This window comes from Herbaspirillum sp. C9C3 (assembly GCF_013359625.1).
Taxonomy (GTDB): domain Bacteria; phylum Pseudomonadota; class Gammaproteobacteria; order Burkholderiales; family Burkholderiaceae_D; genus Herbaspirillum.
In genome coordinates, this window is record NZ_JABFMQ010000014.1 from 57,477 (window position 1) to 115,147 (window position 57,671).

52 protein-coding genes and 1 other RNA gene (2 of these 53 cut by a window edge) are annotated in these 57,671 nt (G+C 63.6%); 32 read left to right on the plus strand and 21 right to left on the minus strand.

What is annotated here, in order from left to right:
• From HNO82_RS14250 to gyrA, 19 genes are all read right to left on the minus strand, one after another.
• Positions 1-994 carry the 5' portion of a CaiB/BaiF CoA transferase family protein gene (locus HNO82_RS14250; protein WP_175344177.1) on the minus strand. It extends 254 nt beyond the left edge of the window, so only the first 994 of its 1,248 coding nucleotides appear in the window; the start codon lies at positions 992-994; its stop codon lies off the left edge, out of view.
• Positions 995-1,353: 359 nt separating this feature from the next.
• Positions 1,354-1,950: a recombination mediator RecR gene (recR, locus tag HNO82_RS14255; protein WP_008331539.1), complete on the minus strand. Its 597-nt coding sequence runs from the start codon at positions 1,948-1,950 to the stop codon at positions 1,354-1,356.
• Complete coding sequence (locus HNO82_RS14260; RefSeq protein ID WP_008331540.1) at positions 1,947-2,249, minus strand: YciI family protein; 303 nt, start codon at positions 2,247-2,249, stop codon at positions 1,947-1,949. The genes recR and HNO82_RS14260 overlap by 4 nt, the downstream gene beginning before the upstream one ends.
• Positions 2,250-2,348: 99 nt before the next feature.
• A complete protein-coding gene (locus HNO82_RS14265; protein ID WP_008331542.1) occupies positions 2,349-2,675 on the minus strand; it encodes a YbaB/EbfC family nucleoid-associated protein in 327 nt (108 codons plus the stop codon).
• A gap of 82 nt (positions 2,676-2,757) precedes the next feature.
• Entirely contained in the window at positions 2,758-4,908 is a 2,151-nt protein-coding gene (locus HNO82_RS14270) for a DNA polymerase III subunit gamma/tau (RefSeq protein WP_175344178.1), read from the minus strand.
• Between the two features lie 97 nt (positions 4,909-5,005).
• Positions 5,006-5,977 (minus strand): GGDEF domain-containing protein, encoded by a 972-nt coding sequence (locus HNO82_RS14275; RefSeq protein WP_175344179.1) that lies wholly within the window; start codon positions 5,975-5,977, stop codon positions 5,006-5,008.
• A 192-nt stretch (positions 5,978-6,169) separates the two neighbouring features.
• On the minus strand, positions 6,170-6,613 hold the full coding sequence (locus HNO82_RS14280) for a ComEA family DNA-binding protein (RefSeq protein WP_175344180.1): 444 nt from the start codon (positions 6,611-6,613) through the stop codon (positions 6,170-6,172).
• Positions 6,614-6,746: 133 nt separating this feature from the next.
• Entirely contained in the window at positions 6,747-7,682 is a 936-nt protein-coding gene (gene rfaE1 / locus HNO82_RS14285) for a D-glycero-beta-D-manno-heptose-7-phosphate kinase (protein ID WP_008331548.1), read from the minus strand.
• A gap of 37 nt (positions 7,683-7,719) precedes the next feature.
• Entirely contained in the window at positions 7,720-9,099 is a 1,380-nt protein-coding gene (locus tag HNO82_RS14290; protein ID WP_008331549.1) for a UDP-glucose dehydrogenase family protein, read from the minus strand.
• Positions 9,100-9,135: 36 nt separating this feature from the next.
• Positions 9,136-10,311, minus strand: coding sequence for a lipopolysaccharide assembly protein LapB (lapB, locus tag HNO82_RS14295; RefSeq protein ID WP_008331550.1), 1,176 nt, complete (start codon positions 10,309-10,311; stop codon positions 9,136-9,138).
• A 16-nt stretch (positions 10,312-10,327) separates the two neighbouring features.
• Positions 10,328-10,654: a LapA family protein gene (locus HNO82_RS14300; RefSeq protein ID WP_008331551.1), complete on the minus strand. Its 327-nt coding sequence runs from the start codon at positions 10,652-10,654 to the stop codon at positions 10,328-10,330.
• Positions 10,655-10,980: 326 nt separating this feature from the next.
• Positions 10,981-11,286 carry an integration host factor subunit beta gene (locus HNO82_RS14305; protein ID WP_006462119.1) on the minus strand — a complete coding sequence of 102 codons (306 nt, stop codon included), beginning with the start codon at positions 11,284-11,286 and terminating at the stop codon, positions 10,981-10,983.
• Positions 11,287-11,299: 13 nt separating this feature from the next.
• Positions 11,300-13,015: a 30S ribosomal protein S1 gene (gene rpsA / locus HNO82_RS14310; RefSeq protein WP_008331552.1), complete on the minus strand. Its 1,716-nt coding sequence runs from the start codon at positions 13,013-13,015 to the stop codon at positions 11,300-11,302.
• A gap of 216 nt (positions 13,016-13,231) precedes the next feature.
• Positions 13,232-13,900, minus strand: coding sequence for a (d)CMP kinase (cmk, locus tag HNO82_RS14315; protein WP_175344181.1), 669 nt, complete (start codon positions 13,898-13,900; stop codon positions 13,232-13,234).
• Between the two features lie 57 nt (positions 13,901-13,957).
• Entirely contained in the window at positions 13,958-15,289 is a 1,332-nt protein-coding gene (gene aroA, locus HNO82_RS14320) for a 3-phosphoshikimate 1-carboxyvinyltransferase (protein ID WP_008331554.1), read from the minus strand.
• 80 nt (positions 15,290-15,369) lie between these two features.
• Complete coding sequence (locus HNO82_RS14325) at positions 15,370-16,257, minus strand: prephenate dehydrogenase (protein ID WP_175344182.1); 888 nt, start codon at positions 16,255-16,257, stop codon at positions 15,370-15,372.
• 39 nt (positions 16,258-16,296) lie between these two features.
• Entirely contained in the window at positions 16,297-17,370 is a 1,074-nt protein-coding gene (pheA, locus tag HNO82_RS14330; protein ID WP_175344183.1) for a prephenate dehydratase, read from the minus strand.
• 128 nt (positions 17,371-17,498) lie between these two features.
• Positions 17,499-18,611, minus strand: coding sequence for a 3-phosphoserine/phosphohydroxythreonine transaminase (serC, locus tag HNO82_RS14335; protein ID WP_175344184.1), 1,113 nt, complete (start codon positions 18,609-18,611; stop codon positions 17,499-17,501).
• Between the two features lie 58 nt (positions 18,612-18,669).
• Positions 18,670-21,315, minus strand: coding sequence for a DNA gyrase subunit A (gene gyrA / locus HNO82_RS14340; protein WP_175344185.1), 2,646 nt, complete (start codon positions 21,313-21,315; stop codon positions 18,670-18,672).
• Between the two features lie 741 nt (positions 21,316-22,056).
• Here gyrA and ompA point away from each other — a divergent pair.
• The 24 genes from ompA (at position 22,057) to HNO82_RS14460 (ending at position 46,279) form a co-directional block, all read left to right on the plus strand.
• Complete coding sequence (gene ompA, locus HNO82_RS14345) at positions 22,057-22,668, plus strand: outer membrane protein OmpA (RefSeq protein WP_008331561.1); 612 nt, start codon at positions 22,057-22,059, stop codon at positions 22,666-22,668.
• Positions 22,669-22,837: 169 nt separating this feature from the next.
• On the plus strand, positions 22,838-23,554 hold the full coding sequence (gene ubiG, locus HNO82_RS14350) for a bifunctional 2-polyprenyl-6-hydroxyphenol methylase/3-demethylubiquinol 3-O-methyltransferase UbiG (RefSeq protein ID WP_175344186.1): 717 nt from the start codon (positions 22,838-22,840) through the stop codon (positions 23,552-23,554).
• Positions 23,555-23,648: 94 nt separating this feature from the next.
• Positions 23,649-24,305 carry an HAD family hydrolase gene (locus tag HNO82_RS14355; RefSeq protein ID WP_008331563.1) on the plus strand — a complete coding sequence of 219 codons (657 nt, stop codon included), beginning with the start codon at positions 23,649-23,651 and terminating at the stop codon, positions 24,303-24,305.
• 194 nt (positions 24,306-24,499) lie between these two features.
• Complete coding sequence (locus tag HNO82_RS14360; RefSeq protein ID WP_175344187.1) at positions 24,500-27,901, plus strand: DUF748 domain-containing protein; 3,402 nt, start codon at positions 24,500-24,502, stop codon at positions 27,899-27,901.
• A 173-nt stretch (positions 27,902-28,074) separates the two neighbouring features.
• Positions 28,075-28,455: a transfer-messenger RNA gene (gene ssrA / locus HNO82_RS14365) on the plus strand.
• A 567-nt stretch (positions 28,456-29,022) separates the two neighbouring features.
• Positions 29,023-29,847, plus strand: coding sequence for a beta-ketoacyl synthase chain length factor (locus HNO82_RS14370; RefSeq protein WP_217509920.1), 825 nt, complete (start codon positions 29,023-29,025; stop codon positions 29,845-29,847).
• Complete coding sequence (locus tag HNO82_RS14375; protein ID WP_175344188.1) at positions 29,840-30,628, plus strand: lysophospholipid acyltransferase family protein; 789 nt, start codon at positions 29,840-29,842, stop codon at positions 30,626-30,628. The genes HNO82_RS14370 and HNO82_RS14375 overlap by 8 nt, the downstream gene beginning before the upstream one ends.
• Positions 30,629-30,631: 3 nt before the next feature.
• Positions 30,632-30,895, plus strand: a complete 264-nt coding sequence (locus HNO82_RS14380) for a phosphopantetheine-binding protein (protein ID WP_008331573.1) — start codon at positions 30,632-30,634, stop codon at positions 30,893-30,895.
• A gap of 64 nt (positions 30,896-30,959) precedes the next feature.
• Positions 30,960-31,238 (plus strand): acyl carrier protein, encoded by a 279-nt coding sequence (locus HNO82_RS14385; RefSeq protein WP_008331579.1) that lies wholly within the window; start codon positions 30,960-30,962, stop codon positions 31,236-31,238.
• Between the two features lie 4 nt (positions 31,239-31,242).
• Positions 31,243-31,809, plus strand: a complete 567-nt coding sequence (locus tag HNO82_RS14390) for a COG4648 family protein (protein WP_034350918.1) — start codon at positions 31,243-31,245, stop codon at positions 31,807-31,809.
• A gap of 10 nt (positions 31,810-31,819) precedes the next feature.
• Entirely contained in the window at positions 31,820-33,559 is a 1,740-nt protein-coding gene (locus HNO82_RS14395; protein ID WP_175344223.1) for an ApeI family dehydratase, read from the plus strand.
• Positions 33,556-34,332, plus strand: coding sequence for a glycosyltransferase family 2 protein (locus HNO82_RS14400; protein ID WP_175344189.1), 777 nt, complete (start codon positions 33,556-33,558; stop codon positions 34,330-34,332). The genes HNO82_RS14395 and HNO82_RS14400 overlap by 4 nt, the downstream gene beginning before the upstream one ends.
• Positions 34,329-35,291: a lysophospholipid acyltransferase family protein gene (locus HNO82_RS14405; protein ID WP_175344190.1), complete on the plus strand. Its 963-nt coding sequence runs from the start codon at positions 34,329-34,331 to the stop codon at positions 35,289-35,291. The genes HNO82_RS14400 and HNO82_RS14405 overlap by 4 nt, the downstream gene beginning before the upstream one ends.
• On the plus strand, positions 35,278-36,858 hold the full coding sequence (locus HNO82_RS14410; protein ID WP_175344191.1) for an HAL/PAL/TAL family ammonia-lyase: 1,581 nt from the start codon (positions 35,278-35,280) through the stop codon (positions 36,856-36,858). Before HNO82_RS14405 ends, HNO82_RS14410 begins: the two co-directional genes overlap by 14 nt.
• A complete protein-coding gene (locus HNO82_RS14415; protein ID WP_008331592.1) occupies positions 36,851-37,315 on the plus strand; it encodes an acyl-CoA thioesterase in 465 nt (154 codons plus the stop codon). The genes HNO82_RS14410 and HNO82_RS14415 overlap by 8 nt, the downstream gene beginning before the upstream one ends.
• Complete coding sequence (locus tag HNO82_RS14420) at positions 37,312-37,923, plus strand: outer membrane lipoprotein carrier protein LolA (RefSeq protein ID WP_175344192.1); 612 nt, start codon at positions 37,312-37,314, stop codon at positions 37,921-37,923. The genes HNO82_RS14415 and HNO82_RS14420 overlap by 4 nt, the downstream gene beginning before the upstream one ends.
• The gene (locus tag HNO82_RS14425) at positions 37,916-40,330 is read left to right on the plus strand and encodes an MMPL family transporter (protein ID WP_175344193.1); all 2,415 of its coding nucleotides are present in this window, start codon (positions 37,916-37,918) and stop codon (positions 40,328-40,330) included. Before HNO82_RS14420 ends, HNO82_RS14425 begins: the two co-directional genes overlap by 8 nt.
• Positions 40,327-40,890, plus strand: coding sequence for a DUF3261 domain-containing protein (locus tag HNO82_RS14430; protein WP_008331596.1), 564 nt, complete (start codon positions 40,327-40,329; stop codon positions 40,888-40,890). The genes HNO82_RS14425 and HNO82_RS14430 overlap by 4 nt, the downstream gene beginning before the upstream one ends.
• Before the next feature lie 13 nt (positions 40,891-40,903).
• Positions 40,904-42,103: a beta-ketoacyl-ACP synthase gene (locus HNO82_RS14435; protein WP_175344194.1), complete on the plus strand. Its 1,200-nt coding sequence runs from the start codon at positions 40,904-40,906 to the stop codon at positions 42,101-42,103.
• Positions 42,100-42,573 carry a hotdog family protein gene (locus tag HNO82_RS14440; RefSeq protein ID WP_175344195.1) on the plus strand — a complete coding sequence of 158 codons (474 nt, stop codon included), beginning with the start codon at positions 42,100-42,102 and terminating at the stop codon, positions 42,571-42,573. The genes HNO82_RS14435 and HNO82_RS14440 overlap by 4 nt, the downstream gene beginning before the upstream one ends.
• On the plus strand, positions 42,570-43,307 hold the full coding sequence (gene fabG / locus HNO82_RS14445) for a 3-oxoacyl-ACP reductase FabG (protein WP_008331599.1): 738 nt from the start codon (positions 42,570-42,572) through the stop codon (positions 43,305-43,307). Before HNO82_RS14440 ends, fabG begins: the two co-directional genes overlap by 4 nt.
• Entirely contained in the window at positions 43,304-44,548 is a 1,245-nt protein-coding gene (locus HNO82_RS14450; protein ID WP_175344196.1) for a beta-ketoacyl-ACP synthase, read from the plus strand. Before fabG ends, HNO82_RS14450 begins: the two co-directional genes overlap by 4 nt.
• 158 nt (positions 44,549-44,706) lie before the next feature.
• Positions 44,707-45,432: a 4'-phosphopantetheinyl transferase family protein gene (locus HNO82_RS14455; RefSeq protein ID WP_175344197.1), complete on the plus strand. Its 726-nt coding sequence runs from the start codon at positions 44,707-44,709 to the stop codon at positions 45,430-45,432.
• Between the two features lie 88 nt (positions 45,433-45,520).
• Complete coding sequence (locus tag HNO82_RS14460) at positions 45,521-46,279, plus strand: hypothetical protein (RefSeq protein WP_175344198.1); 759 nt, start codon at positions 45,521-45,523, stop codon at positions 46,277-46,279.
• 130 nt (positions 46,280-46,409) lie between these two features.
• Here HNO82_RS14460 and HNO82_RS14465 read toward each other — a convergent pair whose 3' ends face one another.
• Positions 46,410-47,480, minus strand: coding sequence for a maleylacetate reductase (locus HNO82_RS14465; protein WP_175344199.1), 1,071 nt, complete (start codon positions 47,478-47,480; stop codon positions 46,410-46,412).
• 7 nt (positions 47,481-47,487) lie between these two features.
• Positions 47,488-48,354 carry an intradiol ring-cleavage dioxygenase gene (locus HNO82_RS14470; RefSeq protein WP_175344200.1) on the minus strand — a complete coding sequence of 289 codons (867 nt, stop codon included), beginning with the start codon at positions 48,352-48,354 and terminating at the stop codon, positions 47,488-47,490.
• Positions 48,355-48,493: 139 nt separating this feature from the next.
• Between HNO82_RS14470 and HNO82_RS14475 the strand changes: the two genes are divergently transcribed.
• From HNO82_RS14475 to HNO82_RS14510, 8 genes are all read left to right on the plus strand, one after another.
• Entirely contained in the window at positions 48,494-49,411 is a 918-nt protein-coding gene (locus HNO82_RS14475; RefSeq protein WP_175344201.1) for a LysR family transcriptional regulator, read from the plus strand.
• 101 nt (positions 49,412-49,512) lie between these two features.
• Positions 49,513-50,106 carry a chalcone isomerase family protein gene (locus HNO82_RS14480; RefSeq protein WP_175344202.1) on the plus strand — a complete coding sequence of 198 codons (594 nt, stop codon included), beginning with the start codon at positions 49,513-49,515 and terminating at the stop codon, positions 50,104-50,106.
• An 8-nt stretch (positions 50,107-50,114) separates the two neighbouring features.
• Positions 50,115-51,356 (plus strand): MFS transporter, encoded by a 1,242-nt coding sequence (locus HNO82_RS14485; RefSeq protein WP_175344224.1) that lies wholly within the window; start codon positions 50,115-50,117, stop codon positions 51,354-51,356.
• A 30-nt stretch (positions 51,357-51,386) separates the two neighbouring features.
• Entirely contained in the window at positions 51,387-52,961 is a 1,575-nt protein-coding gene (locus HNO82_RS14490) for a cryptochrome/photolyase family protein (RefSeq protein ID WP_175344203.1), read from the plus strand.
• Between the two features lie 225 nt (positions 52,962-53,186).
• Complete coding sequence (locus tag HNO82_RS14495; protein WP_175344204.1) at positions 53,187-53,828, plus strand: response regulator; 642 nt, start codon at positions 53,187-53,189, stop codon at positions 53,826-53,828.
• A 29-nt stretch (positions 53,829-53,857) separates the two neighbouring features.
• Positions 53,858-55,525, plus strand: a complete 1,668-nt coding sequence (locus tag HNO82_RS14500) for a cache domain-containing sensor histidine kinase (RefSeq protein WP_175344205.1) — start codon at positions 53,858-53,860, stop codon at positions 55,523-55,525.
• Between the two features lie 37 nt (positions 55,526-55,562).
• Entirely contained in the window at positions 55,563-55,937 is a 375-nt protein-coding gene (locus HNO82_RS14505) for an Hpt domain-containing protein (RefSeq protein WP_349627566.1), read from the plus strand.
• A 31-nt stretch (positions 55,938-55,968) separates the two neighbouring features.
• Positions 55,969-57,671 carry the 5' portion of a hybrid sensor histidine kinase/response regulator gene (locus HNO82_RS14510; protein WP_175344206.1) on the plus strand. Its footprint extends 544 nt past the window's final position, so the window shows 1,703 of its 2,247 coding nt (coding positions 1-1,703); it begins with the start codon at positions 55,969-55,971; the stop codon falls past the right edge of the window.

Consider the following 57,671-nt stretch of genomic DNA (forward strand, 5'->3'; position numbering starts at 1 on the left):
GCACATCGGCGGCCTGCAGCGTGGCCAGGGCGCCATCGATGGTCTGCGTGTCGCACCACTGCTGGATGGCGGCATCGATTTCCTCGGTGCGCGGCACCCGGCCATCGTTGCGCGCCAGGCCGGCATCGCTGGCCATGTCGTGGCGGCCGATGGCGACCATCAGGCGCTTGAAGATGGCGTCACCGTTGCCGGCGATGACGATGTTCATGCCATCGCCCGTCGTATAGGTGTTGGACGGCACGATGCCCGGCAGAGCGCCGCCCGTCCGTTCACGCACCACACCGGCGAAATCGAATTCGGGCACCATCGATTCCATCATGTTGAAGACGGCTTCATACAGGGCAACATCCACCATTTGCCCCTGCCCTGCCACGCACTGGGCGCCGGACTTGCCGTTCCAGCGACCACCGGTGACATCGCGATGACGCAGCGCCATCATGGCACCGATCACGCCGTGCAGCGCTGCGATGGAGTCGCCGATGGAAATGCCGATGCGCACCGGCGGACGGTCCGGATGACCGGACACGTAGCGGATGCCGCCCATCGATTCACCGATGGCACCGAAGCCCGGCAGGTCGCGCAGCGGACCGGTCTGACCGTAGCCGGACAGGCGCACCATGATGGTGGCCGGGTTCAGCTGCCTGAGGTCGTCGTAGCCGAGCTTCCATTTCTCCAGTACGCCGGGCCGATAGTTCTCGATGATGACATCGGCGTCCAGGGCGAGCTTGCGGGCGATCTCCTGGGCGCGCTCATCCTTCATGTTCAGGGTGATGCTCTTCTTGTTGCGCGCCTGGACCGACCACCACAGCGAGGTGCCGTCCTTGAGCACGCGCCACTGACGCAAGGGATCCCCATTGCCGGGAGCTTCGATCTTGATGACCTCGGCACCGAACTCGGCCAGCATGCGCGAGCAGAAGGGCCCCGCAATCAGCGTGCCCAGTTCGAGTACCTTGATGCCGGCCAGCGGACCGGGCTTGGATGTGGCTGTGCTCATCGTGCTTGCACCGGATGCCTGGCAGAAGCGGCCTGCGGGCGTTCCGATGTTCTCCTCTCTGTCGATGCTGCGGGATCCGGCTCTTGTGGGGGTATGGCCGGTGTCCTGGAATGCAGTGGATTCGGGTGATGCTGCGCGGCGGGCAAGAGCACGGCACGGTGTGCGGGTTGATCAACACCTTGCAGCTCCTGGCCTGACGTCATACGTGCGCGCCGGCAGCCAACATTCTATTGCAGCATGCGCGCAATGTCGCGCATTTTGACCGTCATTGGCGACGTCATGCCTGCAAGTTTTTCATCTGAAAACGATCTCCCGGGCATCAGGTACGCAGCGGACGAGCATGGGCCGTCGCCTGCCGCTCAGGTAGTACGGCGATCCAGCATGGCGCGGGCGATGGTGCCGGCGTCCACGTATTCCAGTTCACCGCCGACCGGTACACCCCGCGCCAGGCGACTGACCTTCAGGCCGCGGGCCTTGAGGGTTTCGCTGATGTAGTGGGCGGTGGCTTCCCCCTCGTTGGTGAAATTGGTGGCCAGTACGACTTCGCTGACCACGCCATCGGTGGCACGGGTGATGAGTTTTTCGAGATGGATGTCGCGCGGCCCGATCCCGTCCAGCGGCGAGAGTCGGCCCATGAGTACGAAGTACAAGCCCTTGAAGGTCAGCGTCTGCTCGATCATGACCTGGTCCGAGGGCGATTCCACCACGCACAGCTGAGTGTGGTCGCGCTGGCTGTCCTGGCAGGTTTCGCAGACGACCTGTTCGGTGAAGGTATTGCACAGCGCGCAATGACGGATGGTATCGAGCGCCTTGGCCAGCGACTGGCTCAGGTCGGCGGCAGCGTCGCGATCGTGCTGCAGCAGGTGGTAGGCCATGCGCTGCGCGGTCTTGGGGCCGATGCCGGGAAGCCGGCGCAGCGATTCGGTCAGGAGGGTGAGACTGGAGGGCGTTTTCAATTGCGGTCTACGGAATAGCGGAAGGCTTCCAGCGCCTCTGCCGTCATGGAGGGGACGAATTCGATGATCTCGTATTCGGCCACGCCACCGATGAAGAAGGGATCGGATTCCATGATGGCTTCGATCTCGGCACGGTCGGCACAGTCGGCAATGATGATGCCGCCGGTACGCGGCACCTTGCGGCCGGACATCAGGAATACGCCCTCGGCATATTGCTGGTTGAGGAATTTCTTGTGCGCAGTCAGCAAGGAATCGATTTCGCTTGCCGGCCTGGTGTATGTGATCGAGACGATGAACATGGTGCCTCCACTAAGCAATCCTGCATTCCATCAGAATCAGACTGTCCCGCGCGATGCTGCCTGCGCCCGGCGGCACTGGCCACCGGGCAGAGGAGCGCATCAGAACGGCATCTTGAAGCCCGGGGGCAGCGGCATGCCGGCGGTGACGCCCGACATCTTTTCCTGGGCGGTGGCTTCGGCCTTGCGCACGGCATCGTTGAAGGCGGCGGCGACCAGGTCTTCCAGCATGTCCTTGTCGTCAGCCAGCAGCGACGGGTCGATGGAGACGCGCTTGACGTCGTTCTTGCAGGTCATCACGACCTTCACCAGGCCGGCGCCGGACTGGCCCTCGACTTCGATGCTGGCCAGCTGTTCCTGGGCCTTCTTCATGTTGTCCTGCATGGCCTGTGCTTGCTTCATCAGACCTGCCAGTTGACCTTTCATCATGCTCATTGCTCCTTGTTTCAATTCACGGAATTCTATCGCGTTTGGGCAGACGGTCGGCAATCCTTGCCTCGCCGTCCATGCCTCACAACGCCTGGATCGACCCCGGCACGATGGACGCGCCGAACTCGCGCATCATGCTCATCACGAAGGGATCGCTCTTCATCTTCTGTTCGGCCTTGCGCTGGCGCTCGGCACGTTCGGCCTCGGCCACGGCATTGGCGGTATCGGCCACGGCGCCGATCTCGGTCTCGACACGGATTTCCTTGCCAAAACGCTCAGACAGGGCCGCGACCAGTTTTTCGATGCTGCCCGAGGAACGCAGGGTTTCCAGCGGGATACGCAGGTGGAAGCAGACGTTGCCGCCATTGAGCGCCTCGCAACGCACCAGTTCGCTCTGGAAGGCCATCTGGTGTGCCACGCCGCGCAGCGCGGTGAGACTGGCCGCCAGCGTCGGCCAGTGGCCATCCCAGCCCAGTTCGGCGGCAATGCGTGCGGTTTCCTGCTGCTGCGCGGGAGTGGCGGCCGGACGCTGGGGCGCGGGAGGTTCTGCGGGTGCCGCTGCGGAGGTGGCAGGAGCAGGCGCAGTATCCATTCTTTCTTCGGCAAAGCCGGGCATCGGCACCGCGGGCGGCATGGCGGACGAACCGGTATCGTCTTCCCAGGGGGGGATGGCGTCGAAGGGTGGTGGCTCGGGCATGTCCGGCGGGATCGACTGCGCAGCACGGCCCGCCTGCGACGGCGCCACGGCTGGGGCGGTCGGCGCTGGCGCACTGGCAACTGCTACGGGGGCAACCGAGGGGACGGGTGCCGTCGACGGTGCAGGCGCTGCCGGACGGGCAGCCGCCTTGCCGCCCTTGCCGCCGCGCAGGGCCATGAGCGCCGCCTCGCGTGCCGAGGTCGGTGCAGCCGGCGCAGCAGTGGCGGCAGCAGGCGTTGCCGCAGGCGCCGATACCGGCGGCGGCGTCTGGCTTGGTGCAGGTGCTGGTGCCGGAGTCGGCGCAGCGGCAGCCTGCGGTTGCGCACGATTGACCGGTGCGCTCGTCACGGCGGCCTGCGGCGCCAGCAGGGGTGCGGCCTGGCGCGGCGCGGCCGCACGGCCGCCACCGGGCGCGGGCGGAAGCGGTGCGCTGGCACTGACCGGACGGAAGGCCAGCATACGCAGCAGGGTCATGCTGAAACCTGCATATTCGTCAGGGGCCAACCCCAGTTCATTGCGGCCATGGACGGCGATCTGGTAGAACAACTGCACATGCTCCGCACTGAACTGGCCGGACAGGCGCAGAATATCTTCACGATTGGGCAGGTCATCGGCCAACGCGGCCGGCACGGCCTGGGCCAGCGCGATCTGATGCAGCAGCGTGCCCAGATCCTGCAGGGCGGCGTTGTAGGACAGGCTGCGGGTGGCCATGTCATCGGCCACAGCCAGCAGCGCGGCGCCGTCCTGGAGCGCCAGGGCATCGAGGATGCGGATCAGGTAGGACTGGTCGAGCGCACCCAGCATGCCCTGCACGGCTTCCAGCGTGACCTTGCCGGCGGCATAGGCGATGGCCTGGTCGGTCAGCGAGAGGGCATCGCGCATGGAACCGGATGCGCCTTGCGCCAGCAGGCGCAGCGCGGGCGGATCGAATTCGATGCCTTCCTGGTTCAGGATGTTGTCGAGGTGGCCAATGATGTGGCCCGGTGGCATCTGCTTGAGGTTGAACTGCAGGCAGCGCGACAGCACGGTCACGGGAATCTTCTGCGGATCGGTGGTGGCCAGGATGAACTTGATGTGCTCGGGCGGCTCTTCCAGCGTCTTCAGCATGGCGTTGAAGGCGTGGTTGGTGAGCATGTGCACTTCGTCGATCATGTAGACCTTGAAGCGCGCGTTCGAGGGAGCATAGATGGCCTGTTCCAGCAACTGCGCCATCTCGTCCACACCGCGGTTGGAGGCGGCGTCCATCTCGATGTAGTCGACGAAGCGGCCGGCATCGATGGCCACGCAGGCCTCGCACACGCCGCAGGGCGCAGCGGTGATGCCGCCGCTGCCGTCGGGACCGACGCAATTGAGCGACTTGGCCAGGATGCGCGAGAGCGTGGTCTTGCCCACGCCACGGGTGCCAGTGAAGAGATAGGCGTGGTGCAGCCGCTGCTGTTCGAGCGCGTGCGTCAGCGCGCGCACGACGTGTTCCTGGCCGACCAGGGTGTCGAAGCTGCGGGGACGGTATTTGCGGGCGAGAACTTGATAAGACATGGAGTGGCTGCCGTGGGCTTTTTGGCTCAGGGGGGCATTTTAAGCTATTTCGCCGCCGCCAACGCCTTTGCCTGCACGCTGCCGCCCTACCCCGGCATCAGGCCGGCGCGCGACGCGCCTTCTTCTGCGCATACATGGCCAGATCGGCGCTGTGCAGGAGCGCTGCCAGGTCGGCGTGTTGCTGCGGATCATATTGCACCACGCCCACGCAATAATCGAGCTGATACTGGCGCCCAGCGCTCTGGTTGAAGACTTGCAGGGCCCCCTGCAGATGCTCCAGCACCACCGGGACGTCGGACTGCGCGGTATTGGTCAGGAAGACCGCGAATTCATCCCCGCCCAGGCGACCGATGACATCGGACTCGCGCAGACTGGTCAGCAGCAGCCCGGCAAAATCGGCCAGCGCCAGGTCGCCTTCGGCGTGACCGAAGCGATCATTGATCTGCTTGAAATGATTGAGGTCGAATCCCAGCATGCAGGCTGGCCGGCCGGTGCGCTTGCCGGTGGCCATGGCATGCCGCGCCAGCGACTCGAAACCGCGCCGGTTGGATACGCCGGTCAGCTCGTCGATGGTGGCCAGTTTCACGGTGGCCAGCTCCTGCTCCACCATGGCCGCCAGATCCTTGAGCAAGGCCTGCTCATCGGCCTCGAAAGCGCGCGGCCGGGTATCGACCAGGCACAGCGTACCGAGGGTGAAACCGCTCTCGCTCTTGATGGGGCATCCCGCATAGAAACGGATGAAAGGTTCGCCGGTGACCTGCGGATTGTCGGCGAAGCGCGGATCGAGCCGGGCATCAGGCACGATGGTCAGGCCTTCATGCAGGATGGCATGGGCGCAGAAGGAAACGTCGCGCGAGGTCTCGGTGGCATCTCCCATGCCGACACAGGACTTGAACCACTGGCGATGGACATCGATCATCGTCACCACTGCCATCGGCACATCGAACAACCGCCGCGCCAGGCGGGTCAGACGGTCGAATCGTTCTTCGCGCGGGGTATCGAGGATACGCAGCGAATGCAGGGCGTCGATACGGGCGGCTTCATTGGCGGGTAGCTCGGCGATTCTCATGGTCATCAGCGCAGAATGGACGTGGTTGCCGCTGTTAACGACAGGCTGCGAATGACTTTAACCCCAAATTTTTGGAGAAACAAGAATTAGTTTTTCACAATTGCACCACCGCTTGTCGGCTTTTGCTGTCAGCCGCTGCATCCTTGTCGAGCACGAATGACAGGCTCCCCGCTCCCCGGCCTGCCACCGCGCTTACTTGCCTGCTGCTGCCTTTTCAGGAGCCTTGTCGGCGGGCTTGTCCGTCATTTTTTCTGCTGCCTTGTCGTCGGACTTGCCGGACCGGCCAGCGCCCTCTCCGGCCTTGTTCTCAGCCCGTGAGGACTTGCCTTGCCTGCCGTCCTTGGGTGCCGTTGCAGCCGCCCCCGCCTTGGCCTGCCCGTTGACCGTCAGTCCGTTGGCGGACAGCTTCACGGCCGCCTTGTCCTTGATGCCCTTGACGCGCTGTTCCAGGTCGGCCCAGTCCTTGAAGGCGCCGCCTTTCTGGCGCTCTTCCAGGATGCGTTTGGACATGGAAGGTCCGATTCCGCGTACGCCGTCCAGCGCGGCCTGGTCGGCCTTGTTGACGTCCACCTCGGCCCAGGCCAGGGCGGTGGCGACGAGGAAGCTGAGGATGAACAACAGGGTTTTCTTCAACATGATGTTTCCTTTCGACTTGCAAGCTTCGGTTGGAGGAAAAACAAAGGGCAGCCCACCCGAAGGTGGACTGCCCTTGCTCAACGAAAACCGCACCAGCCTGTTGACCGAAATTGCGCTAGAAATCGCCCTCAAATCAGGCTGCGAGCAATTCCTCGCGCGTGACGGTGGCCGTGCCCAGCTTGCCGACCACGATGCCGCCGGCGCGATTGGCCATGGTCACCGCATCGACCAGCGAAGCGCCCGCACCCAGCATCACGGCCAGGGTGCCGATGACGGTATCGCCGGCACCGGAGACGTCATACACCTCACGCGCCATGGTCGGGAAGTGCGTGACTTCACCATCGCGATAGAGGCTCATGCCTTCTTCCGAACGGGTCAGCAGCAGGGCTTCGAGATCGAGTTCGGCGCGCAGCTTCTGGGCGCGTGCAGTGAGCTCTTCCTCGTTCTTCCACTGGCCGACGATACGCACCAGTTCCGACTTGTTGGGCGTGAGCACGGAGGCCCCCGCATAGCGCGCGAAATCATCGCCCTTGGGATCGACCAGGATGCGCTTGCCCAGCTTCCGGGCGGTGGCGATCATCTCAGCCACGTTGACCAGACCGCCCTTGGCATAATCGGAAAAAATGATCACATCGTAGTCAGCCACCAGTGAATTGAATTGCGTGAGCTTGTCGCGCAACACCGTATCGGTCGGGGCTTCCTCGAAATCGATGCGCACCAGTTGCTGCTGGCGACCGATCACGCGCAGCTTGACGATGGTGGAGATGCTGGGGTCGCGGTTGAGATGGCTGCGGATGCCCATCTCGCCCAGCATGCTGTCCATCACGCGAGCCGGTTCATCGTCGCCGGTCACGCCCAGCAGCGCCGTCTGCGCACCCAGGCTGGCGGTATTGCGGGCGACGTTGGCGGCGCCGCCCAGGCGCTCTTCCTTGCGTTCGACGCGCACCACCGGGACCGGGGCTTCGGGCGAGATGCGATTGACTTCCCCGAACCAGTAACGGTCCAGCATGACGTCGCCAACGATGAGGATGCGGGCCGCATCCCAGGCGGTCGCGATGTTCTTGTCCACGATGTGCTCTACCTTCCTATCCAGGTTGCGCGGGGGCTTATTGCACGCGCGCTTGCAGTGAACGGCCGATGCCGTAGTACTCGATGCCACTGTCGGCCATGAGCTGCGGATCGAACAGGTTGCGCCCGTCGAAGATCACCGGATGGTTCAGCGCTGCCTTGACGCGTTCGAAATCGGGGCTGCGGAAGGCCTTCCATTCCGTGACGATGGCCAGGGCATCGGCGCCTTGCAGCGCGTCCATCGGCGAAGAGGCAAAGCGGATGCGCTGCAGGCCGGCGCTCTCCTCGGCAAAGTCCAGTTCCAGTACGCGGGCGGCTTCCTTCATGGCCACCGGATCGTAGACCGCCACGCTGGCGCCACGGCGCACCAGTTCACCGATCAGCACGCGCGAGGAGGCTTCACGCATGTCATCCGTGTTGGGCTTGAAGGCCAGGCCCCAGATGGCGAAGTGCTTGCCGGACAGGTCCTGGCCAAAGCGCGTCACTACCTTCTTGCCCAGCACGTGCTTCTGCAGGTCGTTGACCTGCTCCACGGCGCGCAGGATCAGCAGCGACTGGTCGTAATCACGCGCGGTACGTTCCAGGGCCTGCACATCCTTGGGGAAGCAGGAGCCGCCATAGCCGCAGCCGGCATACAGGAAGCTGTGGCCGATGCGCGGATCGGAGCCGATGCCGTGGCGCACCGATTCGATATCGGCACCGACACGATCAGCCAGGTTGGCCAGTTCGTTCATGAAGGAAATGCGCGTGGCCAGCATGGCGTTGGCGGCGTACTTGGTGAACTCGGCCGAACGCACGTCCATCCAGTAGGTGCGTTCATGGTTGCGGTTGAAGGGGGCGTAGAGCTTCTTCATCAGGGCCTGGGCGCGCAGGCCATCGGCGGTCTGATCATGGCCGATGACGATGCGGTCAGGGCGCATGAAGTCTTCGACAGCAGCACCTTCCTTCAGGAATTCCGGATTGGAGACGACCGAAAAATGCAGCTCGGTCTGGTCGCGTGCGGCCAGTTCTTCCCTGATCGCTGCCGTGACGCGGTCGGCCGTACCGACCGGCACGGTGGACTTGTCCACCACCACCTTGAAGCCCTGCATGTGACGGCCGATATTACGGGCCGCCGCCAGCACATATTGCAGGTCGGCCGAACCGTCTTCATCAGGCGGGGTGCCTACGGCGATGAACTGGATGTCCCCATGGGCCACGCTGGCGGCCACGTCGGTGGAGAACTGCAGGCGGCCAGCCGCGCGGTTGCGCGCCACCACTTCTTCCAGCCCGGGTTCGTGGATGGGAATGCCACCGTTGTTGAGAATGTCGACCTTGCGCTGGTCGACATCCAGGCAGAATACGTCGTTACCCAGTTCGGCCAGACAGGCGCCGGTCACCAGGCCTACGTAGCCGGTGCCGATGATGGTGATTTTCATGTTGGTTCCTAAGTTCAAGTACAGCCCGCAAGGGCCTCAATTCATGACATTCAATTCTTCAGTGCGGCGCGGCGGATAGGTCTCCCACTGGCTGCAACCCGGGCATTGCCAGTAGAACTGACGCGCCTTGAAGCCGCAGTGACTGCACTGGTAGCGCGCCAGCTTCTGGGTGTAACCGTGCACCAGGGTCTTGACCACGGCCAGCTCGGGACGCACAGTCTGGGGCGCACTCATCATGCGCGCTTCCAGGAACTTGTCCAGGCCCAGCAGCGTCGGGGTGCGGCGTAATTCTTCACTCACCAGCACATTGGCCGCGTCGACACCATCGGCATCCAGCACGGCCTTGAAGACCACTTCCAGCAGGTCGATCGAGGGCGCTTCGGCCAGGTAGGCGCGCAACAGGTTGATGCCCTCCTGCGGACGGCCCACGGCAATGTAGCCATCCATGAGGCGCTGTGCCACCAGGGCGGTGTGCGGCACGCTCTGGTGCTCGACGCGGCGCCAGGTTTCCAGCGCACCTTCGATATCGCCGCGCGCGCGCAACGCGTCGCCCATGAGCATGGTGGCGCGCACGCTCTTGCGGTCGGCGGCCAGGGCCTTGTCCAGCAAGGCCATGGCCGCCTCGGTATTGGTGCGCACCAGTTCGTCGGCAGCCAGTTCGCAGTAGAACTGGGCAATCTCGCGCTGGCGGCCACCGGCGCCGGTGGCCTGCAGGATCTCGGCAGCGGAGATGGCACGCTCCCATTCCTTCTCGCGCTGGTAGATTTCCAGCAGGGCGCGTCCGGCCTGGGCGCTGTAGGGAGTGTCGATGAGCTTGTTGAAGGTTTCTTCAGCACGGTCCAGCAGACCCGCCTTCAGGTAATCCTGGCCCAGCTCGTAGAGGGCATGGCCATGATGCTCGGCCGGCAGGTCGGGACGCGCCAGCAGGTTCTGGTGCACACGGATGGCGCGCTCGGTCTCGCCACGGCGGCGGAACAGATTGCCCAGGGCGAAGTGCAATTCCACCGTTTCAGGGTCCAGCTTGACGATCTCGATGAAGGCATCGATGGCCTTGTCGGGCTGCTCGTTGAGGAGAAAATTGAGTCCCTTGAAATAGCCGCGCGGCAGAGTACGCGACTCGGAGAGCAACTGGTTGATATCCACCCGCGCAGCAATCCACCCCAGGCCGAAGAAGACCGGGATGCCGAGCAACCACCAAAATTCAAATTCCATAAATAGTGAAAGACAATTAGAGGATGTGCTGCGCAGTGATGACGCTGTCAGGTTGCGGCGGCTGGGCCTGCACCTGGGCGATTTCTTCCTGTTGCTTCTGAACTTGCGACAGCGCCTTCTTGTAGCGCGTGGCTTCGCGGCGGTGGCGCAGCACCAGCGGTGCCATGGCCAGCACGCCCAGGACGGCGCCGATCACGAAGAAGGCCAGCAGCACCAGCACCAGCGGGTCGGTACGTTCATAGCCGAGGAAGAAGTGCATGGTCACTTCCTGGGTATTGCGCAGCGCAAAGAAGAAGAAGAACACGAACAGGATGGCCGCGATCAATCGGGACAGTATTTTCATGGCGTAATCCTTTCTGGCGGGTCGTGATATTGCCCGAAGGCAGGCAGGCCAGGCTCGCCGGTAAGCGGTGCCGGTCTGCAGCATTATTGCGCTGGACGGAAAAATCGCGCCTGTTTCGCGCGCATTCCCGGTCAATCCGGGGTAGATCGGGATTGTACGTGAAAAAAAACGGCATCCAAAGATGCCGTTCATTTTGTTGATCTGCCTTTACACCCGTTCACCTGGCGATGTCCGAATGTGCAGCATTCAACGATTATTACTGCTCGCGGGCGCAGAAAACTTCATTTGCGCCCGGCAAGAACTGTCTGGTCACAGGCTCAGCCGGGTCAATCCTCGCGGATTGGCTGGCCGACCATCGCATCGACGCGTTCGCGCAATTCCTTGCCCGGCTTGAAGTGGGGAACCCGTTTTTCAGGGACCATCACCTTGTCACCAGACTTGGGATTGCGGCCGATACGCGGCGGACGACGGTTGAGCGCGAAGCTGCCAAAACCACGGATCTCGATGCGCTGGCCGGTCGCGAGAGCGTCGACCATGGCATCGAGGATGGTTTTGACCGCGTAATCCGCATCCTTGGCAACAAGTTGCGGATAACGCTCAGCCAGACGGGCGATCAGCTCCGACTTTGTCATCGTGACCGGAAGATCAGTTCTTGTTGTCGAGCTTGGCCTTGAGCAGCGCGCCCAGGCTGGTGGTGCCCGAAGCAGCGTTGGAGTCAGCCGACATCTTCTGCATGGCTTCCTGGGTCTCGGCGTTGTCCTTGGCCTTGATCGACAGCTGGATGCTGCGTGCCTTGCGGTCGATGTTGATGACCAGGGCTTCGACGGCGTCGCCCACCTTCAGGTGGGTACCGGCATCTTCCACGCGGTCGCGGGAGATTTCGGAAGCGCGCAGGTAACCTTCGACTTCGTCGGTCAGCTGGATCACGGCGCCCTTGGGCTCAACCGACTTGACGGTACCGGTCACGATCGCACCCTTGTCGTTCAGGGCAGCGAAGTTGTTGAACGGGTCGCCTTCCAGTTGCTTCACGCCCAGGGAGACGCGCTCGCGTTCCACGTCGATGGCCAGCACAACGGCTTCCAGCTCGTCGCCCTTCTTGAACTTGCGCACGGCTTCTTCGCCAGCTTCGGTCCAGGACAGGTCGGACAGGTGCACCAGGCCGTCGATGTTGCCCGGCAGGCCGATGAACACGCCAAAGTCGGTGATCGACTTGATCGAACCCTTGACCTTGTCGCCCTTCTTGTGGCTCATGGCGAAGTCGTCCCACGGGTTCGGCTTGCACTGCTTCATGCCCAGGGAGATACGACGACGCTCTTCGTCGATTTCCAGAACCATGACTTCGACTTCGTCGCCCAGCTGGACAACCTTGTTCGGGGCCACGTTCTTGTTGGTCCAGTCCATTTCGGAGACGTGCACCAGGCCTTCGATGCCTTGTTCGACTTCCACGAATGCACCGTAGTCGGTCAGGTTGGTGACCTTGCCGAACAGGCGGGTGCCTTGCGGGTAACGACGCGACAGGCCGGTCCACGGATCGTCGCCCAGCTGCTTCACGCCCAGGGAGACGCGGTTCTTCTCTTGATCGTACTTGAGGACCTTGGCGGTGATCTCTTGACCAACCGACAGCACTTCCGACGGGTGACGCACACGACGCCATGCCAGGTCGGTGATGTGCAGCAGGCCGTCGATGCCACCCAGGTCAACGAACGCACCGTAGTCGGTGATGTTCTTGACGATACCGGTGACGACGGTGCCTTCCTTCAGGGTTTCCATCAGCTTGGCGCGCTCTTCGCCCATCGAGGCTTCGATCACGGCACGGCGCGACAGAACGACGTTGTTGCGCTTGCGGTCCAGCTTGATGACCTTGAATTCCAGGGTCTTGCCTTCGAACGGAGTGGTGTCCTTGACCGGACGGGTGTCGACCAGCGAACCCGGCAGGAAGGCACGGATGCCGTTGGTCAGAACGGTCAGGCCGCCCTTGACCTTGCCATTGACGGTACCGGTGACGATCTCGCCGGACTCCATCGCCTTTTCCAGCGAGAGCCACGATGCCAGACGCTTGGCCTTGTCGCGCGACAGGATGGTGTCGCCGAAACCGTTTTCCAGGGATTCGATCGCAACGGAGATGAAGTCGCCGACGTTGACTTCGACTTCGCCGTTGTCGTTCTTGAATTCTTCAACAGGGATGAAGGCTTCGGACTTCAGGCCGGCGTTGACGATCACGAAGTTGTGATCCAGGCGCACGACTTCTGCCGAGATGACTTCACCCGAACGCATGTCCTGACGCGACAGCGATTCTTCGAACAGAGCAGCAAATTCGCTGGAGGTATCAACACCTGCAGCGATAACGGTAGTGGTAGACATAAAAGAAAGTAAGAAAGATTGGCCGGTATCCGTGTGATGCAATCAGGCTGACTTGCACTGCCGTCTTCGTTGCCGCCGACGACATGGGTACTGGGTTAGGTTTATCAACACCCGTCAGACTTTGCATCTGCCGGGCACCAATGGCACTACGGGTACAACAAGGACTTGCCCATGATGGGATCCGAATGCGCCATTTCAAGCAGATTGAAACGGTCTTCAGTGCCCCAGGGCAGCGTACCAGCTGAGTACCTGCTGCACCGCTTCGTCAGCGGTCATGTCGGATGTATCCAGGTGATATGCACCCTCCGCAGCCTTCAAGGGGGCCGACGAGCGGTTCATGTCGCGTTCGTCGCGCTCCTTCAAATCTCTGGAGAGGTCTTCGATATTAGCAGAAAAACCCTTGTCAATCAATTGCTTATAGCGCCTTGTGGCGCGTGCTTCCACACTGGCAGTCAAAAATACCTTCAAGCGGGCAGCGGGGAAGATGACGGTACCCATGTCACGGCCATCGGCCACCAGGCCCGGAGGTTTCCTGAATGACAACTGAAGTCCGTACAGGGCCTGGCGAACCGAGATCAGCGCGGCGATCTTGGAGGCGGTATTGCCGACCTCCTCGGCGCGGATAGCCTGGGTCACGTCTTCATTGGCCAGGAAGATATGGGCTCCATCGAAGTGGCAGTGCAGGTGTTCGGCAGCCTTGGCCAGGGCATGTTCATCGTCCAGCGCGATGCCGCGACGCAACACGGACAGTGCCGTCAGGCGGTACAGCGCGCCCGAATCCAGGTAATGGAAGCCCAGTTCCCGGGCCACCTTCTGCGCCACGGTGCCCTTGCCGGAGGCGGTCGGGCCATCGATGGTGATGACCGGTATCTTTGCTTTTTCCATGGCCTGATCCCTTTATCTGTGAATAATTTAGCGTAATTGCATCAAATACAGGGTTTATCAGATCAAGGTTTGTTCGGCAATCTTTTTGAAGACGTCGAAGTAATCCGGGAAGGTCTTGGCCACGCACTTGGGATCGTTGATACGGATACGGTTGCCACGCCGCAATGCACCATCCAGCGCCGCCAGCGAGAAGCACATGGCCATGCGGTGGTCATCGTAGGTATCGATGGCGGCCGTACCGATCTCGGCCGGAGGCGTCACCGTCAGGTAGTCGGCGCCCTCTTCCACCTGCGCGCCCAGCTTGCGCAATTCGGTCGCCATGGCCGCCAGGCGGTCGGTTTCCTTGACGCGCCAGCTGGCGATGTTGCGCAGGGTGCTGGGACCGTCGGCATAGAGCGCGGCCACGGCGATGGTCATCGCCGCGTCGGGAATATGGTTGAAGTCGGCATCGATGGCCTTGAGCGGGCCGTTGGAGGAGGCTTCGATCCAGTTCTCGCCCATGGTGATGGTGGCACCCATCTGCTCCAGCGCTTCGACGAAGCGCACGTCGCCCTGGATGCTGTCGCGACCCACGCCCTCGACCCGGATCGGGCCGCCGGTGATGGCACCGGCCGCCAGGAAGTAGGAGGCCGAGGACGCATCGCCCTCGACATGGATGCTGCCAGGGCTGCGGTAATGCTGGCCCGCCTTGATGGTGAACTGCTGCCAGCCGTCCCGTTCGACTTCCACACCGAAGCGGCGCATCAGGTTCAGGGTGATCTCGATGTAGGGCTTGGAGATGAGCTCACCCACCACCTCGACCTGCATGGCCTCTTCACGTGCCATCAGAGGAGCCGCCATCAGCAATGCCGTCAGGAACTGGCTGGAGACATTGCCGCGCACCTTCATGCGCGAGGACGCGAGCTGGCCACGACGGATGTGCAGGGGTGGATAGCCGGGATTGCCGGTGTACTCGATACGCATGCCGACGGCATTCAGGGCATCCACCAGGTCGCCAATCGGACGCTCGTGCATGCGCGGCACGCCATGCAGCGTGTAGTCGCCGCCCAGCACGGCCAGGGCTGCGGTGAGCGGACGGATGGCGGTACCGGCATTGCCCATGAAGAGATCAGCCTGGTGCACCGGCAGCATGCCGTTGACGCCATGGACGATGTAATCCTGGGTCCCTTCGATCTGCTCCCACTTCACGCCCAGGGTCTGCAGGGCCATGAGCATGACCAGGGTATCGTCGGAAGCCAGCAGGTCAAAGATGCGGGTGGTACCGCCCGAGAGCGCCGCCAGCAGCAGGATGCGGTTGGAGATGCTCTTGGAGCCCGGCAGCTTGACGGTACCTTGCACGTGCGGGACCGGGTTCAGGTCGATATGGCGGGGGTAGGAAGGCTGTTTCATCTGGCTTGCTTTTCTGTGGATGATTCGGTGGTGAGTTCGGGCCGCCAGGCGGCCTTGACGATGTGACCGGGAAAGAATGTTCAGTTGGCCTTGCGCTCGGCCGCTTCGATGGCTGCCGCCCATTGCTGGCGGGCATGCTGGGCGCTGGCGTAGATCTTTTCGAGGCCCGCGCCATCGCTGTCGGCAATCATCGCGCGAATGCCCTGCAACTGCGCCAGATAGGCATCGACCTCGGTGAGCAAGGCATCACGGTTGGCCAGCGTGATGTCACGCCACATCTCGGGCGAGGAGGCGGCGATACGGGTGAAATCGCGGAAGCCGCTGGCGGCATACTGGAACAAGGTCTCGGCATGCGGCTTGGCGGCAATGTCGTCCACCAGCGCAAAGGCCAGCACGTGCGGCAGGTGGCTCACCGAAGCAAAGACCGCATCATGTTCCTGCGGCGAGAGGCGATGGATGATCGCGCCGCAGGCCCGCCAGGCAGCGGCCACGGTCTCGACATCGGCCGCGCTGTTCTCGGGCAAGGCGGTGATGACCACCTTCTTGCCTTCATACAGTTCGGCCAGCGCGGCTTCCGGACCATGTTTTTCACGGCCCGCAATCGGATGCGCCGGAACGAACTGCGCAATGCGCTCCCCCAGCGCCTTGCGGGCGGCCGCCACCACATCGCTCTTGGTACTGCCGGCGTCGGTGACGATGGCCCGGGCATCCAGGTGCGGCTTGATGGAAGCGAGGATGGCTTCGGTCTGCGCCACCGGCGCGGCCACCAGGATCAGGTCGGCGCCGGCGACGGCGGCAGCCGCATCGGTGGCGATGGCATCGATGATGCCCAGCGCGCGCGCGCGCTCCAGGCTGGCCAGCGAGCGGCCCACGCCGACGATGTGCGCGGCCTGGCCGGCGCGGCGCAGCGCCAGGGCGAACGAGCCGCCGATCAGGCCCACACCGAAGATGACGACTTTCTTGAACACGTTGAACTCAGCCTTGAAGAATGGCGGGACGGCAGGCGCTCACAGGCCCAGCGGATAGGAGCCCAGCAGCTTGAAGAAGGCGGCGTTCTGGCGCAGCTCTTCGAGCGCCTTGGCAACCTTCTCATCCTGCTCGTGGCCTTCGAGGTCGACGTAGAAATAATATTCCCACGCGCCCATGCGGGCCGGGCGCGATTCGAAGCGCGTCATCGACACGCCATGCCGCGCCAGCGGCGCCAGCAGGTTGTAGACCGCACCGGCCTTGTTGGGCACCGACAGCACGATGGAAGTCTGGTCGCGGCCCGACGGTGCCGTGCGCAAACGGCCGATCACCGCAAAGCGGGTGCGATTGTGCGGGTCATCCTGGATATGGGCATTGACCGTCTGCAGGTTGTACTTCTGGCCGGCGATTTCGCCGGCAATGGCCGCCACGCTTTTATCTTCACCTGCCATGCGCGCGGCCTCGGCGTTGGAGGCCACCGCCTGGCGCTCGATGGCAGGATAGTTCATATTGAGCCAGGCATTGCACTGGGCGAGGGCCTGCGAGTGCGCGCAGATGCGGGTGATGCCTTCCATCTTGCCGCTGGCGGTCATCAGGCTGTGATGCACGGGGATCGCCACTTCGCCGCTGATGGTCAGCGTGGTCTGCAGCAGCAGGTCGAGGGTGCGGTTGATCACGCCTTCGGAGGAATTCTCGATGGGTACCACGCCGAAATCGGCGGTACCGGCTTCGGCATCGCGGAACACTTCATCAATCGATACACACGGCAAGCCTTCGATGGCGTGACCGAACTGCTGGTACACCGCCTGTTCGCTGAAGGTACCTTCGGGGCCGAGGTAAGCCACCACCACACGCTTTTCCAGCGCGCGGCAGGCCGACATCACTTCACGGAAGATGGTCTGGATATCGGTGCCCAGCAAGGGGCCGGGATTGCGGTCGGCGGCGCGGCGCAGCACCTGAGCTTCGCGCTCGGGGCGAAACACGGGGGCATTGGTCTCGGCCTTGACGTGGCCCACTTCCTGCGCGACGCGGGCGCGCTGGTTCAGCAGGTCGAGGATCTGCGCATCGATGGCATCGATCTTCTGGCGCAGGGGTAGCAACTTGTCGTCACTCATCTTGCTCTTTCAGGTGTTGCACGGCGCGCGGGCGCTACGAGCGGCCGGCGGCGCACCGGGCATGGCGTTGGCTTGGCGCACGGCCACGGCCTGCACTGCGCGGGCGCTGCGCCCGGCCAGATGCGGCCTCAACCGTGCTGCTGTTCGAAGTCTTTCAGATAATCGACGAGAGCCTGTACGCCCTCGATCGGCATCGCGTTGTAGATCGATGCACGCATGCCGCCGACCGACTTGTGGCCTTTCAGCTGCAGCAGGCCGCGCTCTTTGGCGCCGGCCAGGAAGGTGTCATTGAGCGACTCGTCGCGCAGGAAGAACGGCACGTTCATGCGGGAACGGCAGTCCGCTGCGATCCGGTTGCTGTAGAAATCGGTGCTGTCCAGGTAGCCGTAGAGCAGCCCGGCCTTGGCGATGTTGCGCGCTTCCAGCGCGGCCACGCCACCCTGGCGCTTGATCCACTGGAACACCAGACCGGCGATGTAGATCGCGTAGGTCGGCGGGGTGTTGTACATGGAATCGTTGTCGGCCACGATCTTCCAGTCGAAGGCCGAGGGACAGAACGGCAGCGCGTGACCCAGCAGGTCTTCGCGCACGATGACGATGGTCACGCCAGCCGGGCCGATGTTCTTCTGCGCGCCACCATAGATGACGCCGTATTTGGACACATCCACCTCGCGCGAGAGGATGTGCGAGGACATGTCCGCCACCAGAGGTGCACCGTCGGTATCGGCCGCGACCTCGGGCGTGTACTGGTATTCGACGCCGTCGATGGTCTCGTTGCTGCAGATGTGCACGTAGGCGGCATTGCGCGAGAGCTTCCAGTCGGCACGTGCCGGGATGCTGGAGAACTTGCGGTCGGCCGAGGAGGCTGCCACGTTCACCGTGCAGTAACGCCCCGCTTCCTTGATCGACTTGGTCGACCAGGAACCGGTGTTGATGTAATCGGCCACACCGGCCTCATGCTTGCCCGCCGGCGAACGCAGCGCCGCCAGGTTCATCGGGATGATGGCGTTCTCGGCAATGGCCCCGCCTTGCAGGAACAGCACCTTGTAGTTGGAAGGAATGTTCATCAGCGCGCGCACGTCAGCCAGCGCGGCTTCGATGATGGACATGTATTCCTTGCCGCGATGGCTCATCTCCATGACCGACATGCCACTGCCATGCCAGTCCAGCATCTCGTCGGCTGCCTGTTGCAGCACTTCCTTGGGCAATACCGCCGGACCGGCGGAAAAGTTATAGACCATGTCTGCGTTCGCCATCAAAAAAGGCGGCAGGCGCTTGGCCCACCGCCTTGAACTTGCTTTACTCGCCAGCGGCAGGTGTTTCGCCGCCGGCAGCCTCGGTACCTTCGCTCTCGATCGCGTCTTCCACATCGGACTCGACCACGCGCTGCAGGCCGGACAGCTTGGTGCCGTCTTCCACTGCAATCAGGGTCACGCCCTGGGTCGCGCGGCCCATCTCGCGGATCTCCGAGACACGGGTGCGGATCAGCACACCGCCGGTGGTGATCAGCATGATCTCATCGGTGGAATCGACCAGGGTCGCGGCCACGACCTTGCCGTTGCGCTCGCTGGTCTGGATGGCGATCATGCCCTTGGTGCCGCGACCGTGACGGGTGTATTCGGTGATCGGAGTACGCTTGCCGAAGCCGTTTTCGGTGGCAGTGAGCACGGACTGCTGTTCATTCTCGGCCACCAGCAGGGCGATGACCTGCTGGGTTTCTTCCAGGTTCATGCCGCGCACGCCACGGGCGGTACGGCCCATCGGACGCACGTCGTTTTCATCGAAGCGCACGGCCTTGCCGCCGTCCGAGAACAGCATCACGTCATGCGCGCCATCGGTCAACGCAGCGCCAATCAGGAAGTCGCCTTCATCCAGATCGACCGCGATGATGCCGGCCTTGCGCGGATTGGAGAAGTCCGACAGCGGGGTCTTCTTGACCGTGCCCAGGCTGGTGGCCATGAAGACGTAGCGGTCGTCCGGGAAACTGCGGTTGGCGCCCGACACCGGCAGGATCACCGTGATCTTCTCGCCATCCTGCAGCGGGAACATGTTGACGATGGGCTTGCCACGCGAATTGCGCGACCCCTGCGGCACTTCCCAGACCTTCAGCCAGTACAGGCGGCCCCGGTTGGAGAAGCACAGGATGTAGTCGTGCGTATTGGCGATGAAGAGCTGGTCGATCCAGTCGTCATCCTTGGTGGCCATGGCCTGCTTGCCGCGACCGCCGCGCTTTTGCGCGCGGTATTCAGAAACCGGCTGCGACTTCATGTAACCGGTGTGCGACAGCGTGACCACCATGTCCTGCGGCGTGATCAGGTCTTCGGTAGCCAGGTCGGTGGCGTTGTGCTCGATGGTGGAGCGGCGCTCGTCCTTGGCGCCGATGCCGTAGTCGTTGCGGGCGGCGTTGAGTTCGTCGGTGATGATGGCGGTGACGCGGGCCGGCTTGGAGAGGATATCCAGCAGGTCGGCGATCTGCGCCATCACGTCCTTGTATTCATTGACGATCTTGTCCTGCTCCAGACCGGTCAGGCGTTGCAGACGCATCTGCAGGATTTCCTGGGCCTGTTCGTCGGAGAGCTTGTAGAGACCATCGGACTGGATGCCGTAATGGGCCGGCAGGCTTTCCGGACGGAAGGCTTCGATGCCGCCCGGGTTGCCTTCGCCGGTGCGGGCCAGCATCTCGCGCACCATGGACGAATCCCAGGCGCGGTTCATCAGTTCGGCCTTGGCGATCGGCGGGGTCGGTGCGGCGCGGATGATGGCGATGAAGTCATCGATGTTGGCCAGCGCAACAGCCAGGCCTTCGAGCACGTGGCCGCGTTCGCGCGCCTTGCGCAGTTCGAACACGGTGCGGCGGGTGACCACTTCGCGGCGATGCGAGAGGAAGCATTCCAGCAGCTGCTTCAGGTTCAACAGGCGCGGCTGACCATCGACCAGGGCCACCATGTTCATGCCGAAGGTGTCTTGCAGCTGGGTCTGCTTGTAGAGGTTGTTGAGCACAACCTCGGGCACTTCACCGCGCTTCAATTCGATGACCACGCGCATGCCCGACTTGTCGGACTCGTCGCGCAGGTCGGAGATGCCTTCGAGCTTCTTGTCGCGCACCAGCTCGGCGATGCGTTCGAGCAGCGCCTTCTTGTTGACCTGGTAAGGCAGCTCATCGACGATGATGGCGATGCGGCCTTCGCGGCCATATTCCTCGAAGTGGGTCTTGGCGCGCATGATCACGCGACCGCGGCCGGTGCGATAGCCATCGCGCACGCCCGAGACGCCATAGATGATGCCGCCGGTGGGGAAGTCCGGCGCCGGCACCAGTTCGATCAGTTCATCGATGGTGCAGTGTTCGTTGGCCAGCAGGTGCAGCGCGCCGTTGATCACCTCGGTGATGTTGTGCGGCGGGATGTTGGTGGCCATGCCCACGGCGATGCCGGAGGAGCCATTGACCAGCAGGTTGGGAATACGCGTGGGCAGGACCGAGGGTTCCTTTTCCTTGCCGTCGTAGTTGGGCACGAAATCGACGGTTTCCTTCTCGATGTCGGCCAGCAATTCGTTGGAGATCTTGTCCAGGCGGCACTCGGTATAACGCATCGCGGCAGCACCGTCGCCGTCGATGGAACCGAAGTTGCCCTGGCCATCGACCAGGGTGTAGCGCAGCGAGAAGTCCTGGGCCATGCGCACCAGGGTGTCATAGATGGAGGCGTCGCCGTGCGGGTGATATTTACCCATGACTTCACCGACCACGCGCGCGCACTTCACGAACGGGCGGTTCCAGACATTGTTCATCTCGTGCATCGCATACAGCACGCGGCGGTGCACCGGCTTCAAGCCATCGCGCACATCCGGCAGTGCCCGACCCACGATCACGCTCATGGCGTAATCGAGGTAACTCTTGCGCATCTCTTCTTCGAGGGAAATGGGGATGGTTTCTTTAGCGAATTGATCCATTGGAGAGTCGAAAGATGTTTCCCGGCCAGAAAATCATGCCGGGCGGGCGTGGCCCTTGGACTGATCAGAACAGCACATTCTAGCACGCCAGGAGGGTCAAAAGCCCGTCAAAGGCCCTCATCGCCCCGGCAACGGCATGCTTCGCGATGGCAGCCGGTCCGGTGCCCACCATCACCGCATGCGCCGCAAAGCTCCTCCCAGCGCCTGAGAGCGACCAAACAGGGGGCCGAGCGCCTATATATATTAGAGCGCCCGAATTCAGCGACCAGCATTGCCACCCGGCATCGAATGCTTCTCCGCCGTGGATTGCTGTCAAATGGCCAATTTGGGGAAATTTTCCGAAACTCACTTTCCCGGTGCACGCCATCGGGAGAAACCCCACGCGCCGGGAGGCACGATGCCGCGGAGAAAATGGCAACTACTTGCCCGAGTGAAAATGCGCGAACTGTATGAAAAATAAGGATTTTCTCTAAAAAATCCGGCTTTTTTCTGCCTTAAAGGAACAAAAACGGGCCAAAAATATCGCGTTGCGAAGAAACAACACAGTCCCAAAAACGTTGTCTGGACCAATTGGCAAGCATCGCTGAAGGTCGATCCGTGTGGCAGAATGGCGGCTAAGTTCATTACTAGCCCCATGGAACAAGGGCCGGTGACGACCTGAACACATGATATTATTCATTTTTTGATGTCGTAATCTTGTAGCGCAGTTTATCTGCGGATATCTCACCCGAGAGGAGAAACATGAACAAATTAGCAAAACTCGTCTTCGCTGCTGCGTCCGCAGCCATCGCACTGTCTGCCACCGCTCAGGAAACCAAGGACATCAAGGTTCGTCCCGGCAGCCTGTACCTGCAAGATGGCCGTGACGTCGTGACCCGCAGCGGTTACGGTCTGTGCTGGCAAACCGCTTACGTGAACGGTCCGTGCGAAGAACCGCCCGCACCGGCTCCGGTTGCCGCTGCTGTTGCTCCGAAGCCCGCTCCGGCTGCTGCTCCGACCTCGGAAAAAGTCACCTACGCTGCTGACGCCTTCTTCGATTTCGACAAGGCAACCCTGAAGCCGGCTGGCAAGGCCAAGCTGGACGAACTGGTTGGCAACCTGAAGGCCATCAACCTGGAAGTCATCATCGCCGTCGGCCACACCGACTCGATCGGTTCCGTCGCCTACAACCAGAAGCTGTCGGTTCGTCGTGCTGAATCCGTCAAGGCTTACCTGGTTTCCAAGGGCGTTGAAGCCAACCGTGTCTACACCGAAGGCAAGGGCAAGTCGCAACCGGTCGCTGACAACAAGACCGCTGCTGGCCGCGCCAAGAACCGTCGCGTGGAAATCGAAGTTGTGGGTACCCGCAAGTAATCGATTGACGCTACAAGCAGTCATGAAAACCCCGCTTCGGCGGGGTTTTTTTATTCCTGATGCGTTTGCGCGTCATGTACGGACAAGCCCTGCCTTGTCCCGCAATTGCGGCCGATGTTGATCTGGCCCAGGCCACCCGCAGCGTCGGATTGGGCTATCATTAGGCCCCATGAACACGACCAATGCGACCATGAACGCCGATCCCCAAGAGATCCAGAAATTCAGTGAACTGGCCCATCGCTGGTGGGACCCGGGTTCCGAATTCCGTCCCCTGCACGAAATCAACCCGCTGCGCCTGGAGTGGATCAACGCCCGTGCACCGCTGGCCGGCAAGAAGGTGATCGACATCGGCTGCGGCGGCGGCATCCTGGCCGAATCGATGGCCAGGAAAGGCGCCGACGTCACCGGCATCGACCTCTCCGACAAGGCGCTGAAAGTGGCCGACCTGCACAGCATGGAGTCCGGCGTACAAGTGCGCTACGAGAAGATCGCCGCCGAAGACATGGCCGCGCACGAAGCCGGCCAGTATGACGTGGTGACCTGCATGGAGATGCTGGAACACGTACCTGATCCGGCCGCCATCGTGCGTGCTGCGGCCACCCTGGCCAAGCCGGGCGGCAAGCTGTTCTTCTCCACCCTGAACCGCAACATGAAGTCTTACGTCATGGCCATCATCGGTGCCGAATACGTGCTGCGCCTGCTGCCCAAGGGCACGCATGACTACGCCAAATTCATCACCCCGGCCGAGCTGGCGCACTACACGCGCGAGGCCGGCCTGCAGATCGACGGCTTCAAGGGCATGGGCTACAACCCGCTGACCAAGATCTATTCGCTCAACGACGACACCAGCGTGAACTACCTGGTGGCCTGTACCAAACTGGGCTGAGCGAGCGTTCGCGCCCCGCCTGCCTGCTCTCGTCGTGCTCACATCGCCGCAGCCATCGGCTGCGGCGCTTTTCTTTCTGCCACTCTGACCGCCCATGCCACTCCGCCCTCCCCGCGCGATCCTGTTTGACCTCGACGGCACCCTTGCCGATACCGCTCCCGACCTGGCGGCCGCCGCCAACTTCCTGCGCCAGCAACGTGGCCTGGAAAATGCCCCCTATGAAAGTTTGCGCCCGGTGGCCTCAGCCGGTGCCCGTGGACTCATCGGTGCAGCGCTGGGCATCCATCCGGGCGATGCGGAATATGAAGATTTGCGCGTACTTTTCCTGGACCGCTACCAGGCCAACATGAGCACCCACAGCCGTCTCTTCGATGGCATCCCGGAGTTGCTGAGCCAACTGGAAGCGCGCGGCATCGCCTGGGGCATCGTCACCAACAAGGCCGCGCGCCTGACCGACGTACTGGCCCCGCAGATCGGCCTGGGCCATGCCGGCTGCACCGTCTCCGGCGACACCACCCCGCATCCCAAGCCGCACCCGGCACCGTTGCTGGAAGCCGCCAAGCGCCTGGGACTGGCGCCCGAGGATTGCTGGTACGTCGGCGACGACCTGCGCGACATCCAGGCCGGCCGTGCCGCCAACATGCCCACCATCGCCGCCGCCTGGGGCTATTGCGGGCACACCGAACCCGCTGCCTGGCAAGCGGACGCGCTGCTGCATGCACCGCTGGACATCCTCACCCTGCTGGACTGATTCCCCTGCCAGTCTTGCCTGACGCGCCCGGAAACTTGGGCGCGTCTTTTCCCTCCTAGCAGTGCCATGTCGCCTCGCATTAGAATGGCGACAACCCCGGCGCACGCCGCAGCATCGCCTACCATCACAACCAGAACCGGCCACCGGCGCACACACGGCGCCAGCACGGACCGGCACCGACAAGGGAAACCGTCATGAGCAAGCCGGACCGCGCCTCTCTCACCCAGCATCCCGCCTGGCATCGGATGAGACGTCCGCTGCGCTGGGTCGGCTGGACGCTGGTTGTCCTGCTGGGCCTGGCCGCGCTGAGCTGGGCTGCCCTGCCCGCACTGGTGCGCAAGATCGCTGTCGACCAGACGCAGGTGCAACTGGGTCGCAGGCTGGAGATTGGCGAGATCGCCTTCAATCCCTTCAAGCTGGCGCTGCGCGCCTCGGACATCACGCTCTATGAAGCCGATGGCAAGCAGCCCTTCTTCAGTGCCAAGGGCTTGCTGGCCGACCTGTCCGCCGCCTCGCTGCTGCGCATGGCGCCGGTGCTGGACGAAATCAGGCTGAGCACGCCGCAACTGCACGTGGTGCGGGTGGATGCGCACGGCATTGGCCACTACAACTTCTCCGACATCCTCGACCGCCTGGCGGCCCAACCCAAGAGCGAAGGCCAGGCGCACTTTTCGCTGGCCAACGTGCAACTGCAGGACGGGCAGATCCGCTTCGAGGACAAGGTCAGTGGCAAGAACATCGACATCGCCGCGCTGCAAGTGGGCCTGCCCTTCATCTCCAACCTGCCCGGCAACATCGACAGCTTCGTGCAGCCGCAATTGTCGGCCACCGTCAATGGCACCCCGCTGCACCTGAAGGGTCGCAGCAAACCCTTCACCTCGACGCAGGAATCGACCTTCGCCATCGACATCGACCGGCTGGACCTGGTGAGCTACCTGCCATTCGTTCCCGCCGAATTGCCGGTGCTGATCCAGAGCGCCAAGCTCAGTACCCGGCTGGACCTGGGCTTCACCCGCAAGGATGACAAGCCGACCGTCACACTGGCCGGCGAGGTCCGGATGGAGGACCTTTCTCTACAGGACAAGGCGCATGCGCCCCTGTTCAAGGCCAAGTCGCTGGCGCTGCAGATAAAGCAGTTCGACGTCCTGGCCGCCAGTGGTGAACTGAGCCAGCTCACGCTGGAGCAAGCGCAGGTCTGGGCCGGCATGAACGCGCGCGGCGAGATCAACTGGCAGCGTGCGCTGGCAGGTGGCCAGACCGGTGCCCGCAGCACCTCCAGACAAGCGAGCGCCTCTTCTCCCGCCGCCACTGCGAAGCAGCCGGCTTCCTCCATCGTGCTGCAGCAACTGACCGTGCAGGATGGCGAAGTCAACTGGCGCGATGAAGCCAATGCCTCGCCGGCTCAGGCGATCAAGCTGAGCAAGATCGATATCAACGCCACCCAACTTTCCACCGCTGCCGATGCCAAGCCGGCCCGCTTGACGCTGTCCGCCGTCGAGAACGGCCGTGGCAAGCTGGCCTTCGATGGCCAGGTCCAGGCCATGACGGCCAGCGTTGCCGGCAAGATCACGCTGGAGAACATCGACCTGGCGGGCTACCGTAATTACCTTGCCCGTGCGCCCATCAGTGGACTGGCGGGCCGGCTCTCCGGCCAGACCACGCTGCAACTGCAGCATGGCCATCTGCGGCTCGACGACAGCAAGGTGCAGTTGGCCGACCTGCGCCTGACTCCTCCCGGCAAGGGGGCGCAGCCACTGGCTCTGCAATCGCTGTCGCTGCAGGCGCCCAGGCTGACCGATACGCTGGACCAGGCGATTCCCTTCAAGCTGCAGGCACGCTTTGAGAAGACCGGTAGCGTCGAACTGACCGGCCAGGCCGCCGCGCATTTCAAGCACGTGGCACTGGAACTGGAGATCAAGGACCTGCCCATTACGCCCTTCCAGCACTATTTCAGCGATGTACTCAATGTCTCCATCAGCAGCGGCCTGGCCAGTGTCCGGGGCAAGCTGGAAGTGACGCCGCCGCTGGAGGATCGCAAGCTGGCACTGGACTACAAGGGCAGCGCCGCCATCACCAACCTGCGCATGCAGGACAAGCTGACCTCCACCGACTTCCTGCGCTGGCGCACGCTGGAACTGGCCGGTATCGAGGCCCGGCTGGGCGGGCGTACGCAGGTGAGGCTGGAGAAGGCAAGGCTGTCCAACTTCTACGCGCGCGCCATCCTCTCCGAAAAAGGTCGCCTGAACCTGCAGGACATCGTGGTGGCCGACGCCCGGGAACAGGGTTCGATCACCGATGACAGCAAGAAGGCTGGCAAGGACGACACACCGTCCGGTACTGCAAGCACGCGCAAGACTACCTCCGCCACCCCTGTCACCGCCGCCGCGTCGGCGGATGCGCCGCTGGTGCGGATCGGCCAGGTGGTGCTGGACGGCGGCAACATCAACTACACCGACAACTTCGTCAAACCCAACTACACTGCCAACATGACCGGACTGGCCGGCAGCATCGGCCAGATCGCCTCGGACAAGCCGCAGCCGGCACCGGTGAACATCACCGGCAAGATCGACAACGATGCCCCGCTGCAGATTTCTGGCTCGCTCAATCCGCTCTTCAAGCCCATGTACCTGGATCTCAAGGCCAGTGCCAACGGCGTGCAACTGCCGCGCCTGACGCCCTACTCGGCCAAGTACGCCGGCTATCCGATCACCAAGGGCAAGCTCTCGATGGATGTGCATTACACGATCGAGAACGACAAGCTGGTCGCGCAGAACGATCTGCGCATCGAGCAGCTGAGCTTCGGCGAGCGGGTCGACAGTCCGGATGCCACCAGCCTGCCGGTGATGCTGGCGGTGTCCTTGCTCAAGGATCGCGATGGCAACATCAACCTGAACCTGCCGATTTCGGGCTCGCTGTCGGACCCGCAGTTTTCGGTGGGCGGCATCATCGTGCGGGTGTTCGTGAACCTGATCGTCAAGGCCGTCACCTCGCCCTTCGCGCTGATCGGTTCGATGTTCCGTGCTGACGAGCACATTGGCGAACTGCGCTACATCGAGTTCTCGCCCGGCTCCTCGGAAGTCACCGACGAAGTGCGCAAGAAGCTCGATGCACTGGGCTATGTTCTGCATGAGCGCCCCGGCATCAAGCTCGACATCACGGGTCGTGTCGATCCCAAGGTCGATGACCAGGGTCTGCGGCGTGAAGCGCTGGAACGTGCGATGCGCAATCTCAAGCGGGCCGACCTGATCGCCAGGGAAGGACAGCCGTCCGGCCCGGTGCGCATCAGTGCGGCCGAGCGTGCCAAGTACCTGGAGCGCGTCTACAAGGACAGCAAGTTCGACAAGCCGCGCAACATGATCGGATTGCTCAAGAGCCTGCCCGAAGCCGAGATGGAGAAGATGATCCTGGAACACACCGAAGTGACCCAGGATGACTTGCGCAAGCTGGCGCAGCGCCGGGCGGACCAGGTGCGAAACTATTTACAGGAGCAGAGCGTGATCGAACCTGCGCGCATCTTCCTGATTGCCCCCAAGCTGGACGGCGCCGGCATCCCGGACAAGGAGCCCAAGGCACGGGTCGATCTGACGATACAGTGAGCAAAGGCTGCGCAGGCGGGCCTTGAAAAGCCGCACGCTGCCCATACAGTAGGGAGTAGGTTATAATCAGCCTCCCGCTGCCAAAGCGGGGGCCTCTTCAGGAAACGCTGCGAGGGGCCAGCGTAATACGCAAGTTCACGCGCCCAGCGGGATTTGCGAAGCTTCAACACCACGGGGCCGACTTGGTTTCGACAGGGGTTGCAAAGCGGAACAGGGCATGCCGAGGACTGGTTACCTCGTTAATCCATCCGGAACTGCTTAAATGCAAACGACGAATCTTACGCTCTCGCAGCGTAAATCGCACCTAGAAACCTAAGAAACTTCTAGCTCTACAGCACTTCTTCCCTGGGGTGTGCTGGCAACAGCGGTAGAGTCATTTACAGGGAATCGTGGCGTATGGGGTTACTTCATACGTCATTAAATCCAAGGTAACTCGTCCTGTCGAAGCGTGTGCGTCCGCGTCGGCAGGATCAAAACCAATTGACTGCACTACGCATGTAGAACTGTCTGTAGAGTGCTTCTGGACGCGGGTTCAATTCCCGCCGGCTCCACCAATACCAATGCCCGACTGTGTATGCAGTCGGGCATTTTTGTTGCCCCTGGCGGGTCTGCGAGGGTTGACGCGGATTCCCGCGACTTGGTGGTTGGGCTGGGTTGCCAGAAAAAAACCGTTCTGACTTTCTCCAGGCCATTTTTCTCTCCTGCTGTTGATTTGCTCGCAGAATTGACTCTCTCCCTCCGACCCTAAACAAGTTCCAGAATCGCGCCACGGCGTTTCGAGCCGGGCCACCGAAATAGTTAAAAAATTGGCGCTGAAAACGTACATCCCTTCACTTCAAGACGATAGACAACGTACCGAATCGACAACACCAACCCGGCGGATAAGCCCCCTGGCTGTAGCTCTCCGTGTTTCTCCTTGAAAATTTCGTGTTAATTCAAGAGGGTTTTGTCGTACCATTACCCGGTCTTACAAATTGTAACGTTTAAAGACACCGGATAAGTGCTGTAAATAAACAAGAAAACGGCGTATCCACCGATGCAGGCAGCGTACCGGCCTGCTTCGGAAGAAGGGGGATCCGGTAGATAACACCGCCAAGTAGAAGCCTGGGGCTTTTGACGATATGTATTCAGGGGATGTCAGTTTTTCAGTTGCATCGCATGCGCAGTGGGTTCCGGGTCTCGAATCCCAAGCTGACTGGCAACGATGGATCAGGCATGATCGCCAGGCTGCAGGTTCGGGGGAACCAGCAGTCAAGGCCATGCCGCCCATGCTGCGCCGACGCACCAGCCCGGTGGGCAAGCTGGCGCTGGAAGCCGCCTACGGGGCCTTCAATGCTGCCTCCCTTGGCACTGCCGCCCGCCAAGTCGGCGACGCCAGCGATAGCACCACGGACAGTGCCGGCCTTGACGTCCCGGTGGTGTTTGCTTCGCGCCATGGCGAATGCGCCCGTTCTGTTGAGCTCCAAATGGCCTTGGCCGCTGCCGCCCCCATGTCGCCCACCGCCTTCAGCCTCTCGGTGCACAACGCCAACGCCGGCCTGTTTTCCATCGCCCGTGGCAGCCAGGCCAATACGGTGGCCATTGCGGCCGGCCAGAGCACGGTCGAACATGCCGTCATCGAAGCCTGCGGTCTGCTGGCCGACGGCATGCGTCAGGTGCTGCTGGTGGTGGCCGACGCACCACTGCCGGCGCTCTTTTGCGACTTCGCCGATGAACACGAAGAGCCCTGCGGCTGGTCCTGGCTGATGCAGGCAGCCGACGAAAACGCTGCATTACCCACACTGTCCCTGCAATGGCAGCAGGTGCAAGCGGCCAGCCACACCATGCCCTGCGCGCAAGGCACCGCCGGGCCCGCTGCGGTATTGCGCTTTTTCCTGGACGCTGCAGCCTCCACTCTGCAGCGGCAAGCCGACGGCCGTCACTGGCACTGGATGCGACATGCTTGAACGGGTCCTGCCGCTGATCGACCGTGGCTGGCGCATCTTGACCACGGGGATGTGTTTTGCTCTCTTCGGACTGGGCGGGCTGCTGCTGCGACTGGTGATCTTCCCCGTTTTGCAATATCTGGTCCGGGATCCGCAGCAACGCGTGCTGTGGTCGCGCCACCTCATCCGCCTGGCGTTTCGCGCCTTCGTCGAAGTGATGCGCCTGTGCGGCGTGATCCGCTATGAAATCACCGGACTGGAACGTCTGAACCGCAACGGCCTGCTGATCCTGGCCAACCATCCGACGCTCATCGATACGGTGCTGCTGATGGCCTTCGTGCGCCATGCCGACTGCATCGTCAAGGGTGCACTGTGGCGCAATCCCTTTACCCGTGGACCGGTGCAAGCGGCCGGCTACATCAGCAATGCCCAGGGGCCGGATCTGATCGATGATTGCATCCGCTCCATCCGCAGCGGCAGCAATCTCATCATCTTCCCCGAGGGTACCCGCACGCCCGGCGACGGCCAGATCAGCCTCAAGCGCGGTGCGGCCAACGTCGCCGTGCGCGGCGGCTGCACGATCACGCCGGTGCGCATCCGCTGTACGCCCGGTACCCTCGGCAAGGGAGAGAAATGGTGGCAGGTGCCGGCCACGCGCGCGCATTTTCGCCTGCACATCGGCGAGGACCTTCAACCGCATCACATCATCGGCAACGAGCAGCCGCACGGCGCCGACCATCCGACACTGGCCGCGCGCCAACTGACGACTTACCTGCAACAGTACTTCATGAAAGAGAACTAGGCCATGCACGACCTGGAACAAGACATCAAGCAACTCATCATCGAGGCCCTCGACCTGGAAGACCTCGCCCCCGAGGATATCGACAGCGCCGCGCCCCTGTTCGGCGATGGCCTGGGCCTGGATTCCATCGACGCACTTGAACTGGGCATGAGCCTGCAGAAACGCTATGGCATCAAGCTTTCTGCCAATTCCGAAGAGACCCGCAAGCACTTCGCCTCGGTACAGGCGCTGGCTGCGCTGGTGGCCAGCCATCAGGCCACGGCCTGAGCGCCTCCCCAGGCTGTACATCACCACAACGACGTTGCCAAGCCACTTGCAAGAGAAGCACATCATGACCACTCTGACACCTGACATGACCAAGGACGAAATCACCGTGTGGATCGTCGATATGCTGCACGAGATGTTCGAGCTCGACAAAGCCGCCATCACGCCCCAGTCCAACCTCTACACCGATCTCGACATCGACAGCATTGATGCCGTCGACATCGTGGTCAAACTCAACCAGACCACGGGCAAGCGCATCCAGCCCGACGTCTTCCGCAGCGTGCGCACGGTGCAGGATGTCGTGGATATTCTGGCCACGCTGATGCGCGAACAAGCGCACGCGTAAGCGCATGAAACCTCCCGCGATGTCCCGGCTGACCGCCCTGGCCGGCCCGCTGTTGATCCTGCTGTATCCCCTGCTGATCTGGTACGCCCACGGCAAGCTGGAACCACGCATGCTGGCCCTGCTGCTGGTGCTCATCGCCGCGGTGCGCCTGTTCACCAGCCGCAGCAGCCGCCCGCTGCGCTGGATGGGCGTGGCCGCGCTGGCCCTGGCCGCGCCGGCCCTGGCCTGGAATGCGCTGCTGCCGCTGAAGCTCTATCCGGTAGCCATCAGCGGCGGCATGCTGGCCCTGTTCGGCTACAGCCTCTACAAACCGCCTACCGTCATCGAACGCATGGCACGCCTGAGTTCACCCGACCTGCCGCTGTTCGTGATCGCCTATACACGCCGGGTTACCCAGGTGTGGTGCCTGTTCTTCGCGGTCAATGGCAGCATCGCCCTGGGCACCGCACTGTGGGCCTCGCCAGCGGTGTGGTCGATGTACACCGGGGTCATTTCCTACGTCGCCATGGGCGCGCTGTTTGCCGGCGAATACCTGGTGCGCCTTTACGTCCGGCGCCAGCATCATGCGTGAGACAGTCGACATGCCCGCCACCACAAGGCTGGACCTGCTGCAACTACCGTTCCAGGCATTTGACGGCGAACGCGTGATCGGCTGGCGCGACGGCGTGGCGGTCACGTATGCCACCTGGCGCGCCGAGTTGCTGCGCTGGAAGCAGTTGCTGCAGACCACGCCGGGACAGCGTTTCGCCCTCTTCCATCAAGACACGCTACATTTCGCTGCCGCCCTGTTTGGTACCTGGCTGGCCGGCAAGACAGCCTACCTGCCCAGCGATGCCCTGCCCGACACCTGCGGCCAGTTGCGCGGCGAGGTCGATGGTTTCCTCGGCGACTTCGGTGTCCATTGGCCGGCCTTGCAGCCCGCTCCTGATGCCTCCTTCGACGATCCTTCCTCTCCTTGGCCCGCCTTGCGCGCGGACTTCGCCGGCCTGGTGGTCTACACCTCCGGCAGCACCGGGCAGGCCCAGGCCATCCCCAAGCAACTGGGCCAGATGGCCAATGAAGTGGCCACGCTGGAGGCGCTCTTCGGTGCCACAGTGGGCCAGGTCGAAGTGGTCGCCACGGTATCGCACCAGCATATTTATGGTTTGCTGTTCAAGGTCTTGTGGGCGCTGTGTGCGGGACGTCCGGTGCATGCAGGCAGCGCGTTCTTCCCCGAGGATCTGCAGCGCATGGCTGGTAACCGCCCGTGGCTGCTATTGTCCAGCCCGGCCCATCTGAAACGCCTGCCCGAGCAGGCCACGCAACCGGATGCGCGCCAACTGCGCGCGATCTTCTCTTCCGGCGGTCCGCTGCCGGCCGAAGCGGCATGCGATGCCGCGCGGCTGCTGGGGCAGCGTCCGCTGGAAATCTATGGCAGCTCCGAAACCGGTGGCATCGCCTGGCGCCAGCCCGACAGCGTTCTCCTGCAGCGCCGCGAGCACTGGCAGGCCATGCCCGGCGTGTCCGTGCGCCTCGGCGCCGAAGGCGAACTGGAAGTGCGCTCGCCGCACCTGCCCGACAGCGGCTGGTTCAGCATGGCCGACCGTGCCGTGCTGATGGAAGACATCCCCGCCGCCTTTGAACTGCGCGGGCGCAGCGATCGCATCGTCAAGCTGGAAGAAAAACGCATCTCGCTGACGCGCATCGAACAACTGCTGGCCGCCAGTCCGCTGGTCGAGGAAGTGCGCGTGATCGTTCATCAAGGCCGCCGCGCACGCCAGTTCATCGCTGCCTTCGTGGTGCCCACTGCGCAAGGTCAAGCCCTGCTGGTCGCACAAGGCAAACTGGCCCTTAACGCCGCGCTCAAGACGGCATTGGCCGGCGCCATCGAAGCCATCGCCCTGCCGCGCTTGTGGCGTTACCTGGAGGCACTGCCGGTGAACTCGCAAGGCAAGGTTACGCTCTCGGCACTGACCGCGCTGCTGGAGAGCAGTGCGCCCACATTGCCGAACGTAACCGAACTGCAGCGCAGCACAGGGCAACTGCAACTGGCGCTGGACATCCCCGCCGACCTGCTCTACTTCCGCGGCCACTTCCCCGGCGCACCCATCCTGCCCGGCGTGGTGCAGACCGACTGGTCGCTCACGCTGGGCCGGCGCTACTTCAACCTGCCGCCACGCTTCCTGGGCCTGCAGACCTTGAAGTTCCAGCGCGTCATCACACCAGGCATGCGCGTGCTGCTGGACCTGCAATTCGATACCGCCAAGTCGCAGTTGTCCTTCCGTCTGCATTCGGACGCAGGCCAGCACGCCAGCGGCCGCTTCCTGCTGGGGGCGGCATGACCGCATCCACCTTGCACAGTACCGTGGTGGTGATCCCGGTCTACGACCACGAGCACGCCATTGGCGCGGTGGTCGCTGCCGTACGCGGTCACGGGCTGCCTTGCATCCTGATCGACGATGGCAGCAGCCACGTCTGTGCCGCCGTGCTGCGACAACTGGCCGCCACCGATCCGCAACAGGTCACGCTGCTGGTCCACACCCGCAACCAGGGCAAGGGCGGCGCCGTCATGACCGGCCTGCGCCATGCCGCGTCGGCTGGCTACACCCACGCCTTGCAGATCGATGCCGACGGCCAGCACGACAGCGCCGACATCCCGCGTTTCCTGGCCGCATCACAGGCGGCTCCGGCCGCCGTCATCAACGGCAAACCGATCTATGACGACAGCGTACCCAAGGGCCGGCTCTATGCCCGCTACCTGACGCACATCTGGGTGTGGATCAATACGCTGTCGCTGGAGATTGCCGATTCGATGTGTGGCTTCAGGGTCTATCCACTGGCGCCGACGCTGCAGTTGATGGATAGCGCTCCTATCGGGCGGCGCATGGATTTCGATACCGAAATCCTGGTCCGCCTCTACTGGCGCGGCCTGCGCGTACACAACCTGGCCACGCGGGTGCGCTATCCAGCCGACGGTGTGTCGCACTTCCAGGTCTGGCTGGACAACGTACTGATCTCGCGCATGCATGCCCGCCTGTTCTTCGGCATGCTGCTGCGCGCGCCGCTGCTGCTGGCGCGCGGCAGCTGGCGGCGCCTGGGCGGGCGCAGCGCATGAGCCATCCACCCCGTACGCGCCATTGGGCGCAGATCAACGAAGTCAGCTTCGTGGCCGGCATGCGTTTGCTGTTCGCGGTCTATCGCCTGCTGGGCCGGCTGCCCTTCCGGCTGATGCTCTATCCGGTGCTGTGTTGGTACATCGCTGCCAATGGACCTGCCCGCCAGGCCTCGCGCGATTTTCTGGCGCAGGTACGGCGCTACCGTCCCGGGCTGCCGCTGCGCTCCGGGGTTTTTGGCATTTTCCTTCACTTCGCCGCATTCGGCGAAAGCCTGCTGGACAAGATGTTGCTGTGGGGTGGCCTGTTCCCCATCAAAAACGTTCATTTGCACGGTAGCGCGCCTATTTCCGAGGCCATCGCCGCCGGGCGTGGCGGACTCATCATCTGCACCCACCTCGGCAACCTCGAGCTGTGCCGCGTGATCGGCCGCCAGCATCCCGCCCTCAAGCTGACGGTACTGGTGCATACGCGCCACGCCCAGGCCTTCAACCAGATGCTGGCCCAGCTGGATCCGGCCAGTCAGTTGAACCTGATGCAGGTCACCGACATGTCTCCAGCTACTGCCATGATGCTGGCCGAGAAGGTGGCACAGGGCGAGTTCGTGGTCATCGCCGGTGACCGGGTGCCGGTCTCGCCGCAGCCACGGGTGGCGCGCGCGCCTTTCCTGGGCCGCAGTGCTCCCTTTCCGATCGGCCCCTACGTCATGGCGGCGCTGCTGCAATGTCCGGTGTTCCTGATGTTCTCGCGCCGCAGCGCCGAAGGCGCGGAGGTCAGCTTTGAAGCCTTCCGTGATCGCATCGTCCTGCCACGCAAGCAGCGTGCAGCGGTGCTGGACGAACTGGCGGCAGCCTATGCCGCACGCCTGGAAGCGCACTGCCTTCAGGCGCCTTACCAGTGGTTCAATTTCTATGATTTCTGGGCCGATTGCGCCCTGGACGAACAGCATGCCTCACACTGACGTTTCCTCTTCCGCCAAGAGCGCCCCTGTCTGCTTCGGCGCCCAGCCCCTCACCATCGAGGATGTGGTGGCGCTGGCGCGGCGCGAGCGCACGGCGCAACTGCACGACGCCGAGAGCTTCCGTGCACGTATTGCGCGCGGTGCCGATTTCCTCGACCGACTGCTGCGCGAGGATGGCACCATCTATGGCGTCACCACCGGCTATGGCGATTCCTGCACGGTGACCGTGCCGCCGCAACTGGTGCCGGAACTGCCGCATCACCTCTACACCTACCACGGCTGCGGCCTGGGAGCGCTGTTCACGCCGGAGCAGGCGCGCGCCATCCTGGCGACCCGGCTCAATTCCCTGTGCCAGGGCTTCTCGGGCGTGAGCGTGGCCTTGCTGGAACAGATCGCGGCGCTGCTGCAACACGATCTGTTGCCGCAGATTCCCTGCGAGGGCTCGGTGGGTGCCAGTGGCGATCTCACGCCACTGTCCTACCTCGCCGCCGTACTGTGCGGCGAGCGCCAGGTCTGGCGCGATGGCGCCACAGTGCCGGCCGCCGAGGCACTGGCCGCAGCCGGCCTGACGCCGCTGCGCCTGCGTCCCAAGGAAGGGCTGGCCATCATGAACGGTACCGCCGTCATGACCGCGTTGGCCTGCCTGGCCTTCGACCGTGCGCGCTACCTGTGCCAGCTGGCTACCCGCATCACGGCCATGAGCAGCTTCACGCTGGATGGCAATGCCCACCATTTCGATGCCACCCTGTTCTCGGCCAAACCGCATCCGGGCCAGCAGCAGGTGGCGGCCTGGCTGCAGCGCGACCTGCCGTGCGGCCAGGCGCACCGCAACGAAAAGCGTCTGCAGGATCGCTATTCGGTGCGCTGTGCGCCGCACGTGATCGGTGTACTCAACGATGCCCTGCCGTCGCTGCGCCAGTTCATCGAGAACGAACTCAACAGCGCCAACGACAACCCGCTGATCGATCCGGATGGCGAGCGCGTGCTGCATGGCGGCCATTTCTATGGAGGCCACATCGCCTTCGCCATGGACAGCATGAAGACCGCCGTGGCCAACATCGCCGACCTGCTCGATCGCCAGATGGCCCTGATGGTGGACCAGCGCTACAACAACGGCCTGCCGGCCAACCTGTCCGGCGCCCAGGGCGAACGCGCGCCCATCAACCATGGCCTGAAGGCCCTGCAGATCAGCACTTCGGCGTGGACTGCCGAAGCCCTCAAGCTGACCATGCCGGCCTCGGTATTCTCGCGCTCCACCGAATGCCACAACCAGGACAAGGTGAGCATGGGCACCATTGCCGCGCGCGATTGCCTGCGCGTGCTGGAACTGACCGAACAGGTCGCGGCCGCCTTGCTGATCACGGTGCGCCAGGGCGTGTGGCTGCGCAGCCAGCGCCAGCAACCCGGCGATACGCCGCTGCAGGACTTGCCGGCCGGCCGTCTGGCCGCCATGCAGGCCGCGTTGGCCGAAGACATCGCGGTGGTTGATGAAGACCGCATGCTCGAACCCGACCTGCGCCGGCTGCTGCAGCGTCTGCGCGCCCAGGCATGGAGTCTGTATGACTGACCCCCTCCTGCCTGCGGGCAAGATCACCCTGGCCAATTCGCCCTGGCGCGGGGAAGTTGAGTTGCAGATCCAGTTCTATGACCTCGACCCCATGGAAATCGTCTGGCATGGTCGTTATGTCGAATACATGGAAGCCGCGCGCTGCGCCCTGCTAGACGGCATCGGCTACAACTACCCCGCCATGAAGGAGTCCGGCTATGGCTGGCCGGTGATCGACCTGCACCTGCGCTATGCCGCACCGGCGCGATTCGGCCAGCGCATTCGCGTCAGCGCAGCCATCGTCGAGTGGGAAAACCGCCTGCGCATCGACTACCTCATCAGCGACGCCGTCAGCGGCGCGCGCCTGACCCGTGCCTCCACCGTTCAGGTGGCGGTGCAGATGAACAACCACGAGATGTGCTTCGTTTCGCCGCCGGTGTTGTGGCACAAGCTCGGACTGACGCCTCCCACCCCATGAACGCACGCTCCCTTCTCTGCTGCTTGGCCTTGCTGGCCATCCCGCCTATCGCCCAGGCCGCTGCGCCGGTACAACAGATCCAGTCCAGGCTGGCCAAACCGACCGTGATGTGTGGTCGCTTCGACCAAACCAAGCAACTGACCGGCATCAAGAAGCCACTGCAATCGCATGGGCGCTTCTGCGTGCTCAAGGGCCGGGGCATCCTGTGGCAGACGCTGCAACCGTTCCCCGGTACCCTGCGCATCACTCGCGACGCCATCGTGCAGATTCAGGATGGCCGCATCGCCATGAAACTCGATGCGCAACAGGAACCGGTGGTAAAGATGATCAATAGCGTCCTCTTCTCGCTGCTGGCAGGGGATTTGAGCCAGCTCGAGACGCTCTTTGAACTCGATGGCAGCCTGCGCGACGGCCACTGGCAGGTCGCGCTCAAGGCACGCCAGCCGGCCCTGGCCAAGGCGATCGGCGACATCAGCCTGGCCGGTGCCAGCTATGTGGACAAGGTCAGCATGCAGGAAGCCAGCGGCGACCGTACCGAGATCAGCTTTTCGGCCATCAAGACCGGCGAAGGCGCCATGACGGCCGAAGAAGGAGCCCTGTTTGACTAAGCCCGGCCGTTGCCTGCAGCGCCTGTTGGCGCTGGCATGGCTGCTGGCGGTGCTGCTGGTGGCCGGACACAACGCCTGGCTGTGGCTGGGCCAGCGCGCCAGTCCCGATACCGACATGCTGGCGCTGCTGCCCGGCGCCGACGGCAAGGATGTGGTGCGCCAGCAAGCCTTTTCCCACATGGTCGACGCGGCCCAGCAAAAGCTGGTGGTACTGGTCGGCGACCGTGACTGGAGCCGGGCCCGCGCCGGTGCACAGGCCTATCTTGACGTCCTGCGCGGGCATGCCGCACTGATCGTGCCAGTCAGCGGTGACTCTGCGCAGTGGCAAAGCCAGTGGCTGGACAGCCTGGAGCCTGGCCGCACCGTGCTGCTCAGCGATACCCAGCGCGCCGAGCTGGCCGTCGGGAATGCACAGCAATGGAGCCAGCGCGCCCTGGCGGGTCTTTACGGTGCTTTCGGCGGACCGCGTCTGGGCGCCTGGCAGGATGATCCCTTCGGACTCTTCAGCCAGTGGGTCCAGGAACGCGCCAAGGAAACGCCAGTACGTCCGCGTGACGGCCAGCTCTTCGTAGAACGTGACGGCATCAACTATGTCCTGCTGCTACTGGAGCTGAAGGCCCCGGCATTGTCGATGCAGGCACAGGAGCAGGTCATGCCGTTGCTGGCACAGGCGCAGCGAGCCGCCCACAACCAGGCCAGCGAGGTCGTCAGCGGCGGGGTGATCCTGCATGCCGCCGCCGCCAGTGCCCAGGCCGGCAGTGAGAGCGCCACCATCGGCGCCGGCTCGCTGCTGGGCATCCTGCTGTTGATGTGGCTGACCTTGCGCTCCTTCAAGCCGATTCTCTACATCGCCCTGTCCATTGCCGTCGGTTGCCTGGGTGCGCTGTCGGTGAGCATGCTGCTGTTCGGCAAGATTCATTTGCTGACCCTGGTATTTGGAGCCAGCCTGATCGGCATCGCTCAGGACTATGGTATCTACTTCCTCTGTGCCCGCCTCGCAGCACCGGCATCGCAGGATTCACAGGCCCTGTTGCGACGCCTGTTGCCGGGGCTTGCGTTGATGTTGCTGGCAGCCCTGATCGGCTATCTCGGCATGGCCCTGACGCCCTTCCCCGGTTTGCAGCAAATGGCCGTGTTCTCCGCACTGGGACTGGTGTTTGCCTGGCTGACGGTGATCTGCTGGTTCCCTCAACTGATCGGTCCGCACACGCTGCGCGCGACCCCGCAAGCGCTGCGCTTCGGCCAGAGCATCGCGCGCTGGCCTGATCTGCTGGGCGGCTTCGCCTGGCACCTGGTCCTGCCCGGGGCGGTAGCGCTGATCGGACTGGCCATCGTCGGGGTCGCCCGTCTGCACAGCAGTGACGACATCCGTGCCCTGCAGAAAAGTCCACCTGCCTTGCTGCAGGATCAGATCCGCATCAGCCAGTTACTGGACATGGCCGCGCCGGTACAGTTCTACCTGGTGCGCGGCGCGTCGGCCGAGGCCGTCTTGCAGCAGGAAGAGGCGCTGCGCGAGAAGCTGCAACCGCTGCTGCAACGCAAGCTCATCAGCGGCGTACAGGCGCTCTCCAACTGGGTTCCCTCGCAGCGCCGCCAGCAGGAGAATTTGTCCCTGCTGCATCGCAGTCTGCTGGATACCCGAGGCGATGCGCCCGATGCCATCACCCTGACTGCCCGCGCCATCGGGGAGAGTGCGCAGTGGGCGCAAGCGCTGCGCCAGCGCATGCTGGAGAAGACCCAGCCGATCACGCCAGCGCAATTCCTCGCCACCCCGGCCGCAGCCGCCTCGCGCCATCTGTGGCTGGGACAAGTGGATGGTCAATTCGCCAGCATCGTCGCCCTGCGCGGGCTGGCCGACTATCGCCAGCTCGACCAACTGGCCGCCGTCGCCGAAGGACTGCCGGGCGTGCAATGGGTGGACAAGGTCGGCGAGATCTCGTCGGTGCTGCGTCAATACCGGATCATGATGGCTTGGGCGCTGCTCTGCGCCTACGCGGCCATCTTCGCCCTGCTGACGCTGCGCTACCGCCGCCGCGCCTGGCGCGCGCTGGCGCCGCCGCTGCTGGCCTCGCTGCTGACCCTGGGCCTGTTCGGCTGGCTGGGTCAGCCGCTGCAACTATTCCACGTGCTGGCTGGACTGCTGGTGCTGGGACTGGGCGTGGACTATGGCATCTTCCTGCTCGAATCTTCCCCAAACCAACGTGCACATGCCTGGCTGACCGTCGGCCTGTCGGCCGCCAGCGCACTGCTCTCCTTCGGCCTGCTGGCGTTGAGCAAAAGTCCGCCACTGCACGCCTTTGGCCTCACCATGCTGTGCGGGATGCTGCTGGTGTGGCTGCTGGCCCCCCTGTTCACCCATCCCGGTCTGGGCACCTTGCGCGCCCAGCCGGTCAAGGACTCCGTATGAAACCCGCCCTGCTGCTTGCCGCCATGACCGTCGCCTTCCTGCTTGCCGCCTGCGCCGCGCCCATGGTGCCCGATGGCCGTGCCCCGGCGCGCCTGTCCCTGCGACTGTCGCCGGCGGCACTGGGACAAAGCATCAGCCTGCAGCAACATCTGACGGTCGAGCGCGGCAGCCGCGTCGACCAACTCGACACCGCCCTGGAAATCGATGCCGGGCATGTCGATCTGGTCGGTCTGGCCTTCGGCCAGCGCGTCATGTCGCTTCACTATGATGGCCAACGCTTGCAGGTCTGGCGTCATGCCTTGCTTCCCAGCCAGGTACAAGGTGAAGATGTGCTGCAGGACGTACAACTGACGCTCTGGCCGACCGAGGCGATTCGCCAGGCACTTCCTGAGGGCTGGGAGTTGCGCGAAGCCCAGGCTCAACGTACCCTCCTGCTCCACGGCGAAACGATTGCCGTGATCGACTATCCCGACCAGCGGCGCTGGGGAGGGAAAGTGATCCTGAACAATCTGCGTTACCACTACAAGCTGACGATTCAGTCGGTGGTAACCTCTGAATGACATCGCCCCAAGCATGAGCCTTTATCTCAACGCCCTCGGCATGGTCTGCCCGCTAGGCGGCACGCACGAGACGATCCGTGCGCGCTTGCTGGCCGGCCAGAGCGGCCTGCGCGACGATGCACGCCATGTCGACGCAAATGGCACGCCACTGGCACTGGGCGCCGTGAGCGAGGATACGCTGCTCCCGGAAGACAGCCATCTGCCCCTGCGCGAACGCAGCCGCAACAATCGCCTGGCGCTGGCAGCACTGCAACCCATCCGTGCTCAGGTCGATGCCGCCATCGCCCGCCATGGTGCAGAACGTATTGGCATCGTGCTCGGGACCAGTACCTCCGGCATCGCCGAGGGCGAGGCCGCCTTTGCCGCACGGGCCAGCAGCGGCAGCTTTCCGCCCGGCTATCATTACGGCCAGCAAGAATTGGGCTCTCCCGCCGCCGCGTTGCAACTGACGCTGGGCACCACCGGTCCGGCCTACGTGCAATCGAGCGCCTGCGCTTCCAGCGGCAAGGCCATCGCCAGTGCTGCACGCCTGCTCAACATGGGTCTTTGCGACGCCGTGCTCTGCGGCGGCGTCGACAGCTTGTGCGATTTCACCATTGCCGGCTTCACCGCACTGGAATCGGTGAGCACCCAACGTTGCAATCCGCTCTCACTGCATCGCCAGGGCATCAACATCGGCGAAGCTGCAGCCCTGTTCCTGCTCACGCGCGAGCCGGCGCCCGTGCAATTGAGCGGGTGGGGCGAATCCTCCGACGCCTATCACATCTCGGCCCCCGATCCCCGGGGCAGGGGCGCACAACTGGCTATCAGCCAGGCTTTGCGCCGTGCCGGACTGCGCGCTGACCAGATCGACTACATCAACCTGCACGGCACGGCAACAGCGCAAAATGATGCGATGGAGTCACACGTCATCGAGACCCTGTTCGGGCTGGCAGTGCCGGTGAGCTCGACCAAGCCCTTCACCGGCCACACCCTGGGCGCGGCCAGCGCCGTTGAGGCCGGACTGTGCTGGCTCCTGATGCAGGACGGCAATCCGGACGGCCTGCTGCCGCCGCATCTGTGGGATGGCGTGCCTGATCCGGCGCTGCCGCCACTGGCGCCGGTAGCGATCGGGCAAGCTCTGGGCCGGCCGCTGCGGCACGTGCTCTCCAACTCCTTCGCCTTTGGCGGCAGCAACGTGGCGCTGGTGTTTTCTCGCCGGGAGGACACATGAATCCGGCCCTGCAAGATATCCCGCCGATTGAGCAACTGCTGCCGCACGCCGCCCCCATGATCCTGATCGACCGCGTGGTGGCGGTGAGCCACGATCAACTACAGGCCGAACTGGAAATCCGCCACGACAGCCTCTTCCGGCAAGGCAGCGGCGTAGGAGCCTGGGTCGGCATCGAATACATGGCGCAGAGCATCGCCGCCTGGGCCGGTTACCACGAACTGCGCCAGGGCGGTCGCGCCAAGATCGGCTTTCTGCTGGGATCGCGCCGCTATCACTGCGCAGTTCCCGAATTTGCCACCGGCATGCGCCTGGGGGTGTCGGTGCAACTGCTGTTGCAGGCGGAGAACGGGCTGGGCTCCTTCGAATGCCGCATCACCGACCTGGCGACGCAACAAGAACTGGCGCAAGCCACCGTGTCGGTGTTCCAGCCGCGCGACGCAACACACTATCTTCAAGAAGGCATGGCATGACCACATCGGGAGAACACAGCATTTTCGTCACCGGCTCGAGCCGGGGCATCGGCCGCGCCATCGCGCTGCGCCTGGCACGCGAGGGGTACCACATCGTCCTGCATTGCCACGCACGGCGCGACGCCGCCGACCAGGTAGCCGCCGAGATCGCGGCGCTGGGCCGTCAGGTCCGCGTACTGCAATTCGACGTCGCCCACCGCGAGCAAGCCTCGCAAGCCCTGCTGGCGGACGTGGAACAGCACGGCTGCTACTACGGCGTGGTCTGCAACGCCGGCATCACCCGCGACAACGCGTTTCCCGCCATGCCCGGCGAAGACTGGGACAGCGTCTTGCGCACCAACCTCGATGGTTTCTACAACGTGCTCAATCCGCTGGTCATGCCCATGGTGCGGCGGCGCGCTGCGGGCCGCATCGTGACCCTGGCCTCGGTGTCCGGACTGATCGGCAATCGCGGCCAGGTCAACTACAGCGCGGCCAAGGCCGGCGTCATCGGCGCCACCAAAGCGCTGGCGCTGGAACTGGCCAAGCGCGACATCACCGTCAATTGCGTCGCCCCCGGCCTGATCGATACCGACATGACCGAAGACGCTCCCGTCGAGGAAATCCTCAAACTGATCCCCGCCCGCCGCGCCGGCAAGCCCGAGGAAGTGGCGGCGGCCGTGGCCTTCCTGATGTCGCCCGATGCGGCCTACATCACGCGCCAGGTAATCTCGGTCAACGGAGGCCTGGCATGACGCATCCCCGCACCGAACGCCGGGTGGTGGTCACCGGCATGGCCGGCATCAGTCCCATCGGCACCGACTGGACCAGCGCACTGGCGCAGTTGAAGACCTATACCAATGCCGTGCAGCGCATGCCCGGCTGGGATGACTACATCGGCCTGCACACCCGCCTGGGTGCACCGGCAGCAGAGTTTTCGCTGTCCGAACGCTACAACCGCAAGACCACGCGCAGCATGGGCCGGGTCGCCCTGATGGCCACCCGCGCCAGCGAATGGGCGCTGGCCGATGCCGGGCTGCTGGAAGATCCTCTGCTCAAGAGCGGCCAACTGGGCATCGCCTATGGCTCCTCGGCCGGCACGCCCAATGCGATTGCCGACTTCGCCATGATGTTCGCCGAAAAGAATACCCGCGACATCAACGCCAATACCTACCTGAAGATGATGGCCCACACGGCGCCAGTGAACATGGGCGTATTCTTCGGCATTACCGGTCGCATCATCACCACATCCAGCGCCTGCACCTCGGGCAGCCAGGGCATCGGCTATGCGTACGAGACCATCCGCAGTGCGCGTCAGGTGGCGATGGTCGCTGGCGGTTCGGAAGAACTGTGCGCCACCGAAGCCGCAGTCTTCGATACGCTCTACGCCACCAGCGTTCGCAACGACACTCCGAAGCTCACGCCCAGCCCCTTCGACCGCGACCGCGACGGCCTGGTGCTGGGCGAAGGCGCCGGCAGCCTGATTCTGGAAGACCTGGAACACGCCCAGGCACGCGGGGCGCGGATCTATGCCGAGATCGTCGGTTTCGGCACCAACAGCGACGGCGCCCACGTCACCAATCCCAACGCTGCCACCATGCAGGCGGCTATCCAGATGGCGCTGGACGACGCCGGCTTGCCGGCCTCGTCCATCGGCTACATCAATGCGCACGGCACCGGTACGCGCCAAGGTGATCTGGCTGAGACCCAGGCCACCGCACGCGTGTTCGGCCATCGCGTACCGATCAGCTCGCTCAAGAGCTACATGGGCCATACCCTGGGTGCCTGCGGCGCGCTGGAAGCCTGGCTGTCCATCGAGATGATGCGTCACGGCTGGTTCGCTCCGACCATCAATTTGCAGCATCCCGACTCCGACTGCGGCGAACTGGACTACCTCACCGGGCAAGGCCGCGCACTGCAGTGCGAATACGTGATGTCGAACAACTTTGCCTTCGGCGGCATCAACACCTCGCTCATTTTCAGACGCTGGCCCTGAGCGCCCCTCCTCTGCCTGCTCTGCCTCCTCTCATGACAAGGAAAACAAGCGATATGAAGATCATTTCCCTCTCCCTCGCACTGACCTTGGCGCTGGCCGCCACCATGGCCGGTGTCGCCCTCAAGGGCGACATCGTCAAGCTGGGCAAGTAAGTCGTCATGGCCTTCACCGTAGCCTGGGTGGTGGATGGCCGCAGCTTCGTCGGCGCGGGCGCATGTTCCTCCACGCTGGCCCGGCTGGCGGCGGTCCTGTCGCCCAATGAGCGCATGCGCCTGCAGGGTTTCCTGCGTCCGCAGCGTGCGGGCGAATTCCTGCTGGCCCGGCTGCTGATGCGTCATGCACTCATGCAGGTCAGTGGCTGCCGCCTGGACGACATCGCGGTAAGCGAGCCAGGCGGGGCCGCTCCGGTGGTGCGCATCGCAGGTGAGCTGGCCGATGGGGTCGGGCAGCCAGCGGTCAGCCTCTCGCACAGCCGCGGCTGGATCGCCTGTGCGGTAGGAGTGGGCACGCAGATCGGCGTGGACATCGAAGCTCCGGCGCCCGAACGCGACCTGCCGGCACTGGCGGAGCTGGCCTTCACACCGCATGAGTTGTCCAGCCTGGAAGGCCTCACCGGCGACCAGCGGGAAGCCGCCTTCTATCGGCTGTGGTGCGCCAAGGAGGCCGATTACAAATGCCGCCACAACGCCCGTCAGAACCAGGTTGCCTTGACTGTCGACGCTCCGTCCTTCCTGCATCACGAACCTGGGGCGCACTACCATCTGTGTCTCTGTACTACGGTGCCGGTGCGGCTGCACCCTACGCAAGACATCGCGCTGCCGACCCTTCTGGAGCTTACCGGCAGCCAGAGCAACGCAACACCGCAGCAATACGACGGCGGCTGATACACCGCAAGACTGTCATCGCTGGACCGCAGTAAACCGCATCACCGAACAAGAACACTCAACCACGTAGACATATCAAGGGGAAAACATGTCCACATCACGCATCTGGCTGCTCGCAGCCGGCACACTTCTATTGACCACCGCCTGCTCCACGCCGGAAGAGCGCATGGCCAAGTTGCAAATCAAGCAGCAGCGACTGGCAGTGAAGTCGCAGCAAGCAGCACAACGCGACGAATTGCGCACGAAGGCGGAGTCCGCCGCGGTGACCGACCAGCGCACGCCGTTGGAAAACGTCCTCAAGGCGCTTGGCAGTTGCGACGCCAGCTTCGCGGCGACGGTACGCCAGTTCTCCGGCGCGTTGCAACCGGCTTTCGTGGTCACCCTCAAGGGCCCGGTGGCCAGTATCGATGTCCCGGACCGTAGCACCGCAGGCCGCAACCACATCGCCGTAGCGGCCCCGGCACAGGCCTACGGACAAATCCTGAGCGGCTACTACGACGAACGTCTGGAAATCAACGGCCAGTTGCAGAAGATCAGCTGGGGTTTCTTCAGTCCGGCTACGCCGGAACAACTGGTCAAAGCCTTGGGTGCGGCCATCCCCAACTTCAAGCGCACCAGCCGCGAGCTGGAAGGCAACTACGTGCGCATGGAAATCTTTGATCGCGGCGGATGGCACCGCACCACGCGCTTTGAGCATTATCGGGCCCAGGCCAATGTACTGGGCGAGCGCTCCTTGGTCATCGAAGCTTCGCGCGATCCAGCTTTCCCGGGTAGTCGCATCGGCTGTTCAGTGCGTGGCACACAAGTAGCGCAGTTCCAGGACGAGCTGCGGCCAGAGGTGGATTAAAGCGTGCATGGGCTGATCTCGCCACTCAGCCGGCAATAGGCCGCCCGTGGCCTGGCCGATGTTCCTGGCCTGGCGGTCTCCTGGTAATCTGGACGTCGTCTATGCAAGCCTTGCACCGCCACACTATACGTCACTCAGGCGCATCCCCCTGCCAGGCACGCTCCAGCAAGGTCCGCAGCGCCGCGCGCTCCAGCGGACGCGGATTGGCATAGGCATTCTGCAAGGCGATGTCGGTGCAGCGATCCAGCGCCTCATAGGGCATACCCAGCTCGCGCAAGGACAACGGCGCCCGCAGCTTGCGCGCCAGCGCATGCAGCCCCTGCGCGGCATCGTCGGTGCCCAGTGCCCGTGCGATGCGCTGCATGGCCTGCGGTGCGGCCGGTGCGTTGTAGGCCAGCGCATGCGGCAGGATCACGGTATGCGTCTGCGCATGCGGCAGGTTGTAACTGCCTCCCAAGGTGTGGCACAGCTTGTGATGCAGCGACATGCCCACATTGCCCAGCACCGTGCCGCACAGCCAGGCACCATACAGGCATTGACTGCGTGCCGCGAGATCATCACTGCGCACCAGCAGCTGCGGCAAACCCTCGGCCAGTGCGCGCAAGCCCTCTTCGGCCAGCAGCGACATGATGGGGTTGGCGTCCGGCGCATACAGACCCTCGGCCGCATGTGCCATGGCGTTGATGCCACTGGTCACCGACAGCGGCAGCGGCAGGCCAAGACTCAATTCGGGATCATAGATGACCGTGCGCGGCAACACGCGCGCGGCGCGGCCGGTCTTCTTGAGACCGGCTTCGGTGATGCCGTAAATGGGCGTCATCTCGCTACCGGCATAGGTGGTCGGGATGGCCAGGATGGGCAGATCGGATTCCAGTGCAATGGCTTTGCCCAATCCCATCGTGGACCCACCCCCAATGGCGATGGCACAGTCCGCGCCCAGCGCCTGGGCCACCGACCGCGCGTGTCGTGCCGTCTCGATGGGCACGTGCATGACGGCCTGGTCGAATACCCCGGCGCAACGATCGCCAATCAGGGACGCCACGCGCTCGGCCTCGGCACGCTGGCCGGGCGTACACAGTACCAGGGCACGATGCGCGCCCAGAAGCTCGGTTTCTCGAACCAGATGTTGCAGGCTGCCGGCACCGAAGATGACACGGGCAGCAGCGCTGCTATAAGTGAAACTGGGCGCGGACAGGGACATGGCGGACTCAGGTGCGCTGGGGATTGAGGATGAAATCATAGTCCAGCGTGTAAAAGGGCTGGTCACACACCGTGCCATCGGGCGCGGTACCGGCCTCGTGGCGCGGCCAGTCGGCAATGAGGGTGGAGCGTACACCGAAGACGGCATCGGATTGCAGGTATTCATCGCCACGACGGAAGACGTGGGTAATCAGCGTCTCATAGCCATCGGCCTGGATGCGGAAATGCAGGTGCGCCGGTCGCCACGGATGACGGCCCAGGGTCTCCAGCATCTTGCCCACCGGGCCGTCGTGCGGGATCGGATACGAATTGGCGAGGATGCTGCGGAAGTGGTAACGCCCGGCCGCATCGGTATGAAGCGTACCGCGCGCCTGCAACTGCGCCAGGTCCGGATACTGCACGTCATAGAAACCATCCTCATCGGCTTGCCAGACTTCCATCCTGGCGTTGGCAACGGCTTGGCCATCCAGACCGCGTACGCTGCCGCTGACGAAGCAGGGCTGCCCCTTGGCCCCGTTGGAAATATCCGCCCCCAGCGGATAAACCGGGGAGTTCTCCACGTGGAAAGGACCGAACACGGTCGCCTCGGTGCAGCCGGCCGGCTTGTGGTGCTGCTGTGCCATCACCAGCGTGGACAGCCCGAGCGTGTCGGAGAGCAGAATGAATTCCTGGCGCTTGTCCGAACACAGTTGCCCGGTCTCGGTGAGGAAACGGATGCCCGCGAACCACTCCTCCTCGGTCAGCCTGACTTCGCGCGCAAAGGCATGCAGATGCTGCACCAGACTGGTCACGATCTGCCGCAGGCGTTCATCGGCCATGCCGGCATGGCGCGCCAGGACGGCCTGGGTGATGGTGTCTTCGTTGAGATTGAGCATGGTCTCCTCGGCGATGGGGAAAATGGTTTTGATTTTTTCGCTGAGCGGTAATATAGGTCTTATTTTTCTGCAGATATATGACGAATGTGGAAAACTGTTTTCCACTTCGGACTGCCCACCTCGCCAGGAAAGCCGCCCCATGGACCGCTGGAATCAATTCGAACTCTTCGTGCAGGTAGCCGAGCTGGGCAGTCTCTCGCGCGCGGCCGAGGCGCTGGGCATGTCCAATGCCTCCGCCAGCCGCAGCCTGGCGGCGCTGGAAGAACGCCTGGGCGCACGTCTGGTGGAACGCAGTACGCGCCGCCTGGGCCTGAGCCAGGCCGGCGAGGGCTTCTACCGCCAATGCAAGGCGGCACTCACGCAGATGAAGGAAGCCGAAGCCCTGGTCAACGCCAACAGCGTCGCACCGGGCGGACTGCTGCGGGTGACCTCCTCGCTGTCCTTCTGCATGAAGCACATCAGCCCGCTGCTGCCACGCTTTCATCGGCTCTATCCGGACATCACCCTCGACGTGGTCTCGGCCAACCGCTACGTCGACCTGCTCGACAGCGGCATCGACGTGGCCATCCGTACCCGCGAGTTCGAGCCGGATTCCAACATCGCCGTGCGCCGCCTGGCGGCCACCCGCCGCATCCTGGCCGCCTCCCCCGGCTACCTGGCCGCGCGCGGCGTACCACGGTCGCTCGAAGAGCTGGCCGCGCATGACCTGCTGGTGTACAGCCACGCCAACCACCCCAACCAGCTGCGCTTCACCCATCGCGACGGCCATGAACGGCAGCTGGACATCAGCGCCCTGATGCAATCCAACGACGGCCAGATCATCCGCGCCGCCGCGCTGGAGGGACTGGGCATCCTGATCCAGCCCAACTACATCATCTATGACGACGTCGTGGCAGGCCGCCTGGTCCCGGTGCTGGACGAATGGGACTTGCCTCGCCTGACCATCAACATCGCCTACCAGGGCCGCAAGCACCTGCCGGCCAGGGTGCGCGTGTTCGTCGACTTCCTCCTGCAGCACTTCGCGGAAATGGACTATGAGCGCAAATGGACGCGCTGAGCAACGCGTCAATACCAATTGGTAAATATTAAATACCAATTGGTAGCTTTTATCTTATACTGGTAATCCCCTGGTCACCCAAAGTGTTGAGGAGACTCCCGATGCCCGACGCTACCGTTGCCCCCCTCGAACTGCCGCGCCAAGCGCACCGACAGCGCCTGCAACTGGTCTGCTGCATGCTGCTGCTGGCGCTGGCGGCCCTTTGGCCGGGCCGCACTGCCCATGCCAGCGAGCCCTGGCGCGAAGCCCTGCCCGCCCGGGTTGAGCCGCTCGGCAGCGGCACCATGACCTGGCTGGGTTTCCGCATCTATCATGCCACCCTGTGGGCAGCACAAAAGCCACTGGATGAAAACCAGCCCTTTGCCCTGCAGCTGGATTACCAGGTCAAGATCAGCCGCGACAAGCTGGCTTCCACCTCCATCGATGAAATCAAACGCATGAGTCCGGCCCCCATCGCCGGCCCGACCCTGGCGCGCTGGAAGAGCGAGCTGGAGAGCGCCTTCGTGGACGTGGCCGATGGCGATGAACTGGTCGGCGTCTATCTGCCCCGGCGCGGCATGCGCCTGTATGACCGCAACCGGATGCTGGCCGAGATCGCCGATCCGGAACTGGCGCGCTCCTTCTTCAACATCTGGCTGGGCCAGCCCAGCCGTGACGACAAGCTGCGTCGCCGCCTGCTCGGGGAGGTACCTTGAGCGCAGTGATGGAGCCCTCCTGCGCGCCGCGCTCGCGGGCCGACAATGCCGCCTATGGCATGCTGGGCGCACCGCTGGCCATGGCGGCACTGCCGCTGTTCGTGCAGATCCCGGCCTACTACGCCAGCCACGTCGGCGTGGCGCTGGCGCCGCTGGGCTGGGTGCTGTTTGCGGCGCGCCTGCTGGACATGCTGCAAGATCCCCTTTTCGGTCACTTGCTGGACCGCTCGGCGCAACGGCAGAAGCGCTGGATGGCCGCCGCAGGCGTGGTGCTGACATTTGCCTTCATATGCCTCTGGAAGCCCCCCGCCACGCCCCAGGCCGCGATGGTGTGGCTGGTCGGCATGCTGGTGCTGGCCTACGGCGCCCACAGCATGTTGAGCATCGCCTATCTGTCCTGGGGCTCGCGCCTGCCGGAACAGGGCATGCGCGCCGTCGCCTGGCGTGAAGGCGCGGGCGTGGCCGGGGTGATCGTCGCCAGCGTGGTACCGGTCGGCATCCTGGCGGCAGACCCGGCATTGATCGACCAGCGCATCACCTGGTATTGCCTGTTCTTCACTGCCGTACTGGGCGGTGCGCTGTTGCTGCTGCTGCGCCAGCCGGCGCCAGCGATGACGGCGCAGGGCCAGCGCTGGGCGGTGTCGCTGCGCGGGCTGTGGGCCAACCGGGCGTTTCGCGCGCTATTGCCGCCCTACCTGCTCAATGCCCTGTCGGCTGCCGTTCCGGCGACGCTGGCGCTGTTTTTCATCGAGGATCAATTGCAGGAGCGCGCACTGGCCGGCGTCTTCCTGGCGACCTATTTCGGCGCAGCCGCGCTGGGGCTGCCGCTCTGGAGCGCCCTGGCACGCCGCATCGGACCCATCGCCTGCTGGCGCCAGGCCATGCTGCTGTCCATCGTCGGCTTCGTCGCTGCGGTTCTGCTGGGGCCGGGCGAGCGCTGGGCGTTTCTCGCCGTATGCCTGGCCACCGGCGCGGCACTCGGTGCGGACCTGCTGCTGCCACCGGTCCTGCTGGCGCGCGTGGTCACCCAGCCTGGATCGGTGGGCAGCGCCTTCGGCATCCTCACCATGCTGGGCAAGCTGGCCCTGGCACTGGCGGGCATCGCCCTGCCGCTGTTGTCGGCGCTCGGTTACCACCCGGGCCAGGGACCCAGCAGCAGCCTGCCGCTGGTCTATGCGGCCCTGCCCTGCGTGCTGAAACTGGCGGCTTTTCTGGTGCTGGGGCGCTATGGTCGCCTGCATCCCGCATGATCGGTCTTCCGCTCTACCGTTTTACCCGCCATGACTAAAAATTCCAACGCGCCATCTCACCCGGCATCCACCCTGCGCCTGCTCCTGGGCGACCAGTTGAATCCACAGCACTCCTGGTTCGACCAGGTCGATCCCGAGGTGGTCTACGTGCTCATGGAAGTGCGCTCCGAGACCGACTACGTGCTACACCACGCGCAAAAGATCCTGGCCATCTTCGCCGCCATGCGGGCCTTCGGTGAGCAGTTGCGCCAGGCCGGTCATCGGGTGCGCTACATCCGGCTGGACGATCCCTGCAACCGGCAATCGCTGGTCGATAACCTCGATGCCCTGGCGGCCCACTACCAGGCCCGTCAGGTGCAATGGCAGGCACCGGACGAATGGCGGGTCGACCAGACGCTGCAGCAGTGGGGTCAGGCCTGGGCGAGCACGCATCAGGGCGAGATTGCCGTGTGCGACAGCGAGCATTTTCTCACCGCGCGCCACGAACTGCCGCGCCTTTTCGCCGGCCGCAAGCAGTGGTTGATGGAGCATTTCTACCGACAGATGCGACGGCGCTTCGAGCTCTTGCTCGATGGCGATGGCAAGCCCGCAGGCGGCCAATGGAATTTCGACCACGACAACCGCAAGCGCTGGCCCGGCAACCCGCCCGAACCCGCGGATTGGCGTCGGCCGCACGATCACGCTGCGCTGTGGGACATGCTGCAGGCCCAGGGTGTGCGCAGTTTCGGCAACGCCCAGGCCACGCAACTGCGCTGGCCGCTGGACCGCACCGAAGCCCTGCAACATCTGGATCACTTCATCAGCACCGTGCTGCCGCATTTCGGCGACTACGAAGACGCCATGAGCAGCCAGGCGCAGCGGCTGTTCCATTCGCTGCTCTCGTTCGCCCTCAACGTCAAGATGCTGCATCCCCTGGAAGTGGTGCGCCGCGCCGAAGAAGCCTATCGCGAAGGACGGGCGCCGCTGGCGGCAGTGGAAGGATTCATTCGCCAGATCATCGGCTGGCGTGAATATGTGCGCGGCATCTACTGGTCGCAGATGCCCGGCTATGACCAGCGCAACGCCCTGGCCCATCACCTGCCCCTGCCGGCCTGGTTCTGGAGCGGACAGACGCGCATGAACTGCCTGCGCCACGCCATCGGCCAGTCGCTGGAGACGGCCCACGCCCATCACATCCAGCGCCTGATGGTGATCGGCAACTTCGCCCTGCTGGCCGGGCTCGATCCCCGGGAGCTGCACCACTGGTATCTGGGCATCTATATCGATGCCTTCGAATGGGTGGAGCTGCCCAACACCCTGGGCATGAGCCAGTGGGCCGACGGCGGCATCATCGCCACCAAACCGTACGTGAGCAGCGCCGCCTACATTGGCCGCATGAGCGACTACTGCCAGGGCTGCGCCTACGATCCCAAGCAGAAGACCAGCGCGAATGCCTGCCCCTTCAATGCCCTCTATTGGGACTTCTTCCTGCGCCACCAGTCCACCTTCGGCAACAACCCGCGCATGGGCATGGCCTACCAGCAGCTAAGAAAAATGCAGAGCGCCGATATCGAGGCCCTGCAACAACGCGCCGCCGATCTGCGCAACCAGCTCGATACCCTCTGAGCCCGCACCGACAGGCGCTCCCGGCGCATGGTAATGGCTGCCAACGCCGGTAAAAGCAGGCAAAATACACAAAATCTGACGAACTCACGAAATTCTCTGCATAATGGGTCGTCAAAGCATTGCCCATGGGCAGCAGTGTTGCTTTTCGTCGAAAAACGATTATATCGAATTCAAATTCGATCTAATGAATTTGATTTATTTGTGTAAAATACCGATAATGGATTTATGAAAACCGCAAAGACAACCAGTTCCGAGGTATGCACCACGCAGGAAGCGGCGCACATCCTGGGCATCTCGGTGTCCTCCGTCCAGCAGTTGGTGGAGGCCGGCATCATCGAGGCCTGGAAGACCAAGGGCGGCCACCGCCGCATCCCGCTGGCGGCCGTGCATGCCTACAAGTCCACCCCCGGCTCGTCCTCGGGCGGCGAGGCTGGCGAACACGGACGCGCCAGCCCGGCGCCACGTGCCGGCAACGGCCGCACCGCGGTGCTGGTGATCGAGGACAACCGCCTGCAGCGCGAGCTGTATGCCAGTGCGCTCGGTTCCTGGGGCCTGCCGCTGGACCTGGTGTATTGCGACAACGGTTACAAGGCGCTGCTGGAGATCGCGCGCAGCAAACCCGACGTGGTGCTGGCCGATATCGTGATGGAAGGCATGGATGGCTACGAAGTGGTCAAGACCATCCTCCATGACCCGGAGCTCAAGGATGTGAGCATCGCCATCGTCAGCAGCCTGGATGCCGAAGAGATGGCCATGCGCGGTGGTATTCCGGCCGGGGTGGTGTTCTTCTCCAAACCGGTCAATTTTGATGAATTGCGCGGTTACATGCGGGCCTGCTGTGCCCGCAGGGAGCGCGAAACCCGCTAAGGGACCAACGAAGAAAGGCCAGCAGTGCCATGGATGACCGGAAACACCCCCCTCTGCCCCTCCGGTTCGCGCGCATCGATCTGCGCCTGGCCCTGGGCCTGTTTTCCCTGCTGCTGATCTGCGGCCTGTGGCTGGCGGCACTCAAGGAGCTCGACGCCAGCCGCGAAAACCACCTGCAAGATGCCCGCCGCGACGCCCAGTCGCTCTCGCGGCTGTTCCTCGAACACGCCTACCGCACCATCGAAGCGGCCGACCAGGCCGCCGTCTACCTGCGCTACCGCTATGCCGAGCGGGGCCAGTCGCTGGACCTGGCCACCGAGATCGCCAATGGCCTGGTGGCGCGCAATGTCTACAACCTCTTCACCGTCGTCAATGCCAAGGGCGACGTGGTGCTCTCCAGCAAACCCTTCACCCCGCTGAATCTGTCGGACCGTGAGCACGTGCAGGTGCACATGCACGGGGGGGAGGACAAATTCTTCATCAGCAAGCCGGTACTGGGGCGCGTCTCGCACAAGTGGTCGCTGCAGCTGACCCGGCGCATCAACCGACCCGATGGCGGCTTTGGCGGTGTGATCGTGGTGTCCATCGATCCCCAGTATTTCACCAGCCTGTACCACCAGATCGATGTCGGCCACCATGGCGTCATCACCCTGGTCGGTGCCGATGGCGTCGTGCGCGTGCGCCGTACCGGCGACATGGATGCCATGGGTGAGCAGGTCAACGGCGGCAAGGTCTATGCCGCCATGCTGGCGCAGGGCAATGGCGTGATCGATGCGGTCAGCCGCATCGATGGCCGCGAGCGCATCTATGCCTTCCGCAAGCTCAACGACTATCCGCTCTATGCCTCGGTGGGCATCGACATCGAAGAACGCCTGGCCCCCTATTATCGTGAGCGCAACCGCACCCTGACACTGGCCTCGCTGATCACGCTGGCGGTGCTGGTCTTCAATGCAGTGCTGATCTGGATGGCCGGCTCGCTGGTCAGAAGCCGCCAGGATGCCATGCAGGCCAGCCACGCCAAGTCGCGCTTCCTGGCCAACATGTCGCATGAATTCCGCACGCCGCTCAATGGCGTGCTGGGCTATTCGGATGCCCTGCGCGAGGAACTGGGCGAGTCCCCCCTGGCGCAATATGCCACGGCCATCCATGACAGCGGCAACCGCCTGCTGGAGCTGGTTGACGCCATCCTTGAAGTCACCGCCCTGGAAGACCGCCGGGTGAGCGTCCATCGCGAGCCCGAGAATATCCGCGAACTGGTCGGCCAGGCCATGGCGCGCCATTACCAGGCTGCCCAGGCCAAGGGCCTGCTGCTGGAATGCCGCATCACCGACGAGGTTCCGCAGATCATCGTGTGCGACCAGCGCAAGATGCTGCGCGTGCTGGAAAACCTGATCGGCAATGCCGTGCGCTACACCGATACCGGCCGCGTCATGGTCGAAGTCGACCGCGCCGACAATGAGTTGGCCATTCGCATCAAGGACACCGGCATCGGCATTCCCGCCGGGCAACGCGATACCATCTTCGAGAAGTTCACCCAGGCCGACGACAGCGAACGACGCGCCAAGGATGGCGCGGGCCTCGGCCTGACCATAGCGCAACGGCTGGTGACGCTCATGGGAGGCCAACTCATGTTACAGTCCGAGCAACACCAAGGATCGACATTCAGCTTCACATTGCCGCTGCAAGAGCCGAAGTAAAACGGCCGCGACCAGATCAGGACAGAGGGGGAATACCGTGCCATTGGGCCAGTCACTGAGCCACTATCATCATATCGACCCGAGCCAGCTGCTGGAGGCCGTGGGCGGCGATGCCGCCACCGTGGCCGCGCTGGCGCGCACCTTCGTCGATAGTGCCCCGCCCATCTTCGCCCGGCTGGAGCAGGCCGCGCTGGACGGCAATGCCGAGCGCAGCCGACACGAAAGCCATAGCCTCAAGGGCATGAGCGCCATGTTCCAGGCCGATGTGCTCACGGCGCTGCTGCAGCGGACCGAGCAGGCCGCCCGCAACGGCCAGCCACCGCGCCCGGAAGAACTGGTGCAACTGCAGACCAGCTTTGCACTGGTACTGGACGAAATCGGGCGCTGCGCGCGCTCCCTCGCGCAGCCCTGACCCGCGAGGGCCAGCCAGCCCCTGCCTGCCCATGACGCCACCCACGCCCGCCCCGCCGCGCATCCGCAAGTCCGCCCTCACCCTGGGCGGGTTGCTGCTGGGGTTGCTGGCGAGCACCGTCTTCATCTCGGGCGCACTGCTGTACCGCGCCAGCCTCAACGACTGGCGCAATGACCTGGCCACGCTCTCCACGGTACTGGCCGAAAGCACCTCGCAGACCATCTCCTCGGCCCGCCTGGTCCTCGACAGCATCCAGTCCGACATCGAAGCAGCCAACGTCAGCAACGACGCCCAGCTCTACGAGCACGTCAGCAGTGCCGCGTATTCCCAGACCATGCGCGAGAAGATCCGCGGCCTGCCCTTCATCTCGGGCATCGGCATCAGCAATGCCCAGGGCCGCATCATCGGCCTGTCGCGTACCTTCCCGCCACCACCGCTGGATCTGACCGACCGCGACTATTTCCTTCATCACAGCAGGAATGCCTCGCGTGAGGATTTCCTGAGCGAAACCGTCAATTCACGGGCCGCCGGTGTGCCGACCTTCTATCTGAGCCGCCGCATCAATGACCGCCAGGGACGCATGCTGGCCATCGTGGTGGTCGCCCTGCCGTGTTCGTTCTTTGAAGATTTCTTCACTGCCGTCACCAAGGACAAGCCCTTCTCCATCCTGCTGGCGCGCCAGGACGAGAAACCGCTGATCACCACCGCCCTGGCACACGACACCTCCGCGCAGCGCGACATCCGCCCCCTGGCCGACCTGCACGCGTCACGCCCGGCCGACAGCGACGGCAAGCAGCCCTATTACTTCATGCAGTCGCACTGGCTGGGCATCCACCGACCGGTGCGCAATGCGCCGATGTATCTGGAGATCGGCGTGACCGACAAGGTCTATTTCGGTGAATGGCTGGAATCCATGTATCCCTTGATGCTGGTAGCGGTGATCAGCCTGATCGGCCTCATCGGCGGCTTTGGCGTAGCCCTGCGTCAGGTGCAGCGGCGTGAGCAGGACGCCCAGCTGGCCTTGCAGTTGAAGGAAGAAGCCGACCATGCCAATGAAGCCAAGTCGCGCTTCCTGGCCATGGTCAGCCATGAAATCCGCACCCCCATGAATGGCATCCTGGGCTTGTCCGAATTGCTGATGGAGTCGGGGCTGTCAAACAAGCAGCGACACTATGCCGACAGCATCCACAATGCCACCGGCGGATTGGTGCGCATCATCAACGACATCCTGGATTTTTCCAAGATCGAATCGGGCAAGCTCGACCTGGAAGGCGTGGCCTTTCATCCGGCGCGGCTGGTGCGCGAGCTGGCCGAGCTGTACCGGCCCTCGATCCACAACAAGGACGTGCAACTGGACGTGCGCATCGATTGTGACGAGGCGCTCTGCCTGGTCGGGGACCCCTCGCGCCTGAAGCAGGTGCTGGGCAACCTGCTGAGCAATGCCATCAAGTTCACCCAGGCCGGCTACGTGCGGCTGAGCATGTCGGCCCACCGTGAAGAAACCAGCCCGCAACGCTGGCGACTCTTCTTTGCCATTGCCGACAGCGGCATCGGCATTTCTCCCGAGTCCCTGGCCCAGTTGTTCCAGCCCTTCACCCAGGCCGATTCCTCGATTTCACGCCGCTTCGGTGGTACCGGGCTGGGTCTGGCCATCAGCAAGAACCTGGTGGAACTGATGGGCGGCAAGATCGCCTGCCAGAGCGTGCCGGGACAATCCACCAAGTTCAGTTTCGA

Bases quoted from the DNA above. Each gene is read 5' to 3' on its own strand.
- serC (WP_175344184.1), bottom strand. From the start codon at position 18,611: ATGGTCTATAACTTTTCCGCCGGTCCGGCGGTATTGCCCAAGGAAGTG.
- HNO82_RS14305 (WP_006462119.1), bottom strand. From the start codon at position 11,286: ATGACAAAGTCGGAGCTGATCGCCCGTCTGGCTGAGCGTTATCCGCAA.
- HNO82_RS14260 (WP_008331540.1), bottom strand. From the start codon at position 2,249: ATGTTCATCGTCTCGATCACATACACCAGGCCGGCAAGCGAAATCGAT.
- HNO82_RS14405 (WP_175344190.1), top strand. From the start codon at position 34,329: ATGAGCCATCCACCCCGTACGCGCCATTGGGCGCAGATCAACGAAGTC.
- HNO82_RS14415 (WP_008331592.1), top strand. From the start codon at position 36,851: ATGACTGACCCCCTCCTGCCTGCGGGCAAGATCACCCTGGCCAATTCG.
- HNO82_RS14470 (WP_175344200.1), bottom strand. From the start codon at position 48,354: ATGCTCAATCTCAACGAAGACACCATCACCCAGGCCGTCCTGGCGCGC.
- HNO82_RS14395 (WP_175344223.1), top strand. From the start codon at position 31,820: ATGCCCGCCACCACAAGGCTGGACCTGCTGCAACTACCGTTCCAGGCA.
- HNO82_RS14485 (WP_175344224.1), top strand. From the start codon at position 50,115: ATGGAGCCCTCCTGCGCGCCGCGCTCGCGGGCCGACAATGCCGCCTAT.
- HNO82_RS14270 (WP_175344178.1), bottom strand. From the start codon at position 4,908: ATGTCTTATCAAGTTCTCGCCCGCAAATACCGTCCCCGCAGCTTCGAC.
- HNO82_RS14435 (WP_175344194.1), top strand. From the start codon at position 40,904: ATGAGCCTTTATCTCAACGCCCTCGGCATGGTCTGCCCGCTAGGCGGC.
- gyrA (WP_175344185.1), bottom strand. From the start codon at position 21,315: ATGGATCAATTCGCTAAAGAAACCATCCCCATTTCCCTCGAAGAAGAG.
- HNO82_RS14275 (WP_175344179.1), bottom strand. From the start codon at position 5,977: ATGAGAATCGCCGAGCTACCCGCCAATGAAGCCGCCCGTATCGACGCC.
- HNO82_RS14480 (WP_175344202.1), top strand. From the start codon at position 49,513: ATGCCCGACGCTACCGTTGCCCCCCTCGAACTGCCGCGCCAAGCGCAC.
- HNO82_RS14440 (WP_175344195.1), top strand. From the start codon at position 42,100: ATGAATCCGGCCCTGCAAGATATCCCGCCGATTGAGCAACTGCTGCCG.
- HNO82_RS14385 (WP_008331579.1), top strand. From the start codon at position 30,960: ATGACCACTCTGACACCTGACATGACCAAGGACGAAATCACCGTGTGG.
- pheA (WP_175344183.1), bottom strand. From the start codon at position 17,370: ATGAGTGACGACAAGTTGCTACCCCTGCGCCAGAAGATCGATGCCATC.
- cmk (WP_175344181.1), bottom strand. From the start codon at position 13,900: ATGGAAAAAGCAAAGATACCGGTCATCACCATCGATGGCCCGACCGCC.
- HNO82_RS14390 (WP_034350918.1), top strand. From the start codon at position 31,243: ATGAAACCTCCCGCGATGTCCCGGCTGACCGCCCTGGCCGGCCCGCTG.
- HNO82_RS14450 (WP_175344196.1), top strand. From the start codon at position 43,304: ATGACGCATCCCCGCACCGAACGCCGGGTGGTGGTCACCGGCATGGCC.
- HNO82_RS14265 (WP_008331542.1), bottom strand. From the start codon at position 2,675: ATGATGAAAGGTCAACTGGCAGGTCTGATGAAGCAAGCACAGGCCATG.
- ubiG (WP_175344186.1), top strand. From the start codon at position 22,838: ATGAACACGACCAATGCGACCATGAACGCCGATCCCCAAGAGATCCAG.
- HNO82_RS14280 (WP_175344180.1), bottom strand. From the start codon at position 6,613: ATGTTGAAGAAAACCCTGTTGTTCATCCTCAGCTTCCTCGTCGCCACC.
- HNO82_RS14475 (WP_175344201.1), top strand. From the start codon at position 48,494: ATGGACCGCTGGAATCAATTCGAACTCTTCGTGCAGGTAGCCGAGCTG.
- HNO82_RS14370 (WP_217509920.1), top strand. From the start codon at position 29,023: ATGTATTCAGGGGATGTCAGTTTTTCAGTTGCATCGCATGCGCAGTGG.
- HNO82_RS14490 (WP_175344203.1), top strand. From the start codon at position 51,387: ATGACTAAAAATTCCAACGCGCCATCTCACCCGGCATCCACCCTGCGC.
- fabG (WP_008331599.1), top strand. From the start codon at position 42,570: ATGACCACATCGGGAGAACACAGCATTTTCGTCACCGGCTCGAGCCGG.
- HNO82_RS14460 (WP_175344198.1), top strand. From the start codon at position 45,521: ATGTCCACATCACGCATCTGGCTGCTCGCAGCCGGCACACTTCTATTG.
- ompA (WP_008331561.1), top strand. From the start codon at position 22,057: ATGAACAAATTAGCAAAACTCGTCTTCGCTGCTGCGTCCGCAGCCATC.
- rpsA (WP_008331552.1), bottom strand. From the start codon at position 13,015: ATGTCTACCACTACCGTTATCGCTGCAGGTGTTGATACCTCCAGCGAA.
- lapB (WP_008331550.1), bottom strand. From the start codon at position 10,311: ATGGAATTTGAATTTTGGTGGTTGCTCGGCATCCCGGTCTTCTTCGGC.
- HNO82_RS14380 (WP_008331573.1), top strand. From the start codon at position 30,632: ATGCACGACCTGGAACAAGACATCAAGCAACTCATCATCGAGGCCCTC.
- HNO82_RS14400 (WP_175344189.1), top strand. From the start codon at position 33,556: ATGACCGCATCCACCTTGCACAGTACCGTGGTGGTGATCCCGGTCTAC.
- HNO82_RS14355 (WP_008331563.1), top strand. From the start codon at position 23,649: ATGCCACTCCGCCCTCCCCGCGCGATCCTGTTTGACCTCGACGGCACC.
- HNO82_RS14500 (WP_175344205.1), top strand. From the start codon at position 53,858: ATGGATGACCGGAAACACCCCCCTCTGCCCCTCCGGTTCGCGCGCATC.
- HNO82_RS14455 (WP_175344197.1), top strand. From the start codon at position 44,707: ATGGCCTTCACCGTAGCCTGGGTGGTGGATGGCCGCAGCTTCGTCGGC.
- HNO82_RS14300 (WP_008331551.1), bottom strand. From the start codon at position 10,654: ATGAAAATACTGTCCCGATTGATCGCGGCCATCCTGTTCGTGTTCTTC.
- HNO82_RS14290 (WP_008331549.1), bottom strand. From the start codon at position 9,099: ATGAAAATCACCATCATCGGCACCGGCTACGTAGGCCTGGTGACCGGC.
- HNO82_RS14360 (WP_175344187.1), top strand. From the start codon at position 24,500: ATGAGCAAGCCGGACCGCGCCTCTCTCACCCAGCATCCCGCCTGGCAT.
- HNO82_RS14495 (WP_175344204.1), top strand. From the start codon at position 53,187: ATGAAAACCGCAAAGACAACCAGTTCCGAGGTATGCACCACGCAGGAA.
- HNO82_RS14465 (WP_175344199.1), bottom strand. From the start codon at position 47,480: ATGTCCCTGTCCGCGCCCAGTTTCACTTATAGCAGCGCTGCTGCCCGT.
- HNO82_RS14430 (WP_008331596.1), top strand. From the start codon at position 40,327: ATGAAACCCGCCCTGCTGCTTGCCGCCATGACCGTCGCCTTCCTGCTT.
- HNO82_RS14375 (WP_175344188.1), top strand. From the start codon at position 29,840: ATGCTTGAACGGGTCCTGCCGCTGATCGACCGTGGCTGGCGCATCTTG.
- aroA (WP_008331554.1), bottom strand. From the start codon at position 15,289: ATGAAACAGCCTTCCTACCCCCGCCATATCGACCTGAACCCGGTCCCG.
- HNO82_RS14410 (WP_175344191.1), top strand. From the start codon at position 35,278: ATGCCTCACACTGACGTTTCCTCTTCCGCCAAGAGCGCCCCTGTCTGC.
- HNO82_RS14420 (WP_175344192.1), top strand. From the start codon at position 37,312: ATGAACGCACGCTCCCTTCTCTGCTGCTTGGCCTTGCTGGCCATCCCG.